Raw genomic sequence first — 57,671 nt, 5'->3', positions numbered from 1 at the left:
ACAACGCGTGGGCTACCTGCGACTAAGTTACCTGATGCTAAATAGTTATGACCACCTACAAAGTCAGTCATGATCCCGCCCGCTTCACGCATGATCAGTTCGCCACCTAAGAAATCCCATGGTTTTAAACCGATTTCGAAGTAAGCGTCAACGCGACCCGCAGCCACATAGCATAAATCCAGAGCTGCTGAACCCGTGCGACGGAAATCTGCACATTGGTCAAACATTTTGCCCATGATGTTCATGTAGATAGGTGCGTGTTGCTTGTGTTTGAATGGGAAGCCAGTTGCGACAACTGCGCCTTCAAGGTCGCGTTTCTCAGCCATACGTAAACGGTAACCGTTCATTTGAGCACCTTGACCACGTACCGCAGTAAATAATTCGTTACGCATTGGGTCATAGACAGCAGCAACCTCTGTACGGCCTTTAATGCGTACAGCGATAGAAACTGAGAAGTGAGGGAAACGTTTTGTGAAGTTGGTGGTGCCATCCAGTGGATCGATTACCCATTGAATATCTTCATCTTTGCCTAATAACTCGCCACTTTCTTCAGTGATGATAGTGTGGTCTGGGTAAGATTTACGAATAATATCAACGATGATTTGTTCAGCGTCACGGTCAACGTTAGTGACGAAATCGTTAGCACCCTTTTGGGTTACTGTTACGTTTTGAGGATCTTCATAGTTTTTAGCTATGTAATTACCAGCCTTACGTGCAGCACGTATGGCGATGTTAAGCATCGGATGCATGGGTATTTTCCACTGGGATGTTAAAGAACGAAAATCAAGAGACGCAAAGTATATAGATGTTCGTCACAATAAGCAATTTTGTGTTAGACTCTTGCGATTAATTTTTCATGACAACGTATAAACCATGCTAGAAAATATTCGTATCGTTCTTGTTGAAACCTCACACACTGGCAATATGGGCTCAACCGCTCGTGCAATGAAAACCATGGGGCTTTCAAACCTCTATTTAGTTAACCCACTCGTTGAACCTGATTCTCATGCTATCGCGTTATCCGCGGGTGCAAGTGATGTGATTGGTAATGCAAAAATCGTAAAATCTCTCGATGAAGCATTAGAAGGGTGCAAATTAGTCATTGGTACCAGCGCACGTTCTCGTACACTTTCTTGGCCAATGGTCGAGCCTCGTGAATGTGGCGTGAAATCTGTTGAACAGTCAAAAGAGTCACCGGTCGCGATTGTTTTTGGCCGTGAGCGTGTCGGTTTAACCAACGAAGAATTGCAAAAATGTAACTATCATTTGTACATTCCAACCAACCCAGAATACGGTTCGCTGAATCTGGCAATGGCGGTTCAATTAGTTAGCTACGAGATCCGCATGGCGTATTTGGCAATTGCTGAAAAAAATACGCAAACATCGACGGATGATGAGGTAGAATATCCACCGGCTGAAGATTTAGAACGTTTCTATGTTCATCTTGAAAGCGTATTGAATGAATCGGGCTTTATTCGCAAGGCGCATCCGGGATTAATTATGAATAAACTGCGACGTTTATTTACCCGTGCCCATGTAGAAACCCAAGAGTTGCATATTCTTCGCGGCATTTTGACATCAATGGAAAAATGGGCGAAAAAATGAGGTTAATGCCGTGGTGAAGTGAGTATAATACTTGAGTAAATTAGTCAGGTAAATAGTTGACCAAATTACTCAGGTATGTCACAATTGCTGCATATTTTACCACGGAGTATTTATGTTATGAGACTCACTTCCAAAGGGCGTTACGCAGTAACTGCGATGCTAGATGTCGCGTTACACTCTCAGACTGGTCCAGTACCTTTAGCTGATATTTCTGAACGTCAGGGAATCTCCCTCTCTTATCTTGAGCAACTCTTCTCTCGTTTACGTAAAAACGATTTAGTTTCTAGTGTTCGCGGTCCTGGTGGCGGTTATCTGCTTGGGCGTGATGCAGACCAAATCTTTGTTGCTGAAGTAATTGCTGCGGTCGATGAATCCGTAGATGCAACCCGTTGTCAGGGTAATAAAGAAGGTTGTCAAAATGGCGACCGCTGCTTAACTCACGCATTATGGCGTGACCTAAGCGACAGAATCACCAGTTTCCTTAGCAGCATCAGCCTTGATGAGCTGGTTAAGAACCAAGAAGTTCTGGATGTTGCTGATAGGCAAGATAATGAAAAGCGTAAAACAATGCCGAACGGCATTACGCCAGAATCCATTATCAATGTTCGTGCCTAATAAAAAATAGATTATAAATTGCAGTCGATCACCAAATGGTGAAAAAGCCCAACCTATAGCGGCTTGCACCATTGGGGTCATTAAAAAATTAAAGGCAAAGTTGTCTTGTCCTTTGGAGTATGTGAGCAATGAAATTACCGATTTATCTAGATTATTCAGCAACTACGCCTGTCGACCCGCGCGTTGCTGAAAAAATGATGCAATGTCTAACAATGGATGGGAATTTTGGTAACCCAGCATCTCGTTCACACCGTTTCGGCTGGCAAGCTGAAGAGGCGGTAGATATTGCTCGTAATCAAATCGCTGAATTAGTGAATGCGGATCCTCGTGAAATCGTCTTCACATCAGGTGCAACAGAATCTGATAACTTAGCTATCAAAGGTGCTGCCCAGTTCTATCAGAAAAAAGGCAAGCACGTCATCACTTGTAAAACAGAACATAAAGCTGTTCTGGACACATGTCGTCAATTAGAGCGTGAAGGTTTTGAAGTGACTTACTTAGCACCTCAAAGCAACGGTTTAATTGACCTGAAAGAGTTAGAAGCGGCAATGCGCGAAGACACCATTTTAGTGTCAATCATGCACGTGAATAACGAAATCGGTATTGTTCAGGACATCGCTACAATCGGCGAATTATGCCGTAGCCGTGGCATCGTATTCCACGTTGATGCCACCCAAAGCGTCGGTAAATTGCCTATCGACCTGTCAGCGTTAAAAGTTGACCTGATGTCATTCTCTGCACACAAACTGTACGGACCAATGGGTATCGGCGCACTGTATGTTCGTCGTAAACCACGTATTCGTTTGGAAGCGCAGCAACACGGTGGCGGCCATGAACGTGGTATGCGTTCAGGAACTTTACCTGTTCACCAAATCGTGGGCATGGGCGAAGCTTACCGTATTGCTAAAGAAGAAATGGCTCAAGAATCGGAACGTCTGCGCGGTTTACGCTTACGTTTATGGAACGGTATTAAAGATATCGAAGAAGTTTACCTTAACGGTGACTTAGAAAATGGTGCGCCGCACATTCTGAACGTCAGCTTCAACTATGTTGAAGGTGAATCATTAATGATGTCGCTGAAAGATTTAGCAGTTTCTTCGGGTTCTGCATGTACTTCTGCAAGCTTAGAACCTTCATACGTGCTGCGTGCATTAGGTATGAATGACGAACTGGCTCATAGCTCAATTCGCTTCTCTTTCGGTCGCTTTACGACTGAAGAAGAAATTGACTATGCAATTAAACAAATTCATGGTGCGATCGGCCACTTACGTGAGCTGTCTCCTTTATGGGATATGTTTAAAGCAGGCGTAGATCTCAACAGCATCGAATGGTCTCACCATTAATCAGACAGTTTCAGGAGTTTAAAAATGGCTTACAGCGAAAAAGTTATCGATCATTATGAAAATCCACGTAACGTCGGTTCATTTGATAACAATGATCCAAGCGTGGGTAGCGGTATGGTAGGTGCACCTGCTTGTGGTGACGTTATGAAGTTACAAATCAAGGTAAATGATGACGGTATCATCGAAGATGCACGTTTTAAAACCTATGGTTGCGGCTCTGCAATTGCATCAAGTTCACTGGTCACTGAGTGGATGAAGGGCAAAAGCTTAGACGAAGCTGAGTCAATCAAAAATACAGCGATAGCGGAAGAGTTAGAATTACCGCCAGTGAAAATTCACTGCTCAATTCTAGCTGAAGACGCAATCAAAGCTGCTATTGCTGATTACAAAAGCAAACGCCAAGGCAAATAATAGATAAATATCAGTAAGTAAGGGCTGTACCTTAGAGCATATAAACAACAAAAATAGACAGCCCACAACTGATAGTTAAACTCAAATTAATTAAAGATGTATTTATTATACAACTTTAAATATAATGAGTTGTACCGATGATTTGAAGGCGGATGCTAATAATTTCTAGCATCTGCCTTGTTTGTTTCTAAAGTGAGGTTTGCAATGTCGATTTCTCTTACTGAAAGTGCAGCGCAACGAATTCAAGCATTCTTGAATAATCGTGGTAAAGGCGAAGGCTTGCGTTTGGGTGTAAGAACTTCAGGTTGCTCGGGAATGGCATACGTGCTTGAATTCGCTGATGTAATTAATGAAGAAGACACCGTTTTTGAAGACAAAGGTGTTAAAGTCATCGTCGATGGCAAAAGCATGGTTTATTTAGACGGCACTGAGCTGGATTTTGTAAAAGAAGGCTTAAACGAAGGGTTTAAATTTAATAACCCTAACGTTAACAGTGAATGCGGATGCGGTGAAAGTTTTCACGTATAATGTCTTCAAATGAGCATGACTTTGACCAATGTAACTAACGTGGCGTTAATGACCACATAATCTTTAGCTAAGCTTAGCTACATTGGTACCCGGTTCGAGAAACTGAGCACTTATGGATTACTTTACTCTTTTTGGGCTAACCCCTAATTACGCGATTGACAGTGAGCAACTCACGCATCGCTTTCAAGAATTACAGCGACAATATCATCCCGATCGCTTTGCAACCTGTTCAGAACAGGAAAAAATGCAAGCAATCCAACATGCTGCGACTATCAATGCGGCATATCAATCCCTTCGTCATCCGCTGAAACGCGCGGAATATATGCTGTTATTACATGGTTTTGATATAAATAACGAACAACATACCATGCATGATACCGCATTCCTGATGGAGCAACTCGAATTACGTGAAGAGTTAGATAACATCGAAAACAGCCCGCAAGCCCTTGAACGGGTGTCTGCCTTTATGAAAAATGTCAAACAAATGCAGCAGACGCGCAGCGCCTTGATGGTTTCAGAACTCGATGCGATGCAGTGGGAAAAAGCCGCTGATACCGTTCGAAAATTGCGTTTTCTCGATAAGTTACAGCAACAAGCTGAGCAACTCGAAGAACGGTTACTAGACGACTTTTAAGAGAAAACGATTATGTCTTTATTACAGATTAGCGAACCAGGAATGACCGCCGCGCCGCACCAACGCAAATTGGCGGCCGGGATCGATCTTGGTACAACACACTCTCTGATTGCCACTGTTCGTAGTGGTGAAGCGGCGGCATTACCCGATGAACAAGGGCGCTATTTGCTTCCTTCTGTAGTGAATTATCAAGCAGATAACCGGATTGTGGGTTGGGAAGCGAAACAATTATCCGAACAAGATCCTGTCAATACCGTGATTTCAGTGAAACGCATGATGGGGCGTTCATTAGCCGATATTCAAAAACGTTACCCGGATTTACCTTATCAGTTAACAGCTAGCGAAAATGGTCTGCCATTTATTCAAACGGCGGCAGGGCAAGTGGATCCTATTCAAGTTTCTGCTGATATTTTAAAAACGTTGGCAAAGCGCGCAGAGCAAACTCTTGGTGGTGAAATGGATGGCGTGGTGATCACGGTTCCAGCTTACTTCGACGATGCCCAGCGCCAAGGCACCAAAGATGCAGCTCGTTTGGCGGGTATGCATGTTTTACGTTTACTGAATGAACCTACTGCGGCCGCGATTGCTTATGGTTTAGATTCTGGTCAAGAAGGGGTGATCGCCGTTTATGATTTAGGTGGCGGTACGTTTGACGTTTCGATTTTACGCCTGAGCCGAGGTGTCTTTGAAGTATTGGCAACAGGTGGTGATACGGCGTTAGGTGGCGATGATTTCGACCACGTATTGGCGCAGTGGATTGCACAGCAAGCGGGACTTTCCATTCAGGGTGACCACCATTTAACGCGCCAATTATTAAACATTGCTACCGAAACAAAAATCGCATTAAGTGACGCAGATTCCGCGACAGTTACGCTGCCAACTTGGCAAGGTACAGTTAGCCGTGAAATGTTTGAGTCACTGATTGAAACCCACATCAAACGTACACTGATGGCGTGCCGTCGTGCCTTAAAAGATGCCGGCGTAGAAAATGACGATGTCTTAAATGTGGTCATGGTTGGTGGTTCGACTCGCGTACCATTAGTTCGTGAAAAAGTGGGCGAGTTTTTTGGTCGCACACCATTAACCTCCATCGATCCAGACAAAGTCGTGGCTATCGGCGCTGCAATTCAAGCCGATATTTTAGTGGGCAATAAACCAGACAGTGACATGCTGCTTTTGGATGTGATCCCGCTGTCATTAGGTTTGGAAACCATGGGCGGCTTGGTGGAAAAAGTCATTCCGCGCAACACCACCATTCCTGTGGCTCGCGCGCAAGAATTCACGACATTCAAAGATGGACAGACCGCCATGAGCGTTCACGTTGTACAAGGTGAGCGTGAAATGGTTTCAGATTGCCGTTCATTAGCCCGCTTTACGCTGCGTGACATTCCGCCAATGGCGGCTGGTGGTGCACATATTCGTGTCACATTCCAAGTGGATGCCGATGGCTTACTCAGCGTGAGTGCCATGGAAAAATCCACGGGTGTTGCCGCATCGATTCAAGTTAAGCCATCCTACGGTTTAACTGACACTGAAATTTCAACCATGATTAAAGATTCAATGACTAACGCGCAAGACGATTTAAATGCGCGCCGCCTAGCGGAGCAAAAAGTTGAAGCGGCAAGAGTGCTTGAAAGTTTAACGAGCGCATTAGAGCAAGATGCACATTTACTGACTCCAACCGAAGAGACAGAAATTGATAATGCGGTCAATGAGTTAATCCAAGCAGTAGAAGGCACAGACCCTACTGTTATTGAAAATGCAATTAAACAACTGGATAAGAAATCCCAAGAATTTGCCGCTCGCCGAATGGATGCATCTATTCGTCAGGCGCTGTCAGGCCATTCTGTGGATGAGATATAATTATGCCTAAAATCGTTTTTTTACCTCATAGTACGTTATGTCCGGAAGGTGCCGTAGTCGAAGCACAAGAGGGCGAATCTATTTTAGACGTAGCACTGCGCAATGGAATTGAAATCGACCATGCCTGCGAAAAATCCTGCGCATGCACAACCTGCCACTGCATCGTTCGTGAAGGCTTTGACTCTCTCGAAGAAAGCAGCGAACTCGAAGATGACATGCTAGATAAAGCATGGGGCCTCGAGCCAGAAAGCCGTCTAAGCTGTCAGGCACGTGTTACGGATGAAGACCTCGTTGTTGATATTCCGAAGTATACGATTAACCATGCTCGCGAACACTGATGCTCGTCATGTAGTTCACGCCGTAGCGTTATCGAGTCGCTCGTCATAGTTCGCACCGTAGCGTTGATGGCTACACTCGCTAATCCTAGTCACATACTTTTGTATGTTTCTAGGGATTAGCTCCTTTGCCGCCTAGGCTCTTCATATTTCGCGCCGTAGCGTTGTTGGCTGCATTCGTTAACCCTAGTCACATACTTGTGTATGCTCCTAGGGATTAGCTCCTTTGCCGCCTAGCTACAGCACGAACTATTTAGAGCGTCAAATTTTTATATTTCAAGAGTATGATTTAAATCTCACCCTGCTTATTTTTCATATTTAATTAATTAAAATATTAACTTTTATATTTTAAATTTTAATCTAAATCTATTCTTTTTATTTCTATTTTACGATGGTATAAATGAGTGTCCATTGGTCAATGGAAATCTATAAATTACTTATTATTTAAATTGGTAATTTTTGTATTATATTAAAGGGATTTTATTATGAAATGGAAATATCGATTTGGCGCTGTGGCAGGAAATACATTGGAATATTATGATATTGCTATTTTTGCGGCAATATCAGGTTACTTAAGTGCGGAGTTAGAAAGGCTAGGCTATAACCAAGCGACTGAAATGGTATGGGGAATATTTGCATTACGATTTCTTATTCGACCGATTGGGGCTTATGTCATAGGGCGCTATGCGGATAGGAAAGGAAAAAAATCGGCATTAGTGTTAACCAGTTTTATTACAGGAACCGCAACACTCTGTATGGCTTTATTGCCTATTGATTTATTAGGTAATTATACACCCATTGCTATTTTAATTTTGCAAATGGCGCTCTCGTTTAGTTTTGCTGGTGAGTTTCCTTCATTGATAACTTATCTCTTCAGTCATTCAAAAGAAAATGAAAACTCAAGGTTATCCTCAATTATCAATGGCAGCACAGCATTCGGAATTATTATCTCTTTGAGTGTCGTTTTTCTTTTAGAGTATTTCTTAGACCCTGATGTCATGCAAAGCATAGGTTGGCGTATTCCTTTATATGTGGGCGTATTGAATATAGTGATTAGTTTTTGGTTTAGAATGAAATTGCCTAATGGCGAGAATCAGAATGTAAATAAAGATCCTATTCATTATGGAAACTTAATTTCAGTTCTTTTGTTAACTATCCCAGGAAATGTCCTCTTTTTTGTTCAGCATATATCTACCGCTATGTTTTTTGAGAAAATGTTGCTTATTGAAGATAAAACTGTTTGGGCGCTATTACTATCGATTTTTCTATTATCGCTTATGTTAATTTGCGGGTGGTTAACAGATAAATATAATGTATTGGAGAGGGTTTTTAATTTAGGGGTAATGGGAATGGTGTTTCTATCGATTCCTCTATATATATTAATAAGCAGTCATTCAATCACCTTAATTATCATTGCACAATTAATCATCAATATTTATGCTGCGATGATTCTAGCAACAACACCATTTATGCTATTCAAAGCCGCTAAAGGGCGAGTGGTAACTCTAGCATTAGGGTTTAGTTTTGCATCTATGCTGTTAGGTGGACTTACACCGCTGATCACAACTTATTTAGCTAATATTAATGTGGCTTATATTGGGTTGTTTTTAACGCTATGTGGGTCATTACGTTTTCTTATTTATATTTATAGAAAATCACTCAATGAATTAAAGATTTGAACCTATTAAGGAGATGAAGATGAATGCTGAAGGTTTAGGTTTTGAAAAGGTTTGTGAAAATTTTAAAAGTGAGTTTATAAAAGTTTTTGATTGGAATGATGTTGATATCACCTACTTCTGTATAGATATAAAAAATAAAAATATGCATATAGCCTCCAATAATTATGAGTGGCAACTTATTGGTCTTAATAGTGGGTTAGATAAATTAGTGGAAGAGCGATTAAAGTCAAGCCTGCAATATTGGAATAACTATTCAGATTCATTACAGCAAATTCTTGCCAAAGCTAAAAAGAACAAGTTTAAAGTAGACTTTTGTAATCGATATGGTAATACCTTTGAAATTACAACGGTAAACTCAAATAAGCAGTTAACATTCTCAGATATGTTATCCATTTATAAGCATCGCCCTATCATCTCAGAGTATGCCTATCAGTTGTGGAAAAAAAGTCCGGAAGTTGTTTTGCCAATGAGAGCCAATATATCTTTAGATACTAAATTATTAGGGAAAACAAAAAATGTAGCGCCAGAATTATTAAACCCTCACAAATATATGCGTTTCGGTAATATTCGTTTTACGCGCAAGGAAATGATCACAATTCGCCTACTTTTATCTCACTGTAAAGTCAAAGAAATTAGCTATATTCAAGGGTGCGCGGAAGCTAATGAGCATAAAAGAATTCAACATATTAAAGACAAGCTCGGTTGTCCTCATGTTTCGTCTAGCGGATTATTCACTGCATTAAGGGAGCATGGTATCACGCTTGCGTGCTTGGAAACGCTGATAGACTTACCTCTCCAGACTGGATGTGGTAAGTGAACTAAAAGTATTAGGCAATATTATTTAGAGCGGTATAATTCCAAAAAACTTACTTGGTAGAATTTGGAAAAAATATGAGCCTAAAATGGACAAACAGTCGTGAAATCGGTGAAGCGCTCTATGATGCTTACCCAGATACAGACCCAAAAACCGTGCGTTTCACTGACATGCACCAATGGATCTGTGACTTAGAAGACTTTGATGATGACCCGCAAAAATCGAACGAGAAAATCCTCGAAGCTATTCTGTTAGTCTGGCTGGACGAGTACGAATAATTTTCGTGGATAAAAACCGGATAGCGCTGAATAGGTTGCATCCGGTTTTTTTTCGTTTGTAACAAGCCGTATAAGAAAATAAAAGGGTTCAAAAGAACCTATTAGTCTGATAGAAACTAAACTCAATAATATTGCTGTTTTTAGGGTATAGTTGGCGAATTAGCAAAGATTGATAGCAGAAACTGATAAGCTAAATTCAAGATCCCGCAATAATCAACTTAGTGGATAAAGTGAGAAAAATAATGACCAAACAAATTATGCCAGTCATGATTACATGCGAACCTGCAGCACCATGCTGGGGTGAAGGCGCTCTATTAAGTTCAAACGATAAAGGCATGACTATCCACCTTAAGCACCCAGGTAAACTGTGTGCTGTTCAAAGTGCTGGTCGTAAGTTAGATAACCAAGGTATTCGCAATGTTTCATTAACGGGTGAAGGTTGGGACTTAGAAAAAAGTTGGGCATTTTGGCAAGGTTTCCGTGCACCAAAAGGGGCGAGAACCATCGAATGGCCAGCACTGCAAGAAGCGGATCGCAAAGAATTAGAACAACGCATCAATACCATTGATTGGGTTCGCGATATTATCAATGCGCCAGCAGAAGAATTAGGCCCAGAGCAATTGGCTCAGCGTTCAATTGATTTACTGTGCAAAGTGGGCGCTCAAGATATCAGTTACCGCATTGTGAAAGGCGATGACTTATTAGAACAAGGTTATGCAGGTATCCATACTGTGGGTCGTGGGTCTAGCCGTCCTCCAGTATTGCTGGCATTGGATTACAACCCAGGTAAAGATGAGAAAGCGCCTGTGTTTGCCTGTTTAGTCGGTAAAGGTATTACTTTTGATTCAGGGGGTTATAGCATTAAGCCATCTGCTTCAATGAACTCAATGAAAGCCGATATGGGCGGCGCAGCCACATTAGTGGGTTCTTTAGCGCTTGCTATCACTCGTGGTTTAAACAAACGTGTAAAATTATTCCTATGTATTGCAGACAACATGGTTAGCGGTAATGCCTTTAAATTAGGGGATATTATCCGTTATCGTAATGGTAAATCTGTTGAAATCATGAACACGGATGCGGAAGGGCGCTTAGTTTTAGCGGATGGTTTAATCGATGCAAGCAAAGAAAAACCAACGTTATTAATCGATGCGGCAACCTTAACTGGGGCTGCGAAAACAGCCGTGGGTAATGACTACCACTCTGTACTGAGCTTCGATGACAAACTCGTGGCAGAATTAATGTCAGCCTCAGATGAAGAGTTCGAATTATTCTGGCGCTTACCATTAGCGGAATTCCACCGTCAACAATTGCCTTCGGGCTTTGCTGATCTGAACAATATTGCAGCGCCTTCGCATACTGCGGGTGCAAGTACAGCGGCCGCCTTCCTGTCTCACTTTGTTGAAAACTACCGTCAAAACTGGGTACATATCGATTGTTCAGCAACTTACCGTAAATCACCAGTGAGTTTATGGGCAGAAGGGGCAACCGGTATTGGTGTGAGAACATTAGCCAACTTACTTCTCAAAAAATCAAAATAATTCGCGTTATAATGAAATCGCAGTGGTGCAGTCAATGCAGCCTGCGATTTTTTCTTTAACATGAATGGTTTTTGAATTTAGACGATATTATTTTTGGTTGTAGAGGATATTGAATGACGCAACAATCCCAAAACCTAACAACAGACTCGCAATCCGATGTTCAGTTTACTGAACTCACGGTGCCGGAAGGTTCTTCATTAAAATTAAGCGTTCTCGAACAAGAACCTGAAGAATTGACAGCGGCGCTCAGTGAGTTTTTTAAACAACATAAAGTCGTACGACGCGCGTTTATTGTTTCGGTTCAAGAAGTGGAAGATGAACAATTTGATGATATTTTGATGATAGCGTTGGAATTTGTCCCGGGCGCAGAAAATATCGATGAAATTATTCAAGAAGCTGGCGCAACCGCGTGCGAATATATCGATGAGGATGAATCCATTGATTTTTGCATCGTTAACGAAGACGAAAAAGGGTTAAGCCACATTATTACCCAGCACGTTGCGCCATTTTATCAACGCCGATTAGGCAGCTTCCTGCGCGACAGTATTCCCATCAAAAATACCTAATTCTCTCCTTACTTAAAATAAAGACCGGACTTCTCCGCGTCTTTATTTTGTCATGCTATTTTTTCCGTTTTGTCTGATAGGTGTTGGTGTTACATTCTGTTAAATTATGTGTTCAATTAATGCGCATGCTTATTATTGCGGATTACACACTAAGCTCAATCATCGCAACGTATTTAAGTTCAAGGGTTTTCTTGGGCTTCATGAACATAATAAATTAACTTAATAAGGGATGGGGCGGTAATGAAACAACAATCAAGTTGGACTTCATTGGCGGGTCTAAAAACGAAAAAGCGTTATGTAGCATTAGCCTTAGCGTCCGTTATGGCATTAGCGGGCTGCGATAATACTGACGATACCACGAAAAAAGAGGGTAATGTCTCCACCTCAGCGGCAGAAACGAGTACCAAAACGGCGCCCGTTGCAGAACAAAAACAGGCTGCACCTAAGCTTTCCAATGAAGAGTTAGTGAAGAAATATGCCGGGAAAGATCTGGAAATTTTGGATGCCTCAGAATTGCAGCTAGATGGTGCGAGCGCCATGGTCGTGACGTTCTCGGTGCCTTTACAACCGAATCAAAACTTTGGTCAGTATCTGAATCTGGTGGATGTGAAATCAGGCAAGCTGGATGGAGATTGGGAACTATCTGATAATCAGATGGAATTACGTTTCCGCCATTTACCGCCATCAAAAGAATTAAACCTTTCGGTTAATCCGGGAGTGAAAGCAGTCAACGAACGCACCATTAACAACAGCTTTGAGAAGAAATTCCAAACGGCACAAATTATTCCAACCGTTGGCTTCGCAAGTAAAGGCTCTTTACTGCCAAGCAAAGTTGCCCAAGGTTTGCCAGTGATTGCACTGAACGTGGATAAAATCGACGTGAATTTCTTCCGTGTTGATGAAAAGCAATTACCACAATTCCTCGCGATGTGGCAATACCGCAGTAACTATGAATATTGGTATTCCGATGAATTCCTCGACAAAGTCGAATTAGCCTACACAGGGCGTTTCGATTTAAACCCAGATAAAAACACCCGCCAATCCATTTTGTTACCATTAAAAGATATTAAAGAGCTGCAACAAGATGGCGTTTATTTAGCGATCATGCAAAAAGCGGGTAGCTACAGTTATCAATTCCCTGCGACAGTCTTTACGCTCAGTGATATCGGCGTGTCATTACATAGCTATCATGATCGTGTGGATATTTTCACCCAATCATTAGCCAAAGGTTCGGCGATTAAAGGCGTCGAGCTGCGTATTTTGGATGAGAAAGGCCAATTAGTCACCAAAGGCACGACTGATGGTGATGGTCATGCCCAGTTAGACAAACTGGCTGGCGGTAAATTATTACTGGCAACCCACGAAGGGCAAACCAGTATGATTGACCTGACTCAGCCAGCATTAGACCTGTCTGAGTTTGATATTTCAGGCCCTTCAGGCTATGCAAAACAGTTCTTTGTATTCGGCCCTCGTGATTTATATCGTCCGGGCGAATTACTGCTAGTGAATGGTTTACTGCGTGATGGCGATGGTCAGCCAGTGAAATCTCAGCCAGTCAAAGTGGATGTCTTAAAGACAGATGGACAGGTCTACAAGAGCTTTGTATGGCAAGGAGATGAAAAACAAGATGGTCTGTACCAGTACCAGCTAGAGATCCCGAAAAATGCTGAAACGGGTGGTTGGTCACTGCGTTTTGATTTAGGTGATGGTTCACCACAACGTTACTACAAATTTAACGTTGAAGATTTTATGCCAGAGCGTATGGCGCTGGATATTACAGGCAGCGAAAAACCTGTATTAATCACGCAGCCTGTTGAATTTGATATTAAAGGTCGTTATCTCTATGGCGCACCAGCAGCGGATAATCAGCTGCAAGGGCAAGTATTACTGAAAGCAAACCGCGAAGCAGTGGCGAAATTACCGGGTTTTGAGTTCGGTGCGACGAATGAAGAAGGCTTACCGCGTAAACTGGATGAGTTTGATTTAACCTTAGATGGTAGCGGTGAAACTGTGATTTCCCTACCACAAAGTAATTGGGAATCAACACGCTCCCCGATTACCGCTGTTCTGCAAGCTAGCTTACTAGAGGCAGGTGGTCGTCCGGTGACTCGCCGTGCTGAACAAGCGATTTGGCCAGCGAAAAAATTGGTGGGTATTCGTCCTCTCTTTGAGAAAAAAGAGATCTACGATTACCGTACAGACCGCTACGCGAAGCGTTATAACGTCGATGAAAATTCATTGGCTGAGTTTGAAATTGTCATGTCAGATATGGCAGGGCATAAACTGGCCGCAGAAAACCTGACGGCGCGTTTAGTGTACGAACGTCGCGATTACTACTGGAGCTGGTCAGAAAGTGGTGGTTGGGTTTCTAACTACGATCAAAAAGATCTCGTGGTGGCGAATGAGAATATTTCTATCGCCAAAGATGGCACAGCGAAGATCTCGTTCCCAGTGGATTGGGGTTCATTCCGTTTAGAAATTACCAACCCTGACAATGAGCTTGTCAGTAGCATTCAATTCTGGGCAGGCTTCTCTTGGCAAGATAATACCGGAGGTAGCGGTTCCGTTCGCCCTGACCAAGTGAAATTAAGCTTGAATAAACCAGCTTACTTACCGGGTGAAAAAGCCAAAGTCCGCATCGAAGCGCCAAAAGCAGGTAAAGGTTACATTCTGCTTGAATCTAGCAGTGCACCATTATGGTGGCAGGAAATTGATGTCCCAGCTGGCGGGTTAGATGTGGAAGTGCCGGTAAATAAAGAGTGGGCACGCCATGATTTATATATCTCTGCGGTGGTTGTTCGCCCAGGAGATGATTCCAAAGAGGCGACGGTTAAACGCGCCGTTGGGGTATTACACCTGCCGCTAGCCGATGAAAATCGTAAGATTGCATTGGCGTTGAACGCACCGACAAAAATGCGTCCAAATGAAGATCTGAAAGTGAAGATCAAAGCCACTTCTCAAGATGGCAAGCCACTGCCTGAAAAAGTGAATGTGCTGCTGTCTGCGGTTGATACGGGTGTCCTGAATATCACCGATTTCAAAACTCCAGACCCATACGATGCTTTCTTTGGTCGTAAGCGTTACAGCGTTGACCAATATGATGTGTATGGTCACTTAATTGAAGGGCAAGGGAAGTTAGCCAACCTGCGCTTTGGTGGCGATGGTGAAGATGCTGCATTGGAACGTGGTGGCATGAAGCCTCTGACAGAGGTACAAATCATTGCGGAACAAGCGCAGCCTGTCATCTTAGACAAAAATGGTGAAGGTGAAATTACGCTGGCAATCCCTGATTTTAATGGGGAGTTACGCTTAATGGCGCAAGCATGGAACCAAAAAGATTTTGGTCATGCAGACAGTAAGGTCGTTGTTGCGGCACCATTAGTAACGCAAATGTCGATGCCTCGCTTTATGGCGAGTGGCGATAAATCTTACTTCGCGTTAGATCTTACCAACATGACCGACAACACACAGAATGTGACAGTCACATTTAAAGCGTCGGGTATGGTGAAATTAGACGGCGCACCAACCCGCGATATCGAACTGACCAAAGGCAAACGTACTACAGTGACGTTGCCAGTCAGTGCCGATTATGGCTTTGGTGAAGGTGAAGTTTCCATGACCATCAATGGCGTGAAAGTCGAAGGGGAAGCGGAGAAAGAGTACAAAAACAGTTGGAAAGTGGGTGTGCGCCCAGCACAACCGGCCGAAACTGTGGCATTTGCTACCGCGATTGAGCCGGGTGAAATTTGGTCATTACCAACCACTGATTTTGCTTATTTACAGCAAGATACTCTGGAAGGACAAGTTCTGTTAACGAGTCGCCCACCACTGCAAATTTCACGCTATATTCGTGAGCTGTTTGCGTATCCATACGGCTGTTTAGAGCAAACCGTGAGCGGGCTGTATCCGTCACTGTTCTCTACACAAGCTGAACTGCAAAAGCTGGGTATTAATTCACAAACTGACGCAGACCGCCATAAAGCGATTGAGTTAGGGATCCCACACTTACTGAGTATGCAGCGTGATGACGGTAGCTTCTCTTTATGGGATAAAATGGGACGTGAAGAGTATTGGTTAACCGCTTATGCGACGGATTTCTTAAATAAAGCGAATCAGCGTGGTTTCTCCGTACCACAAAGTGCATTGAATAACGCCAACGCACGCCTGTTAAGTTACCTGCAAGATGGTAGCCAAGTGAGTTATCCGTACACGGATCAGCCAGACGCATCCCGTTTTGCGATCCAAGCCTATGCGGGCTTAGTATTAGCGACTCAGCAGAAAGCACCATTAGGAGCACTGCGTCAAATCTATGGTCAAGCCAACAATGCGACCAGCGGTTTAGCGTTAGTTCAACTGGGTGTAGCATTAAACCTGATGGGTGATAAAGCGCGTGGTGAAAGTGCCATTATTGATGGTATGAAGAAACAGAGCGCACGTTACAGCAGCATTGGTGACTATGGTTCAGCTATCCGTGATGATGCGATGATCGTGGCATTGTTAAATGAATATAACTTGATGCCAAAATCCCGTGATCAAAAACTGCAAACGCTATCTAACAACCTGACTTCGCAGAAGTATTTCTCAACTCAAGAGAGCAATGCCCTGTACTTAGCCGGTCGTTTCTATGCTAATGAAACAGAAACACCATGGAAAGCGCTAGTCAATGGTCAAGAGCCACCATTGGTTTCAGATAAACCAGTGAGTGAGTTCTTAACTAAACAACAGCTAGTAAATGGTTATAGTGTTGAAAACAGCGGTACAAGCACACTGTATACTCGCTTGAATGTTGTCGGTTATCCGATGCGTTCACCGAAGCCATACTCAAATGTGCTGGATATCAAACGCAGTTACTACGATATGAAAGGCAACCGTATTTCAATCGATAGATTAAGAAGCGGCGAAATGGTGGTGGTGAAGTTGGAAGTGAATGCCAACCAAACTGTCCCTGATGCACTGGTGGTGGATTTATTACCTGCGGGCTTAGAGTTGGAAAACCAAAACTTAGCCAATAGCAGCGCGAACCTCAGTGAATCTGCGCCAAATCTGCAAGAGATGATTGATGATATGCAGCAGGCGCAAATTCGTCACATGGAATACCGTGATGACCGTTTTGTTGCGGCAGTAGAAGTTCAACAATATCGTCCAACTACACTGGTTTACTTAGCTCGCGCAGTAACGCCGGGTGTATATAACAAACCAGTACCACAGGTGGAATCCATGTATGTGCCAGAGTGGCGTGCAACGGGTTACTCCGATGGTCAGTTGGAAGTGGTTCGTTAATTGACATTGAATCAATATCGCTATTGATTTAGATGAAGATAAAGAGGGAAGCGTGTGTTTCCCTCTTTTTTTAGTATCATAAAAACAAATAATAACTCTCGGTATATTGACGAATGAAGAGATGGCTACGTCGCATTGGGTGGACGCTACTGGTTTTGGTCGTGGTATTGCCACTGGCCTTTTTAGCCGCAGATAAAATTTGGCCGCTGCCAATCAAGCAGATTGAGATGGCACGCACGGTCGTCGCGGGGGATGGGACTCCGTTATGGCGCTTTGCCGATAAAGAAGGAATTTGGCGTTTCCCCGTTAAATTAGATGAGGTCTCGCCAGAATATATTGACGCGTTATTAACCTATGAAGATCGCCATTTTTACCAGCATCTGGGGGTTAATCCATTTTCATTAATGCGTGCAGCTGGGCAGTTAGTGAGCTCTGGGCGCATTGTCTCTGGGGGCAGCACCATCTCAATGCAGGTGGCAAGGCTGATTGACCCACATGAGCGTACGTTTGGCGGAAAACTCAAACAGTTATGGCGTACCGCACAGCTGGAATATCACTATTCCAAAGATGAAATCCTCGAAATGTATCTTAACCGTGCGCCTTATGGGGGCACGATTGAGGGCATAGGTGCTGCCAGCTGGGTTTATTTGAATAAATCCCCCGCAAAATTAACCGCAAGTGAAGCAGCATTATTTGCGGTTTTACCCCAAGCGCCAAGTCGTTTAAGACCTGATAGATACCCAGAACGGGCGCAAGCAGCACGAGATAAAGTACTCGACAGATTGGCTGAATACCAAGTTTGGAGTACTGAAAAAGTCAATGAAATTAAGCAAGAGCAAATCTGGCTTGCCCCACGTAAAAATCCGCATTTAGCGCCATTATTGGCACGTCGGATGGTTAAAGATTCCCAAGAATCCATCGTGGAAACCACCATTGATGCTAGCCTGCAAAAGCAGCTTGAAGATATGGCGATGAACTGGAAAAACCAATTACCCAAGCAAACTTCATTAGGATTGCTGGTGGTTGATCACACGGATATGAGCGTGAAAGCGTATATCGGGTCGATTGATTTTCAGGATGATAGTCGCTTTGGTCACGTGGATATGATCAGTGCATGGCGCTCGCCCGGCTCAACACTCAAGCCATTTTTATATGCGCTGGCCATGGATGACGGCTTGATCCACGCCGAATCACTGTTACAAGATGTGCCTCGTCGATTTAATGATTATCGTCCCGGTAACTTTGATAGCGGCTTTAATGGCCCTGTCAGTGTGAGTGATGCGTTAGTGCGCTCATTAAACTTGCCTGTTGTGCAACTGCTGGATGTGTACGGCAGTAAGCGTTTTGCCGCTCAATTACGTAATGTGGGCACAGAACTGCGTTTCCCAGTTGGTGGAGAACCTAACTTGTCGTTGATCCTCGGGGGAACGGCGGCACGAATGGAAGATTTAGTCTCAGCTTACAGTGCATTTGCTCGCCAAGGTGAAGTTTCTCCACTGCGTTATCGACCGACAGATGTTATCCGCGACCGCAAGTTGATGTCTCCGGGTGCCGCGTGGATTGTTCGCCGGATTATGGCAGGAGAAGCCCGTCCAGTCCCTGATGCTAACTTATCGGGGCAGCCAAATCTTGCCTGGAAAACAGGTACCAGCTACGGCTACCGCGATGCTTGGGCGATTGGTGTAAACCCTCGTTATACTATCGGGGTTTGGGTTGGTCGCCCTGATGCGACACCTGTTGCAGGGCAGCTCGGCTATGCCACAGCGATCCCAATTATGAACCAAGTGAATAACATGCTGCTGACGCGAATTTATCAATCTCGCGAAGTGCTCCCCAAAGATTCAAGGCCAGCAAGTGTTAGCCAAGCCGTGATCTGCTGGCCGGGGGGAACCTCATTACTGAAAGAAGATAGTAATTGTCGCCAGCGCCGTTTGAGTTGGATTTTAGACAATACGATTCCACCAACACTCATGGCTCGGGATCAAGAATCCTCTCTTGGACTCAGGCAAAAAGTGTGGGTGAATGATCAGGGGTTACAAGTAGCACCAGATTGCCCAAATGCCCAAGAAAAAGAGATCCATTTATGGCCGATCACGGTGGAATCATGGTTGCCATCCAGTGAAAAACGGGTAAATCGACTGCCTAAGCCGGATGCAGTTTGTCCGCCGTTAAATCTTGAAATGCCGCCACTCTTAATTTCAGGGATCCGCGAAGGGGAGGTTCTCCAGCGTTTACCTGGAAAAACCAGTTTAGACCTGCGTTTACTCACGCAAGGTGGACAAGGGCAAAAATGGTGGTTTTTAAACGGTGAGCAAGTGAACAATACAGAGCAAAATGGGGCAATTTTGCTGACGCTCGAAAAAAGTGGAAACTACCAAATATCGGTCTTAGATATGAGCGGACAGGTTACAGCTATCAACTTTAAGGTGAAGTAATAGCATAAAACGATGACTTAATTAAAAATCTAGAATTTTTTGCTATAAAAAGATTAACAAAATGTTGATGTGACTGTAGGAAATTGTAATCCAAGCCCCTATAATCAACGCCCTATTTTTCTGCTTCCTAACATCAGGAATAGAAACAATATAAAAAACTACAACAGGCACATATTCTTGGTTCTTCATATGCCACTCTTGAAATCCTAGTGGAAACATTGGGTTAAATAAGAGAAACAAAGCAGAGAATAAAGAGTAAAAGTCAAGTCAATCGCTAAGAGGTTATTTATGGCTGTTCAACGTACATTTTCTATCATCAAACCAAACGCAGTTAAGAAAAACGTAATCGGTGCAATTTACAACCGTTTTGAAAGCGCAGGCTTCAAAATCGTTGCGGCTAAAATGATGCACCTGACTCGTGAACAAGCTGAAGGCTTTTACGCTGAGCACAAAGGTCGTCCTTTCTTTGATGGTCTGGTTGAATTCATGACTTCTGGTCCAATCATGTTACAAGTGTTAGAAGGCGAAAACGCAATCCAACGTCACCGTGACCTGATGGGCGCAACTAACCCAGACAACGCATTAGCGGGTACTTTACGTGCTGATTACGCAGACAGCTTTACTGAAAACGCAACTCACGGCTCAGATTCAGAAGAGTCTGCTGCACGTGAAATCGCGTATTTCTTCGCTGCTGATGAAATCTGCCCACGCTAAGGCGTTCTCAATAATGCATTAGCGTTATTGTTATAATATTTGTACAATATGTCGCCCTGTTAATCATTGCGTTAACAGGGTGATTTATTTTTTAGTCGTCCCGACTAATCGCAATCCCAATTTACGTCGTGCTTTTCGCACTGCCGAAAGTGTAATAACGAGGCAAACTCAATGTCTGATATGACTACCAATGCACAATGTGCAACTCCTTCTGCTGTATCTGCTGTGCCAGAAAAAAATGGGCAGCTAGAAAAAAGCGGTCAAAAAATTAACCTGCTAGATTTAAACCGCAAGCAGATGCGCGAATTTTTTGCTGAGCTCGGCGAAAAACCGTTCCGTGCAGACCAAGTGATGAAGTGGATTTACCACTATTGCTACGATGATTTCGAGCAAATGACCGATATCAATAAGGTGCTACGCGCGAAATTAACAGAAGTCGCTGAGATCCGAGCACCTGAAGTTGCTGATGAACAACGTTCATCCGATGGCACGATTAAGTGGGCTATTAAAGTCGGCGATCAATTAGTTGAAACTGTGTATATCCCTGAAGCTGATCGCGCAACACTGTGTGTCTCTTCCCAAGTTGGCTGTGCATTGGAATGTAAATTCTGTTCTACAGCACAGCAAGGTTTTAACCGTAACTTACGTGTTTCCGAAATCATCGGGCAAGTTTGGCGTGCGGCTAAAATCATCGGTTCACTGAAATCTAGCGGTCGCCGTCCTATCACCAACGTGGTGATGATGGGGATGGGGGAGCCGTTATTGAACTTAAATAACGTGGTTCCAGCGATGGAGATCATGTTAGATGATTTTGGTTTCGGTCTGTCAAAACGCCGCGTGACCATTTCCACTTCAGGGGTTGTTCCTGCTCTGGATAAGTTAGGCGATATGATTGATGTCGCACTGGCCATTTCTCTGCACGCACCAACGGATGATGTGCGTGATGACATCGTACCAATCAATAAGAAATATAATATCGAAACATTCTTAGCTAGCGTGAATCGTTATTTAACGAAATCCAATGCCAATGCGGGACGTGTCACAGTTGAATATGTGATGCTTGATCATATTAACGATAGCGTTGAACAAGCTCACCAACTTGCGGAATGTTTGAAAAACACACCAAGCAAAATCAACTTGATCCCATGGAACCCGTTCCCAGGAGCGCCATATGGTCGCAGTTCCAACAGCCGAATTGATCGATTCTCTAAGGTATTGATGGAATACGGTTTTACAACTATAGTTCGCAAGACTCGTGGTGATGATATTGATGCTGCATGTGGGCAACTGGCCGGGGATGTTATTGATAGGACGAAACGTACCTTGAAAAAACGCCTTGCTGGGGAACCTATCCAGGTAAAATCAGTCTGATATATAGATAATATCTAATCAGTGAGTTAGGTTATAATTCGGGGTGTTTTATGGTTAGGCAAAACGCCCTGGTTCGCCTACAATAGTTAAAGCGACATATAATCTCTATCGTTGTAAAAAACAATGTTATTGGAAACTATATTGTTGAAAACTATGACGTGCTCAGACGGGTAAAGTAGCATGAAGTCTGCTTTATATTTATTAAACTTGGAAACAGTGTTGCCAGCTAATGACTATCGAAAATAATACCGAACAAACTTCTATCACTGTAGGACAATTATTATCCCGAGCGCGTGAGCGTATGGGACTAACGCAAGAAACAGTTGCGGAACGACTGTGTCTTAAAGTGAGTACGGTAAAGGAAATAGAACAAGATATTCATCCTGCGGGTGTAGAGCCAACGTTTTTACGTGGTTATATTCGTCTGTATGCACGCATGGTCGGAATTACTGAAAACGATATTGCCCCATTCTTAAAAAGTGATGTTCCCGCGCAGTCTCCCAATGTTTCCCCAATGCAAAGCTACTCATTAGGCAAAAAGCGTAAAAAACGCGAAGGTTGGCTAATGAAATTGACGTGGCTGATCGTCATTGTGCTTATCGCGATGGTGGGTATTTGGTGGTGGCAAGAGCATAATGCGCAACAGAAAGACCTATTAACCATGGCGAACCAAAATGAAGCGTTGGTTCAACAAAGTAATAGCGAACCCGTAAATAATATTGCAGTTGATATGCCACTTGTCACTGACAATAGCGCTGCGCAAACCGATCCGCTGGTTGATCCTGCACCTGTATTGGCAGACACTCAATCAGCAACGAATACCGACGCAGAAGGTGTGAGAACGATCCCGCTGCCAAATGCGCCGCAAACAACGCCTTCCGTAGACAGAGCCCAAGCAGATGCTTCTCAAACAACAGATATGCCAGCCGCAACAGGTAATGGTTTAACGTTAAGTTTCTCGGGTCAGTGCTGGTTAGAAATTCGTGACGCAAATAATAAAGTGTTATTCAGCGGCATGAAAAATAGTGGCGATAAACTTGAGCTTGATGGTGCGCAACCTTACCGTTTAAATATTGGGGCTCCGGCGAATGTCACGGTGCAATTCCAAGGTAAAGACGTTGATTTAAGCCGCTTTATCAAAGCGAAACGTTCCGCGAAATTTAAGCTGCCAGAAGCATAAAAATGTAACGAATTGAAAGAAGCAAACTCTATCCTAAAACACTCTTTGTGATAGTTTATAGTTTGCTTTCTTGTGTATAGTGGGGCGCGTTAAAGCAATGACCATACACTATGCCATGATATTAAAGAGCGCCATGGTATTAAAATGAGTACATGGATGTTCGGAGAATTAAACAAAAATGCATAACGAATCACCAATCAAAAGACGCAAATCCACCCGTATTTATGTCGGTAATGTTCCTGTTGGCGACGGCGCACCAATCGCTGTTCAATCAATGACCAATACCCGCACAACCGATGTCGAAGCAACTGTTCGCCAAATTAAAGCCCTTGAACGTGTTGGGGTAGATATTGTGCGCGTATCGGTACCCACGATGGATGCGGCAGAAGCCTTTAAATTAATCAAACAGCAAGTTGATGTCCCTCTGGTCGCTGATATTCACTTTGACTACCGTATTGCCCTAAAAGTGGCGGAATACGGTGTTGATTGCCTGCGTATCAACCCGGGAAATATTGGTAGCGAAGAGCGAATTCGCCAAGTAGTTGATTGCGCTCGTCATTACAATATCCCTATTCGTATTGGCGTCAACGGCGGCTCGCTGGAAAAAGATATTCAAGAAAAATACGGTGAACCGACACCTGAAGCATTGGTTGAATCAGCCATGCGTCATGTGGATATTCTGGATAGATTGAACTTTGATCAATTTAAAGTCAGTGTGAAAGCCTCTGATGTATTCCTTGCCGTGGGCTCTTATCGTCTGCTGGCTCAAAAAATTGACCAACCACTTCATCTCGGTATTACTGAAGCGGGGGGTGCGCGTTCAGGTTCCGTGAAATCAGCTATCGGTTTAGGTATGCTGCTCTCTGAAGGTATTGGGGATACATTGCGTATTTCGCTTGCCGCCGATCCAGTAGAAGAAGTGAAAGTGGGCTTCGATATTCTGAAATCACTGCGTATTCGTTCCCGCGGTATTAACTTTATTGCTTGCCCAACATGCTCACGCCAAGAATTTGACGTGATTGGCACAGTGAACGCGTTAGAGCAGCGACTTGAAGACATTATCACGCCAATGGATGTGTCTATCATCGGTTGTGTTGTGAATGGTCCTGGTGAAGCTGAAGTGTCTACATTGGGTGTCGCGGGTGCGAAAACCAAGAGCGGATTCTACGAAGATGGTGTTCGTCAAAAAGAGCGCTTTGATAATGACAATATCATTGATCAGCTAGAAGCTAAAATTCGAGCCAAAGCGGCAATGATGGATGAAAGCATGCGAATAAATGTTAATCAAATAGATAAATAATATTTAGAAACTGGCTCATCATGAGTCAGTTTTTTTATTTATTACCGTGATTAGCAGTGTTAATCGCGGTCATTTTTTCTTAAAATTACGCCATAGCGACCAAAATCAACAGATAATTCCCGATTCCACGGTGGTTTTGCAGTTTGTTGATTGAACCTGATGACATTTCGCTCTTATAATCGACCTTATGTAATTCTGAAAATAGAGAAATAAAGTGGGAAAAAATATCCAAGCCATCCGAGGCATGAATGACTACTTGCCAGCAGATACTCGAGTGTGGCAAAAAATCGAAGCAACATTGAAAAATATTTTACAGGGTTATGGTTTTAGCGAAATTCGTACCCCGATTGTAGAGCAGACCCCGTTATTTAAACGGGCGATTGGTGAAGTGACTGACGTTGTTGAAAAAGAGATGTATACCTTCAACGACCGTAATGAAGAGAGCCTCACACTGCGCCCAGAAAATACCGCAGGTTGCGTCCGTGCCGGTATTGAGCATGGTTTGCTGTACAATCAGGAACAGCGCTTATGGTATTTAGGGCCAATGTTCCGTTATGAGCGCCCACAGAAAGGCCGTTATCGCCAATTCCACCAGCTAGGTGCTGAAGTTTTTGGTCTGGCAGGCCCTGACATTGATGCGGAAGTGATCTTAATGACCGCGCGCTGGTGGCGTGCGCTTGGGATCAGCGAGCATGTCACTCTGGAGCTCAACTCAATTGGTTCACTAGAAGCGCGTGCAAATTATCGTGATGCGCTGGTCGCTTTCCTTGAGCAGCATAAAGATAAGCTGGATGAAGATTGCAAACGTCGTATGTATAGCAATCCTCTGCGCGTATTGGATTCTAAAAACCAAGACGTTCAAGCATTATTAAATGATGCGCCAGCGCTGTTTGACTATCTGGATGCGGAATCTCGCGAACACTTTGATGGCCTGTGCAAATTATTGGATAACGCGGGCATTAAGTACCGAGTTAACCAACGCTTAGTGCGCGGTTTAGACTATTATAACCGCACTGTATTTGAGTGGGTGACAACTGCGCTAGGTTCCCAAGGTACGGTCTGTGCGGGTGGTCGTTATGATGGTCTGGTAGAACAACTGGGCGGTCGTGCAACACCTGCAGTTGGCTTTGCAATGGGTATGGAGCGTATGGTTCTGCTGGTTCAAGAAGTGAATCCAGAGTTCACCGCAGATACCTCCGTTGCTGATGTGTATCTGGCTTCTTTTGGTGAAAACAGCCAACAAGCTGCATTGTTAGTTGCAGAAAAAGTGCGTGATGAACTGCCAACTCTGCGTTTAATGACTAACCACGGCGGCGGTAACTTTAAGAAACAGCTCGCGCGTGCCGATAAGCAAGGGGCAAAAATTGCTCTGATCTTAGGTGAAGACGAAATCAATAATAGCCAAGTGACGTTGAAAGATTTACGTACTGGTGAGCAAGAAACTATTTCACAGCAACTAATGGCATCGCGTATCGCCACGCTGTTAGGTTAAGGAGAGACAAGTGGAAGTCTATACAAACGAACAAGATCAAGTTGAGGCGATCAAGCGTTTTTTCGCTAACAACGGCGTTGCTTTAGTGGTTGGACTGGTTATTGGTGTCGGTGGTGTGTTTGGTTGGAACTATTGGCAATCACACAAGTCGAATGTGTTGCAAGAAAGTGCAGCAAAATACGAAGCCGTCAATACTCAGTTACGTTCAGGTTCAGCGGAAGGTATTCAAGCTGCACAAAAATTTGCAGCAGAAACTAACGACGTTTACAGTGCAATGACTGGGCTGGAACTGGCGCAAGTTTTTGCTGATAAAGGCGATTTAGCAGGTGCTGAGAAAGCACTGACTGACGCATTAGCGAAAGCAAAAACCGTTGATTTGCAAGATGTGATTAACCTGCGTTTAGCGCGTATCCAACTTGCACTCGGTAATGCAGATGCAGCGCTCGCTTCAGTTGCAAAGATTCAAGGTAAGTCATGGCAAGCTACGGCACAGGATGTCCGTGGGGATGCTTTACTCCAGAAGGGTGATAAATCCGGCGCTAAAGCGGCATACACTCAGGGGTTAGAAAGTGAAGGTTCTCAATCACTCAGAGGCATTTTGACTCTGAAATTGAACAACGTATCTAATTCATAAGAAGAAAGGAAACGACACACTATGCAGTTGCGCAAAACTCTTTTGGTAGGCCTGGTTGCTTCAGCTTTACTTGCCGGTTGTTCCAGCGAAACTGATTCTATTGTGATGGCGCCATTACCACAGGTTGAGAATCAATTTACACCTTCAATTGTTTGGGATAAGTCCGTTGGTAATGGTGTTGAGCAGTTTTATTCTGAACTCTCTCCAGCATGGGATGGCTCGGCAGTTTATGCTGCGGATCGCAAAGGTTTAGTTAAAGCGCTTGAGCTTGAAAGCGGCAAAGAGCTGTGGTCTGTCGATTTATCGAAACGTACTGGTTTTCTTTCTGCCAATTTATCTGCGTTACTGTCTGGTGGTTTGACCATCTATGATGACAAAATTTTCATCGGCACTGAGCGTGGTACAGTTATCGCGCTGAATAAAGAAAACGGTGAAGTGCTATGGGATGTGGAAGTGGCGGGCGAAGCCTTGTCCAAGCCTGTCGTGAGTGGCGACATGGTGGTTATCCACACGAGCAATGGTCAATTACAAGCACTAGATACAGCGACAGGCGCGATTAAGTGGACAGTGAATATGGATACGCCATCACTGTCATTACGTGGTGAGTCTGCGCCTGCGGTTGCATTCGGTGCGGCTATCGTTGGTGGTGATAACGGTCGAGTGAGTGCGGTTCTGTTGTCTCAAGGTCAGCTGATTTGGCAGCAACGTATCTCTCAAGTCACCAGCTCAACAGAAATTGGTCGTTTGAATGATGTGGATATGACGCCAGTTATTGATGATGGCAAAGTTTATGCAATTGCTTACAACGGCACATTAGCGGCGCTGGATATGCGTTCCGGTCAGATGTTGTGGAAACGTGATTTGGGCTCTATCAACGACATGGTGTTATCGGGTGATAACTTATATTTAGTTGACCAAACGGATCGCGTTCTTTCTGTTCGTAAGAGTGATGGCGTGACGTTATGGACTCAAGACCAGCTGCTTAACCGCGGATTATCGGCACCAGAAGTTTATAATGGCTACATCGTTGTGGGTGACAAAGAAGGTTATCTTCACTGGTTAGATACCAGCACAGGTGGCTTTGTGGCTCAAAATAAATTGAACAGTTCAGGGATCCACAGTCGCCCAGTGATTGCGAGTGATAAACTGATGGTCCAGACAAGAAACGGAACAGTTTACCTGTTAACACGTTAATTTTCTGACAAGCAGACAATTTATCGATAAAATAAACGGTTCCTGAATACAGGGGCCGTTTCGTTTTTTTGTTTTCTGAGTTTAGCCTCAGAATTCTATTAGTTAATTAAAGTTGTGAGGCACTGAAGAATGATACCCGTTGTAGCGCTGGTTGGGCGTCCAAACGTAGGAAAATCCACGTTATTTAACCGATTAACCCGTACCCGTGACGCACTTGTAGCGGACTTTCCCGGTCTGACCCGTGATCGTAAATATGGTCGTGCAGAAGTTGAAGGGCACGAATTTATTATTATCGACACTGGTGGTATCGATGGTACAGAAGAGGGCGTAGAAACTCATATGGCGGCTCAGTCGCTTCAAGCGATTGAAGAAGCGGACGTTGTTCTCTTCATGGTAGATGCAAGAGCAGGTTTAATGCCCGCTGATGAAGGCATCGCTAAGCACTTACGTAGCCGCAAGAAAAAAACGTATTTAGTTGCCAACAAAACTGATGGTATTGATGCCAATATTGTTGTTGGTGATTTCTATTCACTGGGTCTTGGGGAAATTTACCCTATTGCCGCTTCTCATGGTCGTGGTGTCACTCAGTTAATTGAGCACTCTTTAAAACCTTTTATTGAGGTTGAAGACGACGAAGTCGAGCTCACTGATGAAGAAGCTAACGCGGCCTACTGGGCTGAGATGGAAGCGGAAGGTGAGTTCTCAGAAGACGAAGAAGATGATTTCGACCCAAGCACGTTACCTATCAAACTGGCTATCGTAGGGCGCCCAAATGTGGGCAAATCCACCCTGACTAACCGTATTCTTGGTGAAGACCGCGTGGTCGTCTTTGATATGCCGGGTACCACCCGCGACAGTATTTATATCCCAATGGAGCGTGATGAGCGTGAATATATTCTCATCGATACCGCTGGGGTGCGTAAGCGCGGTAAAGTGACTGAAACTGTAGAAAAATTCTCAGTGATCAAGACACTGCAAGCAATCGAAGATGCTAACGTCGTCTTACTGGTTATCGATGCTCGCGAAGGTATCTCTGACCAAGATTTATCGTTACTAGGATTCATTTTGAACGCAGGCCGTTCATTAGTTATTGCAGTGAATAAATGGGATGGCATGAAGCCGGAAGATCGCGAGCATGTCAAAGATATGCTGGAACTGCGTCTTGGCTTTGTGGATTTTGCCCGTATTCACTTTATCTCTGCACTGCACGGTAGCGGTGTAGGTAACTTGTTTGAATCTGTGCAAGAAGCGTATGAATCAGCGACTCGTCGTGTTGGTACTGCGCTGTTAACGCGCATTATGAAAATGGCGGAAGATGAACATCAGCCACCATTGATCCGTGGTCGCCGTGTGAAGATGAAATATGCGCATGCGGGGGGGCATAACCCACCAATCGTTGTGATCCACGGTAACCAAGTTTCTGATTTACCAGATAGCTATAAACGTTATTTAATGAACTATTTCCGTCGTTCATTAAATGTGATGGGAACGCCAATTCGTATTCTGTTTAAAGAGGGCGAAAACCCTTATGCGGATAAGAAAAATAAACTGACGCCAACCCAATTACGTAAACGTAAACGTCTGATGCAGCACTTGAAAAAACGTTAATCGCCAACTGTTAGCGCGATAAACAGACTAAAGCCGTAACCCGTTTAGGTTGTTACGGCTTTTTACTATTATTTGTTAGCTCGCCACAGCCCTAAAATTTAAGTTGTTTTAATGACTGAGGAAAACCATGGAAATCAATTCAACCACACGCCTGAATAAATACATTAGCGAGAGCGGTATCTGCTCTAGACGTGAGGCTGATCGTTATATCGAGCAAGGTAATGTGTTCATTAACGGTAAACGCGCAGGCATTGGCGACCAAGTTTCTGCTGGAGACGTGGTGAAGGTCAATGGACAGTTAATTGAGCCACGCAATGAAGAAGATTTAGTCTTGATAGCGTTGAACAAGCCTGTTGGGATTGTTAGCACCACCGAAAGCGGCGAAAAAGACAACATTGTGGATTATGTCAACCATAGTACCCGCATCTTCCCGATTGGCCGCTTAGATAAAGATTCTCAAGGTTTGATCTTCCTGACGAACCACGGCGACTTAGTGAATAAAATCTTACGTGCAGGTAATGATCACGAAAAAGAGTATATCGTCACAGTCAATAAACCAGTGACCGATGAATTCATTCGTGGCATGGGCGCGGGAGTGCCAATTCTCGGTACCATGACGAAGAAATGTAAAGTCAAAAAAGAAGCGCCGTTTGTTTTCCGCATCACACTGGTTCAAGGTTTAAACCGCCAAATTCGTCGTATGACTGAACATTTTGGTTACGAAGTCACGAAATTAGAACGCGTGCGGATTATGAATGTGAGGCTCACTGGTATTCCTGTGGGTGAGTGGCGCGACTTAACCGATGATGAGCTTATCGAGCTGTTTAATTTGATTGAAAAATCAGAGTCCGATGTTAAACCTAAAAAAGCGGCGAAACCTCAAGCACGTAGCGGTAGCGGGAAAACAACGGGAAAACAAGGCGCGGGTAGCCAAAAGCCGAAAGCAAATGCGGAACCGCCGAAAAAGAAATTTACCCAGCCAGGACGTAAAAAGAAAAAACGTTAATTGGGTAAATGACGAAATAAAAGATATTGAAGTGAGAAAAGGCTGAGGATGAGTTACCAAAAACTCGTGTGTACTTGGCCTTTTTTATTATGATTTTAGATCAACGGTTTAGATAAAAGTCAGCCTCTCTGTGGGCCGACAATGGTGTGAAAATCACAAATTACACTTCATTTTTATTGAACTTGTAGCCCAACATCTAGCCAGCTTTGGCGTGTTGCCAATTCAATTTGATCACCAAATAGGTTTTTCGCTGAATGAATTGTTGCTTGAGCAAATTCAATAAATGTCGCAGTATTCGAGACGCTTGGATCCGATACCGCTGCAACCCAGATTTTCCCTGCTATTTCCCACGAATAACCACCTAATTTTGTTGCCAGTAAATAGAAGGCTTTGTTTGGAATGCCTGAGTTAATATGCACACCGCCATTATCAACATAGCGAGGTAAATCGCGATATTGGTCCATATGTCCCACTTGTGGGTCATTATTTGATTTAGTGAAATAGTAAGCGGTACCAGGTTCTTTCATTGAGCGTAATGCCGGACCCTTTCTCTTATCAATGAACAAATTCTCACCCAGCAACCAGTTAGATTGTGTCGCAGTTTGTTTTAGAACATATTGTTTGACCATGATGCCTAAAACGTCAGCCACCGATTCATTTAACGCACCAGATTGATAGACATAGTCAAAATCAGCTTGTGAACCAATGTATCCATGAGCAAGTTCATGGGCGATTATGTCAATATCGTTGTAGAACGGGCCAAAAACAGTTCCATCACCATCCCCAAAGAAAATAGCTTGAGAATTCCAAAATGCATTGGAGTAGTTTTTGTCATAATGGATAACCGCATTGATATCAGCATCACAACCAAACATTTGGTCAATATTGAGTTTCTCCTTGAGGAATGAACGGATCAGTCCAATAGCTGCGAACACGCGATGTGCCGGTTCAGTCGGCGCCACCTTATCCTCTTCTCGCATAATAACGGCGAAATCATTATGTGCCATATGCTCATCAGCTGGCATTTCTTCGCGACGGCAAATCGGTAAGCTGGAGTGGTTGTGAGTGTAGTTTTCTACACGTTGTTGGGCATCACGGATCACTCGGTTGTAGGTACCACCAGTGATATTACAAGCGCTAGCCAATAATTGACGTTGATAGCTCGCATCTTCTTCAGTGTAAGTGCGGCTCATAATGTCATTGATATGAAATAGGGTTGATTTCAAATCATTGCATTGGCTTTCTTGATAGAAGTGAGAGATTAAGCTAGGTGATAATAGTGAACGACCAAGTATCTGATTCATTTATAACTCCATTTTGTTTGACGAAATGGAATCATAAACGGTTGTGATTTTATTGTAACTACATGATAATTAAGTAATTAAATCAATATCTGCTAATTTTTATTATGAAAATCAGCAGATAGAAATCTGATTAATTACAAAAGTTTGTATTATTTATTGTGTGTGAGCCAATCTTTACCGGTGATCAAAAAATCGGTATACAGCTTAGCTTCTGGGCTACCCGCTTCTGGGTGATAATCATATTCCCAACGTACTAATGGCGGCATAGACATCAAGATGGACTCTGTGCGCCCACCACTTTGCAAGCCAAATAGTGTGCCTCTATCCCAAACAAGGTTAAATTCCACATAGCGTCCACGACGATAAAGCTGGAATTGGCGTTCACGCTCACCCCATGGGATCTCTCGACGTTTTTCGACAATTGGTACATAGGCTTGTAAAAAGCCATTGCCGACATCCTGGGTGAATGCAAAGCAAGACTCAAAGTCCCATTGGTTGAGGTCATCGTAAAATAATCCGCCGATACCGCGAGGCTCATTGCGATGTTTTAAGAAGAAATAGTCATCACACCACTGTTTGAATTTAGGGTAAACCTCTGTTCCATAAGGGGTGCAAAGTTCATTGGCGACGGTATGCCAATGGAGTGCATCCTCTTCAAATCCATAATAAGGGGTTAAGTCGAACCCACCACCAAACCACCATACAGGATCGGCACCTTCTTTTTCAGCAATGAAAAAGCGCACATTGGCATGCGTAGTCGGTATATAAGGGTTGAGAGGGTGGATAACTAATGAAACGCCCATGGCTTGGTAGCTACGTCCTGCTAATTCCGGGCGATGTGCTGTCGCTGAAGCGGGCATTTTTTCACCTTTAATATGTGAAAAATTCACGCCGGCTTGTTCAAAAAGTGCGCCTTGGGTTAAGACTCGGCTGCGTCCACCACCACCTTCAGTGCGTTCCCAAGTTTGTTCAAGGAAGGTTTCTTTGCCATCTAATTCTGTGATTTTTTGGCAGATGGTATCTTGCAAGCTTTGCAAATAGGCTTTTATGCGATCAATGTCTGGGTAATTCATTGTTTTTTAATAAAACCGTCGGGAGAAATAAATTGGGTAAAGTATACCCCGTTGAGGTAAAAAAGGCATATTGATTATTGATTGTGTATCAAAAGCAGTGATAATGGCAGACAGTTTAGCTCAAACGGATAAGATGATGGAAATACGCATATTTCGCCAAAATGATTATGAAGAAGTGCTTACATTGTGGGAACGTTGCCAATTGAATGAAATTTCAGGTGATCCTGAATTAGATATTGAGCGTAAACTACAATGCGGCGCCGATCTTTTCCTTGTAGCCGAGGTATCGGGTGAAGTGGTCGGAACCATTATGGGGGGCTACGATGGAATTCGTGGTACCGCTGTGTATTTAGCCGTTCATCCTGAATTTCGCGGGCGCGGTATTGCTAATGCGTTAGTGAGTCGTTTAGAGAAAAAATTGATAGCCCGTGGTTGTGGTAGCATTGAATTGTTGGTCAGAGAAGAGTCTGATTCGGCAATTTGCATGTTTGAAAAAATGTTATATGAAGAAGAGCAAGCTGAGCGTTTGATCTATTCGAAAAGATTGACTCACGAAGTGGATTTCTAAACTGCCAGTGATTATTTTCTTGAAGGTTTAGCAAATAGCGTGAATCTTTTATGAAATGGACGGTCTTAGTATGCATTATATGACCCGCTAAAGAGGATGATATGTCCCAAAACGTATTCGTAACCTTATTTAAAGTTTCTCTACTCGGTGGTGCGGTGATGCTATCGGGTTGTGCTGGTAAAAGCCTATTCTCACCATCCACATGGTTTCATAGCCCTCTGATGATTTCAGAAGCGGGCGTGGGGGCAATTACAAGTTTGACCCCAATGGATCGTGATGTGATTAACAATCAACTGGATGACCGCTATGCAGTACGTGGTGGTATGCAGCTTGAAAATGGTGAAATGGTTTCTGTGTTTCAAGCTATGAAAGATTTAGACGTTGAAGTCGAAGTCTTTGGTCCTGAAAAAGGCACTGTATCTCGTATTGTCGTGAATGATCCTGATATGCTCACTGAATGGGATACCCAAATTGGTACTGAGTTTGGAGACATTTACCAGAAGGCTTACGGCTCATGCTCCTTAGGGGAAGCGGTTGATAATGTACCGACGGTACTGTGTGTTGCACCGCAAAGTAGCAAAGTGGTTTATAAATTTAGCGGGAAATGGCAAGGTCCAGAGAATTTAATGCCTGCGGATGAAGTGTTGAAAACATGGAAAGTGTCGCAAATTATTTGGCATAAATAAGTTACTTAGCTAAGATTTTGAACGAAAGGCCGTAAGTTATTCGATTTAATATGCAATATCTTACGGTTCTAATCTACTGATAATATTCCTATCTATTCTCTTCTCTCGTTAGATCCTTCTAATATTTCCTAGACTAGCTAACTCTTGCGTTAAAACAAGGTGAAAATCATTATTAATGCGATAAACTAATTTAAAGTATAGGTTTGTGTAATTTATTCATTCTAAGGGGTTTATGCATGTCTCATTCCCAAAGTGGTATTTTGAAGGAACATAGTCGTTTTGGTATTTTTATTGAAGCCATGGTGACCGGATCACTCGAAGAGGTGAAATCAGGGTGCAAGATTTTTGTTGATGAATTAACCAAACTACAAGCAAAATTCCCTGATGATCGTCTTGGTGCCGTGATTGCATTTGGTTCAGACGTTTGGAAGAAGCTCGGACACTCTGGCGTTTCACCGGAATTAAAGCCATTTCGTACGCTCGGCAAAGGGCTAGCGCCAGCAACTCAGCGCGATATGTTTATTCATATTCAGTCATTACGTCATGACATTAACTTTTCTCTGGCGCAAGCCGCGCTAAAAGCATTTGGCTCATCTATTGAAGTGGTTGAAGAAATACATGGTTTCCGTTGGGTTGAAGATAGGGATTTAAGCGGTTTCATTGATGGTACAGAAAACCCTCAAGGCGAAGAAATTGCTGAAGTGACGTTGATTAATCAAGGCGATGATATTGGTGGTAGCTATGTCATGGTACAGCGCTATGAGCATGACCTGAAAAAATGGTCTCGTTTCTCTGAACATGAACAAGAGAAAATGATTGGTCGTACTAAACACGATAGCGTTGAATTAGACGAAGATGCACGTAATAAAACTTCTCACGTTTCTCGCGTAGTGATTGAAGAAGAGGGGGAAGAACTCTCTGTTATGCGCCATAGCTTGCCATACGGTACGGCAAGCGGTAAACACGGTTTATTCTTTATTGCCTACTGCGCAACTCTCCATAATATTGAACAGCAATTACTGAGCATGTTTGGTGAAACTGACGGTAAATACGATGATCTGCTGCGCATGACTAAAGCCGTTTCTGGCAGTTATTACTATGCGCCATCCATTGAAAGATTATTATCCCTATAATCTTATCGCAATAATTCAAGCTGTCGCGGATAGCGGCAGCTTGAAAGTATTTATTGATCGGCTTTCTGTCATTCTTTACGTGCTGCGTCAGCAATGAATCCACTACGGCTTCCATACTCAGGATTGGTTTTAACTAGCGTATTAATACGATGTAGTAAGCGATGAGGTAGCGTGATATTAATCCTTTCTGCACGGCCATCATATTTATCCATATCAACATCAATGAATAACCAAAATTTACGCTTAGCAAGTGGTAGTATTTGTTCTCGAAATTTTACCACAGGATCTCTATGAGCTTTACTCATTACATTAACCTCTTCAATTTCCATCAGATTTTTTAGCTTATTGCTATAACCTCTTTGTTATTCCAACTTGATATATAAAAAGATGATTGATAACTACAAAGTTATAACCAAAACATATACATTGTTTTTTAGATTATGTTTGGGTTTAGTCACAAGTAGGGATCATATGAAAAAATCAATTTTAAAAAATACAGGTTTAGCGAGCTTGGCGATGTTCTCGTTAATGAGTAGCGCATCCTTATCCGCGACGGAATTACTGAATAGTTCCTATGATATTTCAAGAGAGCTATTTGCGGCATTAAACCCTGAATTTGAAAAACAGTGGGCGCAGGAAAATCCTAATGATCCACTGACCATCAAGCAGTCTCACGCAGGCTCATCGAAGCAAGCACTGGCCATTTTACAAGGGCTAAAAGCAGATGTGGTGACGTTTAACCAAGTGACCGATGTGCAAATTCTTCATGATAAAGGGCAATTAATCCCGGCGGATTGGCAAGCGCGTTTGCCGAATAACAGCTCACCTTATTATTCGACAATGGCGTTTTTAGTTCGTAAGGGCAATCCGAAAGGCATTAAAACGTGGGATGACCTCGCACGTAGTGATGTGAAACTGGTATTCCCAAACCCCAAAACGTCGGGAAATGGTCGCTACACTTATCTAGCAGCATGGGGAGCGTTTAACCAAGAAAATGGGAAAGATAGTCCCAAAACGCGCGAGAAAATGCAGCAATTCCTGAAAAACGTTGAAGTGTTTGATACGGGCGGTCGTGGTGCAACAACCTCATTTATCGAGCGAGGGTTAGGGGATGTTTTAATTAGCTTTGAGTCTGAAGTGAATAACATCCGTAGCCAATATGGCGAATCAGACTACGAAGTGATCGTGCCTCCAATCGATATTTTGGCGGAATTCCCAGTCGCGTGGATTGACAAAAATGTGCAAAAAAATGGCACAGAAAAAGCGGCAAAAGCCTACTTGAATTACCTCTACACCCCAGAGGCGCAAAATATGATTACTCGCTTTAATTACCGTGTGAATGACAAGCAGGTAATGGAAGCGAATAAAAGCAAATTCCCGTCAACTCAGCTATTTACAGTGGAATCACAATTTGGCAATTGGAACAATGTGATGAATAACCACTTTTCGACGGGAGGGGAATTTGATCAACTTATGGAACAAGGTCGTCGTTAATGCGTAAATCAGGAAAGCGGTTTTTACCCGGTTTCGGACTGACGTTAGGCAGCAGCTTGTTTTTCGTCTGTTTGATTTTGCTATTGCCTTTAAGCGCTCTCGTGGTGCAGCTTTCCGATATGACATGGCAGCAGTATTGGGCTGTGATCAGTTACCCTCAAGTGGTTGCCGCCTATAAAGTGACCTTATTGGCGGCTCTGGTCGCAAGCCTGTTTAATGCGGTTTTTGGCATGTTGCTGGCATGGATTTTAACGCGCTATCGCTTTCCTGGACGTTTGTTCTTAGATGGGTTGGTGGATTTACCTTTCGCACTTCCTACCGCGGTAGCGGGACTGACACTCGCGACCTTATTTGCCACATCAGGCTGGTATGGGCAGTATCTGCATCAGTTCGATATCAAAGTGGTGAATACATGGTTAGGTATTGCCGTCGCGATGGCCTTTACCAGCATTCCGTTTGTGGTCAGAACGGTTCAGCCTGTACTGGAGGAGTTAGGACCTGAATACGAAGAAGCGGCACAAACGCTAGGCGCAACACGCTGGCAAACGTTCCGCCGCGTTGTGTTACCTGAAGTTTCTCCTGCGCTGATTGCAGGAACCGTTTTATCTTTTACACGCAGTCTTGGTGAATTTGGGGCGATTATTTTTATCGCCGGAAACATTGCGTGGCAAACAGAGGTGGTCTCCTTAATGATTTTCAGCCAATTGCAGCAGTTTGATTATCCTGCCGCCAGTGCGATTGCATCGGTAATTTTGGCGGTGTCATTGCTTCTTTTATTCACAGTGAATGTGATCCAAAGCCGCTTTGGTAAACGCTTAGGAGGGCATTAATGGGACAAGTCACATCATTTCCAGTCACTCAACGCAGAAATATCAATTGGGGAAAATGGGCGCTTATTGGAATTGGGCTATTTTTCTCAGTATTGCTGCTGGTTGTGCCAATTATCTGGATTTTTATTACCGCATTTGAGAAGGGGTTGGGTGAAGTCCTCGTCAACTTAAGTAACCCAGATATGCTCCATGCTATCGGGTTAACAATTCTTATCGCCTTGATCACAGTACCTGTTAACTTGGTTTTTGGCGTGATGCTGGCATGGCTGGTGACGCGTTTTCAGTTTCCGGGGCGCCAACTGTTATTGACCTTAGTTGATATTCCTTTTGCGGTTTCACCTGTCGTGGCGGGGTTACTCTATTTACTCTTTTACGGTTCGAACAGCTGGTTTGGCGGGTGGTTAGAAGGTTTTGATATTCAGGTGATGTTTTCATGGCCGGGCATGGCGTTAGTGACTATTTTTGTGACATGCCCATTTGTCGTCAGAGAACTCGTGCCATTGATGTTAAGTCAGGGAAGCCAAGAGGACGAAGCTGCAACATTATTGGGTGCATCGGGTTGGAAAATGTTTTGGCGAGTCACTCTGCCTAATATTCGCTGGGCGTTGCTTTATGGTGTGGTATTAACCAATGCGCGTGCGATTGGTGAGTTTGGCGCGGTGTCTGTAGTATCTGGCGCTATTCGTGGTGAAACTTACACATTGCCTCTGCAAGTTGAGTTGCTTCATCAAGATTACAATACGGTAGGCGCGTTCACGGCTGCGGCTATCTTAGCGTTATTAGCGATTATTACCTTGATTGTGAAAAGTGCTTTGCAATGGCATTTAAGCCGACAGCAAACTGAGTCAGGAGTCCATTAATTATGAGTATTGAAATTAATCATGTTGGCAAATTGTTTGGTAAAACGTCAGTGCTGAACAATATCTCATTGGATATCGGCTCAGGGGAAATGGTGGCATTATTGGGGCCATCTGGCTCTGGGAAAACTACCTTGTTGCGTATCATTGCGGGGCTAGAGCAGCAAAGCCACGGTTCGTTACGTTTCCATGGTCAAGATGTGAGCCAAGTACATGCAAAAGATAGGCATGTTGGTTTCGTGTTCCAGCATTATGCGCTATTTCGCCATATGACTGTGTTTGAGAATGTGGCATTTGGTTTGACCGTCTTACCTCGAAAACAGCGACCCTCAAAAGCGGTGATTAAGCAAAAAGCGATGGAGCTGCTTGAGATGGTGCAATTAGCCCATTTGGCTGAGCGTTTTCCTTCTCAGCTTTCTGGGGGGCAAAAACAGCGGGTAGCATTGGCGAGAGCGTTAGCGGTAGAGCCACAAATTTTGCTGTTAGACGAACCGTTTGGCGCGCTAGATGCACAGGTGCGTATTGAGTTACGTCGTTGGTTGCGTCAACTTCATGAAGAGTTGAAATTTACCAGTGTCTTTGTGACTCACGACCAAGAGGAAGCGATGGAAGTCGCAGATCGCATTGTCGTGATGAGCCAAGGGCATATCGAACAAGTTGGCACCCCTAATGAAATTTGGCAATCACCGGAAACCCGTTTTGTGCTTGAATTCATGGGGGAGGTTAACAAAATTCCTGGACAGATCCGCGGTTCACAGTTGCAGATAGCGAATTTTACCTTCCCACTCGCGCAGGTTAGTGCTCAGCAAGGGGAGGTTGATGTATTTATTCGCCCTTGGGATATTCGCTTGCAGAAAGAAAGCGATGAGCAACACCAATTGCCAGTAAGGATCATTGAATCAGGTCCCCGAGGGCACTTTTGGCAATTAACAGTGCAACCTTTAGGTTGGGGTGAGGAAACCTTGTCCGTGGTATGGCAGGATGCGCGTACTGTTCCTACAAGGGGAGAAAATTACTATCTTGGCAGCCAACAAACACAAATTTATCAGGGTAAAGACCCATTATTTTTCCCCTCTCTCGCTAAAAGCGCGTAGATTAATAAGGGATGATTGATTTTAGAATTAATTGTTAATTATATTATCAATCAATAAAAAAATTATTATAAGGAAAAACACAGTGTCAACGTTGGAACAGTTTATTGGTCATACGCCGTTGGTTCGCTTGCAACGGCTAATGGAAGGTCTAGAGGCGGAAATCTGGGTAAAACTTGAAGGAAATAATCCTGCCGGCTCAGTAAAAGATAGAGCGGCATTTTCGATGATCAACGAAGCGGAAAAACGTGGGGAGATCAAACCGGGAGATACACTTATTGAAGCAACCAGTGGCAATACAGGGATCGCGTTAGCGATGATTGCTGCGGTGAAAGGCTACAAACTGAAGCTGTTAATGCCGGACAACATGAGCCAAGAGCGTAAAGCATCAATGCAAGCGTATGGTGCCGAACTTATTTTAGTGAGCACGACGGTAGGAATGGAAGGGGCGAGGGACTTAGCTCAAGAGATGGCAAACCGAGGTGAAGGGAAAGTTTTAGATCAATTTAATAACCCTGATAACCCGTTAGCCCATTTTAAAACCACAGGACCCGAGATCTGGCAACAAACCGCAGGTCGAATTACCCATTTTGTTTCCAGTATGGGCACTACAGGTACCATCACTGGCGTGAGTCGTTACTTAAAGAGCCAATCACAAGATGTGGAAATTGTGGGCTTACAACCTGCTGAAAAGAGCCAAATTCCGGGTATTCGTCGTTGGTCTCCTGAATATTTACCGGGGATTTTTGACAGCAAATTAGTGGATACTGTGCTCGATATTAATCAGCAAGAAGCCGAAGACACGATGCGCGGCTTAGCAAAACGTGAAGGTATTTTTTGTGGTGTGAGTTCAGGCGGTGCAGTTGCAGGTGCGCTGCGTGTGGCCAAAGAGAACCCTAATGCGGTAATTGTGGCGATTATTTGTGACCGTGGTGACCGCTATCTGTCGACAGGCGTTTTTGATAAGTAACCGTTTAGGAAAGTGAACCTAACAAAAAACCACCAGGGCAAAAATGTCGCTGGTGGTTTGTTATTAAGCGGTTTTTTAAGGTTTAGCGCAATTATTTCTTAATACGCATAATGACTGTTTCACCAACAGTCACGGTACCGCTTAATTTATTCAGCTCTTTGATCTCGTCCATGTTTGAAATAACAACTGGAGTCAGAACTGATTTTGCTTTTTCTTCTAACAGGGCTAAGTCAAACTCAATGACAACGTCGCCTTTTTTCACAGATTGACCTTCTTCTGCGATACGTTTAAAGCCTTCGCCTTTGAGTTCAACAGTATCAATACCGAAGTGAACAAACAGTTCGATACCATCATCAGATTCAATAGAAAACGCATGGTTAGTTTCAAAAATTTTACCGATTGTACCATCAACCGGAGCCACAATTTTGTTGCCAGAAGGCTTGATAGCAATACCGTCACCAACAATTTTTTCTGCGAACACAACGTCTGGTACATCTTCAATATTGACTATCTCGCCTGATAATGGCGCGATGATTTCAATATTGCCACTGCTACTTTTGTCTTCCGAAACTAGTGATTTCAGTTTGTCAAACAGACCCATGGACCTTCTCCTAATCGTTTTATATGGGACCGAACTAATGTGCTGCTGTTAGCATAACGTTTTTTCTTGGATAAAGGTATCGACAAGTTTCATCAATTCATCGGCTGTTGGTTGAGCAAGTGCTTGTTCCGCTAGCGCTTGAGTATCCGCAAAATTCGCATTACGAATTAGCTTTTTGATACGAGGAATTGAGATTGCGCTCATACTAAATTCGTCCAGCCCCATGCCTAACAGCAATAAGGTCGCACGTTCATCACCTGCTAATTCACCACACATACCCGTCCATTTTCCTTCTGCGTGAGAAGCGTCAATCACTTGTTTAATCAAGTTCAAGACGGCTGGAGACATCGGATTATAAAGGTGTGAAATCAGCTCATTACCACGGTCAACCGCTAAAGTGTATTGAGTGAGATCATTCGTCCCAATACTAAAGAAATCAACTTCCTTCGCCAAATGATGTGCAATGACTGCTGCAGCTGGCGTTTCCACCATAATACCGACTTCAATCGCTTCATCAAAGGCTTTGCCTTCTTCTCGTAGCTGCTCTTTAAGCATCTCAAGTTCTGCTTTCAGTTCTCGAACTTCTTCGACAGAAATAACCATCGGGAACATGATACGCAGTTTACCAAATTTAGACGCCCTTAAAATAGCTCTTAATTGAGAGTGTAGAATTTCTTTGCGGTCAAGACAAATACGAATTGCACGCCAGCCAAGGAATGGGTTCTCTTCCTTAGGTAAGTTCATGTATGGTAAGTCTTTATCGCCACCAATATCCATTGTACGTACAATCACGGCTTGGCTGCCCATAGCTTCTGCTACCGCTTTATACGCTTGGAATTGCTCTTCTTCTGTTGGCAGAGCGTCTCTGTCCATAAATAAGAATTCAGTGCGGTATAGACCTACGCCTTCTGCGCCATTACGTTCAGCACCCGCGACATCACGGACAGTACCGATGTTTGCACAGACTTCAACTTGATGACCGTCTAAAGTCATTGCGGGTAAATCTTTTAATTTTGCTAGCTCTTCTTTTTCTTGCTGGTACTCATTTCTGCAAGCTTTTAGCTTATCAATTTCGCTTTCAGATGGATTGAGGTAAATGGTGTTGTTCACGCCATCTAATACAATAAAATCACCGCTTTTCACTTTGCTGGTCGCATCGGTGGTACCGACAATCGCAGGAATTTCCAGTGAACGAGCCATGATAGAGGTATGGGAAGTACGACCACCGAGGTCAGTGATAAAACCTAATACTTTGTCTAAGTTTAACTGAGCGGTTTCGGATGGAGTCAAATCAGGGGCGACTAAAATAACTTCTTCGGTGATTGCGCTTAAATCCACAATCGGCATATTAAGAATATTTCTGAGTAGACGTTTACCAATGTCGCGTACGTCAGCGGCACGCTCTTTCAGGTATTCGTCATCTAATGCTTCTAATGCTTGTGCTTGGTCTTCAATCACAGAATAGACCGCCGCGTCTGCGGTTTTTTTATCGCCTTTGATGAGTGAGACAATTTCTTGCTCTAATTCTTCATCTTCCAGCAGCATGATATGACCTTCAAAAATCTCAGCTTTTTCCGCACCAAGATTTTTTTCTGCTTTATCTTTGATAAGGCTAAGCTGCTCAGCTGATTTGTTACGTCCATCAATGAAGTTTTGGATCTCTTTATCAACTTGCTCGTCAGTGATTTTACGGGTGCTGACAACAATAGGATCTTCTTTGAGGATGAGAGCCTGACCAAAAGCAAAACCTGGGGATACTAAAATTCCTGAAATCATAATATTACCTTACTACTGATAGGAGATTTGATGTTGCAGAGACAACAGTAGATATAAGTGATTAAGCAGGTGTCCCCGAATAATTTATTCAGGGACAGGGAATTATTACGTTAAAACAAGATGGCAAAGTGAAGATTTATTCTAATTCGCCCATCAGTTTAACTAAAAATTCAACTGCTTGTTGCTCATCTTCACCTTCAGCAGAAATGGTGACTACGGTGCCTTGGGTTAAACCTAATGTTTGTAGTTTGAACAGGCTTTTTGCGCTAGCTGATTTGCCGCCTGAACTCAGAGTAATATCTGAAGTAAATGCTTTTGCTTCTTTAACGAATTGAGCCGCAGGGCGAGTATGTAAACCGTTAGGTGCTGTAATTGTAACTTCTTGCTGGAACATAATATTTCCTCAGTGATTTTAAGTTTTTTATGATGACACAGCCTATTGTAGATGAAATATGCTGAGCATGCGTATAATTTAGATTATCAACGATTCATTTGGTTTTCTACTTTGTTTGGTATCAACCAAATTATCATTTATTTAGCTTAAACTTCACACAACGCTTTTAGTGGGTATTTCGCCATTCAATCAGTGAGTGGCTAAAAAATGATTAATTTCGAGGTGTGAAATAATTACTATGTTTAATACTAAATGCCGGATAATAAATCATCCCAATCCGTGCTAATCTATGATCTCACCCACAAAAAAAGCACCTAATTGGTGCTTTTTTAACGTAATGTTAACCTAACTATCATTATTCGGCATTAATATCCGCAAACAGTGCGGTGGATAAGTAACGCTCACCTGAAGACGGTAAAATGACCACAATATTTTTGTCTTTATATTCAGGTAGTGCCGCAAGTTTAGCGGCTGCTGCAATGGCTGCTCCGGATGAAATGCCTGCTAAAATGCCTTCTTTTTCCATTAGCTCACGAGCGGTTGAAATCGCTTCGTCATCGGTAATTTGCAGGACTTTGTCAATAATAGAAAGGTCTAAGTTGCCAGGGATAAAACCAGCACCGATACCTTGAATTTTATGGGGGCCCGGCTTAATTTCTTCACCTGCAAGAGCTTGAGTGATCACTGGCGAAGTTGCGGGTTCAACAGCAACCATCACCACATCTTTTTTCCCTTTTGTCTGCTTTAAATAGCGGCCAATACCTGTGATTGTCCCGCCAGTTCCAACGCCAGAAACAACGACATCTACGTTGCCATCGGTATCATTCCAAATCTCAGGCCCGGTCGTTTTCTCGTGAATAGCTGGGTTGGCTGGGTTACTAAATTGCTGTAATAGCAGATATTTACTTGGGTTGCTGTTGACGATTTCTTCCGCTTTAGCAATGGCGCCTTTCATACCTTTGGCGCCTTCAGTCAGGATTAAATTAGCACCAAGGGCTTTTAAAAGTTTACGGCGTTCTATGCTCATGGTTTCTGGCATGGTTAGCGTTAGTTTATAACCGCGAGCCGCAGCCACGTAGGCGAGGGCAATACCTGTATTTCCGCTTGTTGGTTCAACCAGTTCTTTATCTTTTGTCAGGATGCCTTTTTTCTCAGCATCCCAAATCATGTTCGCGCCCACACGGCATTTCACACTGAAGCTAGGGTTACGAGATTCCACTTTTGCCAAAATATTACCGTTGCCAAAATGCTGTAAACGCACTAATGGGGTATTTCCAATGGTCAACGAATTATCTTCATAAATTTTGCTCATGGGACATCCTTAAAATTAACGGTTAGCCAAGAATTAGGTGTGTTTTCAAAATGGAATATGAATTCAACATACTCGAACATCTGATTATTGCAAATATGATTTAACGCTAGAATATAACCAAGGGTTATTTAAAGTTACGTTATTATAACTAAGAAGAAAAGCCTGATATTGATCTGGATTGAGAGCAGAAGCCGTAGAGAAGGATATGCAGATAGGTACCTGCATATCCCTAGAAAGTGTTAATTTCGAGAAGGACTAATAGCGAGCGTAACGAGCACGATAACGGTCAACCCACATTAAGGTTGCGCCACAAACCGCAACTGGCATGATGACTAAGTTTAAAATTGGGATCATCATTAATAAGCTGACTGCACCACCAAATTGAATATTATTCACTCGATCTTTTGAGAGTGCTTGTTTCATGTCGTTGAATCCAACGCGATGGTTATCAAATGGGTAATCGCAATATTGAATGGACATCATCCAAGCGCCGAATAGGAACCATAAAACGGGCGCAACAGTTTGCCCAATACCTGGAATGAAGAACAGCACCAATAACACGATGGCTCGCGGCAAATAGTAAGCAATTCGCACAAATTCGCGTTTAATCATGCGTGGTACATCTTTTAGTAATTCTGCCATGCCCGAATCTGGAGCGGGCTTACCGGTCAGTTCCGCTTCTAAATGCTCTGATAGCCAGCCGTTAAACGGTGCAGCGATGATATTGGCAACCGTGCTAAAGAAATAGCTAAAAACCAGTAAGATAGAAATGACGGCGACAGGCCAAATCAGATAGTCAAGCCATTGTAGCCAGCTAGGGATGTAGCTCATAACCTGATCAATCCATCCTCCAAGCTTACTGTATAACCACCAAAAAGCGCCTCCAAGAAGCAGAATGTTTGCTAATAGGGGTAAAAGAACAAAGCGCTTAATGCCAGGACGAGTGATTAGTCGCCACCCTTGTGAAAAGTAATAAAAACCAGAGTGATTTTTTTGTGGCGAAAATGTCGATTGGGTCATACTTCTTATTATCTCCTTTGCGGGTGAGCATGTATCATATAGGTATGAAATTACACTGACTAGTGATAATTTTGTATAAAAAAGCAGCAAACGAAGGCGGAATATTCTCTTTCTTGTAAGAAAATCGTTCTGAGGGTTGCACTTAGAGCAATTGAGAAATAATCTTAAGGTAGTTTCCGCCGTGATGGCATCATTATTCATCAACTAGAGATAGCAGCGATGCAGGATTTGCGTCTAATATTAGTGGTCGTAGGTGCGATAGCCATTGTCGCTTTATTACTGCATGGTTTATGGACCAGCCGTAAAGAGCGCTCTAAGTTATTTCGCGACAGACCTGTAAAACGTAGAAAGAATGACACGCAGGAAAACTCATCAGAATATGATGATTCTGCTCTGTTTACTGAAAATCAACCGGTACAAAAAGCCGCTGTTGAAGATCAGCCTATCTATATGGTGAAAGAGGAGCCGCGTGCTGAGCCTGTCTCTCAACCCCATACAATTCAACGTGACGCTGAGCCTGAGTTTAATTTAACTGCAGAGCACTCACCACAACCTGCTTCAAAGCCAGTTAAACCAACAGCTTCTGAGCCTGTGTTTGCTCCACATGTTGATAATCGCCATGCCCCTGAGCAATTGACGATTAATATGGCGGATGAAGCTGATTTACAAGAACATGTTTCAGAACCTGTACGCATTCATACAGAGCCAAAGATTCATGTTTCTGCACAGCCAGAATCTGTACCACAAGCCTCTGCTCATCAAGAAGCAGTACAACCTGTGGCTCAGCCTCATACTGAAGTAGAGCACGAAGCACCTAGTGCACCGGCAGAAAAAGCGGCAGTCGCAAGCGAAAAGGAAATTGTTCTGGTACTGCATGTTGCAGCGCATCATGGACAGGTTCTTGAAGGTGAAGCATTACTGCAAAGTATTCTTCAGGCTGGCTTCCAATTCGGTGCCATGAATATCTTCCACCGTCACGTTCATCCAGCGGGATCGGGGCCAGTATTGTTTAGTTTGGCAAATATGGTGAAACCGGGGTCATTTGACCCAGAAGCCATGTCTGATTTCACCACGCCGGGTGTCTCTATCTTTATGATGGTGCCGTCTTATGGTGAAGCTAGCCAGAACTTTAAATTAATGCTCCAAGCGGCACAACGTATTGCATCAGATGCAGGTGGTGTTGTGTTGGATGATGAACGAAAAATACTGACACCTCAAAAAATAGAGGTGTATCATGCTAGAATTCGAAATACATTAAGTTAATTAAAACCCCCGATTCAGGGGGTTTTTTATATCTATTGGTGAAACATGACGACGAAACAAACCTCAGACGCACTCACGCAAAAAATAGACGCGTTAAAACAACAATTGCGCCATCACGAATACCTCTATCATGTTATGGATGCACCCGAAATTCCCGATGTGGAATATGACAAGCTGATGCAGGCACTTAAAAGCCTCGAAGCGCAGCATCCAGAACTGATCACCACAGATTCCCCAACTCAGCGCGTGGGTGCAGCACCATTAGCTGCATTCGATACGGTTCGCCATGAAATTCCCATGCTCTCTTTAGATAATGTATTTGATGAAGAAAGCTATCTCGCATTTGATAAACGCGTGAAAGACCGACTGCATAACCACACTGAATTAACATTTTGCTGCGAACTCAAATTAGATGGTCTAGCCGTCAGTTTGCTGTATGAAAATGGTGAGTTAGTTCAAGCGGCAACCCGTGGTGATGGTACTGTTGGCGAAAATATCACGGCCAACGTACGCACGATCAAAGCAATTCCGCTACGTTTACGCGGGGATAATATTCCTGCCCGGGTTGAAATTCGTGGTGAAGTTTTTATGCCTCAAAAAGGCTTTGAGGCGATGAACGAAGAAGCACGTAAAACGGATGGTAAAATTTTCGCTAACCCACGTAATGCGGCAGCGGGTTCCCTTCGCCAGTTAGATCCACGTATTACGGCTAAACGTCCATTAACTTTCTACTGCTATGGTGTAGGGCTAGTGGAAGGTAAAACATTGCCAGATACCCATTATGAGCGCTTGATGCAATTCAAAGCGTGGGGGCTGCCAGTGAGTGAGCATGTGCAATTACGTGTTGGTTGCCAACAAGTCCTCGATTTCTATCACCATGTTGAAAAAATTCGCCCGACACTCGGTTTTGATATCGATGGTGTCGTGATTAAAGTGAATGATATTGCCACTCAAGAAGAATTAGGTTTTGTTTCCCGGGCACCACGCTGGGCAACCGCGTTTAAATTTCCTGCTCAAGAGCAAATCACGTTACTGAAAGATGTTGAATTCCAAGTGGGGCGCACTGGGGCGATTACACCAGTGGCTCGCTTAGAGCCAGTACAAGTTGCGGGTGTTGTGGTAAGCAATGCCACACTCCATAACGCGGATGAAATTGACCGTTTGGGCGTTCGCATTGGGGATACCGTTGTGATCCGCCGTGCAGGGGATGTTATTCCTCAAATCGTGAGTGTTGTGCTGGATAAACGCCCTGCAGATAGTCGTGAAATTTTATTTCCGACCCATTGCCCTGTATGTAATTCAGATATTGAACGTATCGAAGGGGAAGCAGTGGCTCGCTGCACTGGTGGATTAACTTGTGGTGCCCAATTAAAAGAGTCACTGAAACACTTTGTTTCTCGCCGTGCGATGGATGTCGACGGGATGGGCGATAAAATTATTGAGCAGTTGGTCGATGCGGAATATGTGAAAAACGCGGCGCAGCTCTACCAATTATCAGCGGGTAAACTAACTGGTCTAGAAAGAATGGGACCAAAATCCGCGCAAAAACTCATTGATGCGCTCGAAAAATCCAAACAAACGACACTGGCTCGCTTTATCTATGCATTAGGGATCCGTGAAGTGGGGGAGGCGACAGCGGCAAATCTTGCGGCACATTATGCATCATTAGACGCGGTGATGGCGGCTGATGAAGAATCACTGAAAACCGTTCAAGATATTGGTGAAGTGGTGGCGAAGCATGTGGTGCATTTCTTCCGTGAAGAGCACAACCGCCAAGTTATTCATGATTTATTGACCATTGCGAACATCCACTGGCCTGAAGTGAAAGTGATTAACAGTGCTGACATTGATAGTCCATTCGCTGGAAAAACGGTCGTACTGACTGGGTCGATGTCAACGCTTTCCCGCGATGAAGCTAAAGATAGACTGGTCGCCTTAGGCGCAAAAGTCGCAGGCAGTGTATCGAAGAAAACTGACCTGGTGATTGCCGGTGAAGCGGCGGGTTCAAAGTTAGCGAAAGCAACAGAATTGGGTATAAAAGTCATTGATGAAGAAGAATTAATTCGTTTGCTGAATATCTAATCGTGACCTATATTTAATGCGCAATGCCATTATCGACCACTGTGATAATGGCATTTCTTATTTTCTGGCTAACATTTTTACAGTTGTTATTAATGTGTTACTCGTGAAACGTGATCTGGTCGTGACTTTTGAAAGATAGGCTGAGTCGGTTTTCATATTAATGTGACGTTAATCTCATTTAAATGTTGTCTATTACATAAAATATGCGCATAGACTGATTCGTAACTTTGTTGGAGTCAAATATGACCTCGATCCTGCACTTTATTTTATCCATCGTCATCATCGGCGCTCTCGCGATTCTCGCGAGTAGTAACCGTAGAGGGATCCGCCCTCGCTATGTTATTCAATTACTTGTGATCCAAATTGCACTCGCTTACCTGTTCTTAAAATCAGGTATCGGTGAGTCTTTCGTTCTTGGTGTTGCTGGCGTATTTACCCATTTATTGGGTTATGCGGCAGAAGGGACCAAATTTATTTTTGGCGGAATGATTGAAGGCAACTTAGCATTCTTCTTCCTGCAAGTGTTATGCCCAATTATCTTTATCTCTGCACTGATTGGTATTTTACAACATATTAAAGTTCTGCCTTTCGTTATCCGCATCATCGGTACGGTGCTGTCGAAAGTAAACGGTATGGGTAAACTTGAGTCATTCAACGCAGTAAGTTCATTATTACTGGGTCAGTCCGAAAACTTTATTGCCTATAAAGACCAATTAGGCAGCATGTCAGAAAGAAGAATGTACACCATGGCGGCAACGGCGATGTCTACCGTTTCAATGTCCATCGTGGGTGCCTACATGACCATGTTAGATCCAAAATATGTTGTTGCCGCTCTGGTCTTAAACATGTTTGGTACATTCGTGGTGTTATCGCTGATCAACCCATACCCACCAGAAGGGGAAAAAGAGATCCAAATGCGCAGCCTGCATGAAGGTCAAAGCTTCTTCGAAATGCTGGGTGAATACATTCTTGCTGGGTTTAAAGTTGCGATTATCGTTTCTGCGATGCTGATTGGTTTTATCGCTCTGATTGCGATGGTTAACGGAATCTGTTCTGCTATTTTCAATGTTAGCTTCCAAACTATGCTGGGCTATGTGTTCTATCCATTTGCTTGGATGTTAGGTATCCCTGCGAATGAAGCGCTACAAGTTGGTGGCATCATGGCAGTGAAAATGGTGACTAACGAATTCGTAGCAATGGATGGTTTAAAAGCGGTAGCATCTGGTTTATCTGACCGTTCTGTGGGCATCTTATCTGTATTCTTAGTGTCATTCGCTAACTTCTCTTCCATCGGTATTATTGCTGGTGCAATTAAAGGGTTAGATGAAAAACAAGGTAATACCGTTGCACGTTTTGGTCTGAAATTACTGTACGGTTCAACGTTGGTAAGCTTCTTATCTGCTGCGGTGGTTGGATTAATCCTGTAGTCATCACGATAAAAAGTGTTACAGTGAGAAGCGGCATTCAGTGAATGTCGCTTTTTTTATGTTTCACGCTTTCTATTTAGAAGGAATTGGGAAGAAATGGAAAAACAAGACTTACTCGATATCGCCAATACATCGATGCCATTTGGTAAATATAAAGGCTGTGTCCTGATTGATCTTCCTGAGGAATACCTACTGTGGTTTTATAAAAAGGGGGAGTTTCCGGCAGGGCGATTAGGACAATTGATGGAGATGACGCTCGGGCTGAAGATAGAAGGGCTAGATAGCATTGTTAAGCCCCTAAAACGAAAATAAGGGTTAGAGGCTTAATCGATAATTATTGCGCGTTAAGCAGGCTGTTGGCCGCCTCTATACCCGATTGATAAGCACCATGTACGGTACCGGCTCCTAATAGCGCCAAATGTTCTCCAGCAAAGAAAATTTTGTTATTAATAGGCTGTTTTAATTGGGCTATTTGATCCGCCGAATAGTTAGGGGCGGGGTAGCTAAATGAACCATAAGCGTAAATATCTTTCTCCCACTCGGTTTTTATCAGCTGTATGGGTGCGGGTACATTATCAAATACCTTACTAAGCGATTCTTGCAGTTCATGCCAGGCGGTGTGCTCATCACACTCTTCAAGCCATTTAGCGGACAACCCACCAAATAAAAACAGCAATGTTGGTTTTTGATAAATCGCGCTCACATCCATAAAATTCAACCAATAATCAGACTCATGAATGTACATACTATTGACGTTATTGAGTGAATTTTTGCGCCAGAAAGCTTGTTCAAAGGTGACAAATAATTTGTTGAATACACCGAAACCTAACTGATTAATGGCTTCCTGCGTTTTTTCAGGCAATGCAGGCGTGAAATGAATTTTATCTTTCTTCAACACCCCAAGTGGTACGGTCACAACGACCTTATGGGCATTGAACTGCTGTCCATCAAGCGTGATGACAGTGACATAATTATCTAAGTAATGAACATGTTCAACAGGGTGGTTAAGGCGAATATCCAGCCCTTTCGATAGCGTTTCGATAATTTGGGAATATCCACGCGGGAAGATCACTTCATCGCCTTCACAAAAGCCTTCGAGTTGTAAAAAATAGGGGGATAATGTCTCTAATGTACAAGCACAGGGATCTTCAGCGATAGCTTCAAAAAATTCATGTAACCCTGTTTGTAGCTGTTCAAACAGCGACTGACTTGCATGGTGATCGACAGTCAATAAATGGTGGAATTCAGGGCTTTGCAACCAGCTATTTAATGCTTCAGCTGCATTGTTAAATTGGCAAGGTGATGAAATGTTCTCAAACTGTTCCATTAAATAATCAAGGCCCGCTTCAAAAGCCTCTTTTTCGTTCTCACACAAAACCAAGCCATTTTTTTTATAGAAAATAGCATCTTGGTAATTGAAAACAACAGTTTGAATATGGTGCTGTTGCGCGATAGCATTAATTGGATTGTCAGTAATACCGTGGATCCAAGAAGCGCCTAAATCATAAAATTGGTTATCAATTTCCTGCGTATGAATGCGCCCACCAAGACGGTCGCGTGCTTCTAAGATAAGGACTGTTTTATGTTGGGGGTTTTGGGGTTGTGACTGTAATTGATTTGCGACTGATAAACCTGAAACGCCTGCTCCTATCACAATGATATCGGCATCTATGTGTGGCATAACTCACCTAGTTGAAATGGAATACGGACGATGTGCGATGACACATCTGAATAATTCTATTTAAATAAAATTATAAACTAATTATATATGAGTAAATCAAATGTGAATAGACGGTACAGTAGGGGAAAGTGAGTTAGGCTAAATTATTAAGATAAATTACAAATAGGATTTTTTGGAAAAGGGAAGAATGAATTAAAGGGAGATAAGAAAGAGTTTGGTGGAGCTAAGCGGGATCGAACCGCTGACCTCTTGCATGCCATGCAAGCGCTCTCCCAGCTGAGCTATAGCCCCAAACGAAGTATTTTGTGATGAAATTCAGCCATCTAAACTGGTTTTTAGATGGTGGAGCTAAGCGGGATCGAACCGCTGACCTCTTGCATGCCATGCAAGCGCTCTCCCAGCTGAGCTATAGCCCCAAACAAAATCTTTTGGACGGGAGGCATCATATTCAAGCTCGGTTGGAGTGTCAATATATTAATATGTTTTTCGGGTTTAACTGCTGAAATATAGAACATTTTGCAATCAATTCCCATTTAATGCGGGGCTGAAAAGCAAACTGCCTCTTAAGTTAAGAGGCAGTAAATAGAAAGGCTTCTTATTTAGAAAATTATTGTGCGGATGCTTCGCGTTCTGCGATAAACGCTAATGCTTTTTCGATACGAGCGACAGAGCGAGCCTGACCGATAGCATGAACGGTAACATCTAACCCAGGAGATTGACCTGCGCCAGTTACGGCTACACGCAGAGGCATACCCACTTTACCCATGCCCACTTCTAATTCAGCCGCAGTCGCTTCAATTGCTTGATGAACATTTTCAGCCGTCCAATCTGAAATAGCGATTAATTTGTCTTTCACGACTTCTAATGGCTGGCGAGCAACTGGACGTAAGTGTTTTTTCGCTGCATCAGCATCGAATTCTTCAAAGTCCTGATAGAAGTAGTGGCAAGATTCCGCCATTTCTTTCAGTGTTTTACAGCGCTCACCCAGTAATTTGATTAACTCAACTAACTGTGGGCCAGTGCTGGTATCGATATTTTGCTGTTCGATATGCCATGCAAGGTAGGTAGCCACTTCTTCAGCAGGTAGGGTATTGATATAGTGATGGTTCAGCCACTGTAATTTTTCAGTGTTGAATGCACTTGCTGACTTGCTGATAGCATCAAGAGAGAAATATTCTTTCATTTCTTCAATTGAGAAAATCTCTTGGTCGCCGTGTGACCAGCCTAAGCGCACTAAATAGTTCAATAGCGCTTGTGGCAGGTAGCCGTCATCGCGGTATTGCATGACGCTAACAGCACCATGGCGTTTAGACAGTTTTTTACCATCATCACCTAAAATCATAGAAACGTGAGCATATTCAGGAACTGGCGCGCCTAATGCTTTGAGAATGTTGATTTGGCGAGGGGTGTTATTGATATGGTCTTCACCACGAATGACGTGGGTAATTTCCATATCCCAGTCATCAATCACCACACAGAAGTTATACGTTGGAGAACCATCGGTACGACGAATGATTAAGTCATCAAGTTCTTGGTTGCTAAATTCAATTGGACCACGGATGGTGTCATTGAAAATAACGGAACCTTCTTGCGGGTTACGGAAGCGAACAACATGCGGTTCTGCTGCAGTGTGGTTATGTTCATGGTCACGGCAACAACCGTCATAGCGAGGTTTTTCGCCTTTTGCCATTTGTTCTTCGCGTAAAGCTTCTAAACGCTCTTTAGAGCAGTAGCAGCGGTAAGCGGTACCTGCTTCTAACATGGTATCGATTACGGCATTGTAGCGATCGAAACGCTTAGTTTGATAGTAAGGACCTTCATCCCAATTTAAATTCAACCAGTTCATACCGTCCATAATGGCGTCGATAGCTTCCTGAGTTGAACGTTCTAAGTCGGTATCTTCAATACGCAGGACAAATTCGCCCTGATTGTGGCGACTATATAACCAGGAATACAGGGCGGTACGAGCACCACCAACGTGCAAGTAGCCAGTTGGGCTTGGTGCAAAACGGGTTTTGATTTTACTCATCGAGATTGCCTTAATTGCGAAACGTTGTTTCTTAATGCGCTTATGATCATCGTAAGCATTGCTAAAAGTTCCTCTATTCTATCACCCTGTAGTGAATCCTCAATCTGCTTATCTCTATACAGATAAAGAAAATCATCAAATTGGGAAAATAACCGCTAAAATTTTTAGTCTGGTGAGCTTTGAGTGATTTTTTTCTAATAAAATTTAGTAGGATAATGTAGTTAATTGATTAAAAAGGGTACTTCTTAGGTGATAATTAAAACATCTTGATTATTTTTGCAACGAACAGAAAAAATCTATTCAAAAACCGTTGACTCAGAACGCAGTATCCCTATAATGCACCTCCATCGACGACGGGGCGATTAGCTCAGTTGGTAGAGCACCTCCCTTACAAGGAGGGGGTCAGTGGTTCGAGCCCGCTATCGCCCACCACCGTTGACGATGAAAACATAAATGATTGGGCGATTAGCTCAGTTGGTAGAGCACCTCCCTTACAAGGAGGGGGTCAGTGGTTCGAGCCCGCTATCGCCCACCAATTATTTATGACAATGTGATTATTATGAAGTGGGCGATTAGCTCAGTTGGTAGAGCACCTCCCTTACAAGGAGGGGGTCAGTGGTTCGAGCCCGCTATCGCCCACCACTTCATCTTTTCTTGCATTAAAACAATTCAGAAATATAGATGGGTCGTTAGCTCAGTTGGTAGAGCAGTTGACTTTTAATCAATTGGTCGCAGGTTCGAATCCTGCACGACCCACCATCTAAAGTAGTGAAAAACAATTTAGAAATACAGATGGGTCGTTAGCTCAGTTGGTAGAGCAGTTGACTTTTAATCAATTGGTCGCAGGTTCGAATCCTGCACGACCCACCATCTAATGATTGTAGCCGTAAAATTGGGTCACGACCCAGTATCAAAAATAGCGTCATGAAGTGGGCGATTAGCTCAGTTGGTAGAGCACCTCCCTTACAAGGAGGGGGTCAGTGGTTCGAGCCCGCTATCGCCCACCACTTCATTTTTATCAGAAATCACGCCATAAATCCTCAATGTAAAACTTAACTTACTGATTTTAATTGGTTTATGCATAATTGCACCCAGTAAGACTTTATTATCCCTCCCTCAGCCATTCTTCGTTTATTTTGCTTAAGTATTCATATTACTTATAAAGTATTATTCCTATTAAGATTGTACATATCGTTATATTGGCCATTATATTGTTAATATAAACTTTTGAATTTTTAATGAATCAAAATATTGAATGAAACGATAACGAGACTTTACCGTGTATTGTAGAGCTCTTAGTTTTTTTGAAACCAAAATTTAGTTAATAAAAATAAAGCATATCAATGCCATAAGTAAAATCACTTAAATGATAATGTTAAAGGATTAATCCATTTATAATTTTATCTAAAATGAATTTTTATTAAAAACTATGATGGCAATGAAATTATGCTAGAAATTAAATTATGCCATACCATACCACATGAACAGCCCTATGTTGGTTTGGATTAAATAGATTGTTAAGAATATTCTTGGTTGATATTAAATAAATAACAAATAAAACTTTCATTGATATTACAACAAAAGAACATCTGTAAAGTAGTATATTGGTGAATAATTCTAGTTATTCTCGTTTTGATAATCTTAAAGTTCAATAATTTTCGAGTGTTTATGTATTCATAATATTAAAATAAGATTATCGATAATCAGTAATGTTCATATTTTTGTGATATTCATCAAGTAAAGTGAATGTTCGACTTCCTTAACGTTAATGTTTTGTTATGTTGAATGTGTAGGTGCATTAAATTCACTAGGTTACTTTAAAAATATAGCGTTTAATTAATTTGTAGCATACAGTTCAAAAATGTAAGTTATTGATGTTTTATGTTGCGAAATAGTTATATATGTAAAACATATATTTTTTACTTTCTTTTACAGGAAATGCTCACTTAATGTGGTTTTTGACTCAAAAAACCACCAATGTTATCGTGAAACGATTAACTTTGTTACAGTGTTAAATTATTCTGTTTATTTCCTTTATTTTTGGATTTATTGACGGGAAAGTGATTGGTTTTTAGTGAATTGTCTTGTGATGTGCTATTTCACCTGAGCTTGCTCGGTGATATTCACTGGATATCAATTCATGTAACCGATTGATAACTAAGGATCTATTTGCTGACTCGTCTTGTTTGTATAGAGAAAAATATTTTGTTACATAGTTGCAATGTCATTTTTAGACTAGTTGAAACTAATTAGAAGGCTAGTATATCATTATCTTAGTGATGTTGGATGTATCACCATGTTTTTATCGATGAACTATATAGTACATATAAAATAACAATGAAAATGGCAGAAAATACCTGCTGATTTTTATTCAATTAATATAGATTGAAGCGAGAATGTTTATGAATACAAAATATCCTGTCGCTTGTGCAGTTGGACAAAAAATTAAATCTTTAAGAAAAGCTCAAGGCTATACAGTTTTCCAATTAGCTAAAGAGATCGACATTAGTGAACAACAACTATTTCGTTATGAACGAGGTGTGAATCGTATTGATATCGATTGTTTAGTTCGCGTATTAAAGGTATTAGGCGTAAATATGGGAGAATTCTTCAGTGAAGTTCTCCAGGATGATATCAATGCATCTGAGGAAAGAGAATCTAAAGGGTTTAACGACTCGCTTTATTCTCTCGTATAATATTAATTCTTTGCACACGTTTCATAATGAAACAAATTAAGTGTGGTAATTAAATTGTTTCAAATGAGAACGGTGAAATTAATTAACTCAATTTAATTAGTAAAAGTCATTGAATATATTAACCTCCCTCTTATATAGAGTACTTGCAAAGATAAAAGCCCCTTCGGGGCTTTTATTTTTTTATGCATACAAATTAGAAAACAAGCGTGGAAAAATGGAAATGGATTATCACTATTTTTACCATATTATTCCTGCTGGATTTTTACTGGCTCTAAAATAACGGTAACGATACGTGGACCGATCATTTCATCAATTTTTATTTGTATGTCATCTAGCTTAACTACATCCCCTTGAGTGGGTTCATTTTCAGTATTGACGTGAATAAATTGATTGAGTGTTTTATCGGAATCAACTTCAATCAAGATACCATACGATTCATAAATTTCATTTAATCGCGTTGTACCTTTTAAGCTTAAACCAGACTCAGGTAACTCCATAATGGTTGGCTCCGAAGACGTTTGTTCGGAGAATAATCTTTCTAGGAATAAGCGATTTTGTGGTTTTAGTACAACAAACAAATGATCATTCGCCATTAAGATTGTTGACCCGCGGGGTGGTAACACGCTTTTTTCTCGGGTGATCATCGCAATCACGGTTTGGTCCGGTAGTGCTAATTCAGATAATCGGCGTCCCACAGCAGAGCAGTCCTCGCCCAGAGTATATTCGACTAAGTCAGCATCAATCTGGTCGACAGCGGTAATATCTAATGTCGCAGCGGGTATAAGCGGTGGTGGCTGCATAAGATTTAACTTGCGGGCAAAGTAAGGCAGTGTGGAACCTTGTAATGTTGCAGAAATTAGAACTACGAAGAAGACAACATCAAAAATAAGGTTGGCACCCGGTAATCCAAAAATAAAGGGGAAAATAGCCAAAATAATCGGGACAGAGCCTCTTAGCCCCA

48 protein-coding genes, 8 tRNA genes and 1 pseudogene (2 of these 57 cut by a window edge) are annotated in these 57,671 nt (G+C 42.9%); 43 read left to right on the top strand and 14 right to left on the bottom strand.

Going from position 1 to position 57,671, the window contains the following annotated elements:
* A protein-coding gene (gene suhB / locus GKR48_RS17390; protein WP_154602670.1) for an inositol-1-monophosphatase crosses the window boundary here: on the bottom strand, nt 1-749 show its 5' portion. The gene continues 55 nt to the left of window position 1, outside the view; 749 of the gene's 804 nt are visible here — the first part of the coding sequence; the start codon lies at nt 747-749; the stop codon falls past the left edge of the window.
* 124 nt (nt 750-873) lie between these two features.
* Here suhB and trmJ point away from each other — a divergent pair, with 124 nt between their 5' ends.
* The 24 genes from trmJ (at nt 874) to rluF (ending at nt 30,423) form a co-directional block, all read left to right on the top strand.
* The gene (gene trmJ, locus GKR48_RS17385) at nt 874-1,605 is read left to right on the top strand and encodes a tRNA (cytosine(32)/uridine(32)-2'-O)-methyltransferase TrmJ (RefSeq protein ID WP_036949475.1); all 732 of its coding nucleotides are present in this window, start codon (nt 874-876) and stop codon (nt 1,603-1,605) included.
* Between the two features lie 117 nt (nt 1,606-1,722).
* Nucleotides 1,723-2,220 carry a Fe-S cluster assembly transcriptional regulator IscR gene (gene iscR / locus GKR48_RS17380; RefSeq protein ID WP_036949477.1) on the top strand — a complete coding sequence of 166 codons (498 nt, stop codon included), beginning with the start codon at nt 1,723-1,725 and terminating at the stop codon, nt 2,218-2,220.
* Nucleotides 2,221-2,348: 128 nt separating this feature from the next.
* A complete protein-coding gene (locus GKR48_RS17375) occupies nt 2,349-3,563 on the top strand; it encodes an IscS subfamily cysteine desulfurase (protein ID WP_132495564.1) in 1,215 nt (404 codons plus the stop codon).
* Nucleotides 3,564-3,587: 24 nt separating this feature from the next.
* Nucleotides 3,588-3,974, top strand: coding sequence for a Fe-S cluster assembly scaffold IscU (iscU, locus tag GKR48_RS17370; RefSeq protein WP_036949481.1), 387 nt, complete (start codon nt 3,588-3,590; stop codon nt 3,972-3,974).
* 204 nt (nt 3,975-4,178) lie between these two features.
* Nucleotides 4,179-4,502: an iron-sulfur cluster assembly protein IscA gene (iscA, locus tag GKR48_RS17365; protein ID WP_154628970.1), complete on the top strand. Its 324-nt coding sequence runs from the start codon at nt 4,179-4,181 to the stop codon at nt 4,500-4,502.
* A gap of 112 nt (nt 4,503-4,614) precedes the next feature.
* The gene (gene hscB / locus GKR48_RS17360) at nt 4,615-5,136 is read left to right on the top strand and encodes a co-chaperone HscB (protein ID WP_154628969.1); all 522 of its coding nucleotides are present in this window, start codon (nt 4,615-4,617) and stop codon (nt 5,134-5,136) included.
* Between the two features lie 12 nt (nt 5,137-5,148).
* On the top strand, nt 5,149-6,999 hold the full coding sequence (gene hscA / locus GKR48_RS17355; RefSeq protein ID WP_154628968.1) for a Fe-S protein assembly chaperone HscA: 1,851 nt from the start codon (nt 5,149-5,151) through the stop codon (nt 6,997-6,999).
* 2 nt (nt 7,000-7,001) lie between these two features.
* Nucleotides 7,002-7,337 (top strand): ISC system 2Fe-2S type ferredoxin, encoded by a 336-nt coding sequence (fdx, locus tag GKR48_RS17350; RefSeq protein ID WP_154628967.1) that lies wholly within the window; start codon nt 7,002-7,004, stop codon nt 7,335-7,337.
* 482 nt (nt 7,338-7,819) lie between these two features.
* Nucleotides 7,820-9,013, top strand: coding sequence for an MFS transporter (locus tag GKR48_RS17345; protein WP_154628966.1), 1,194 nt, complete (start codon nt 7,820-7,822; stop codon nt 9,011-9,013).
* Between the two features lie 19 nt (nt 9,014-9,032).
* Nucleotides 9,033-9,830 carry a hypothetical protein gene (locus tag GKR48_RS17340; protein WP_154628965.1) on the top strand — a complete coding sequence of 266 codons (798 nt, stop codon included), beginning with the start codon at nt 9,033-9,035 and terminating at the stop codon, nt 9,828-9,830.
* Between the two features lie 74 nt (nt 9,831-9,904).
* Nucleotides 9,905-10,105 (top strand): Fe-S cluster assembly protein IscX, encoded by a 201-nt coding sequence (gene iscX, locus GKR48_RS17335; protein ID WP_154602672.1) that lies wholly within the window; start codon nt 9,905-9,907, stop codon nt 10,103-10,105.
* A gap of 242 nt (nt 10,106-10,347) precedes the next feature.
* Nucleotides 10,348-11,643: an aminopeptidase PepB gene (pepB, locus tag GKR48_RS17330; RefSeq protein WP_154628964.1), complete on the top strand. Its 1,296-nt coding sequence runs from the start codon at nt 10,348-10,350 to the stop codon at nt 11,641-11,643.
* A 113-nt stretch (nt 11,644-11,756) separates the two neighbouring features.
* Nucleotides 11,757-12,209 (top strand): enhanced serine sensitivity protein SseB C-terminal domain-containing protein, encoded by a 453-nt coding sequence (locus tag GKR48_RS17325; protein ID WP_154628963.1) that lies wholly within the window; start codon nt 11,757-11,759, stop codon nt 12,207-12,209.
* Between the two features lie 240 nt (nt 12,210-12,449).
* Nucleotides 12,450-17,489, top strand: a complete 5,040-nt coding sequence (locus GKR48_RS17320) for an alpha-2-macroglobulin family protein (RefSeq protein ID WP_154628962.1) — start codon at nt 12,450-12,452, stop codon at nt 17,487-17,489.
* Nucleotides 17,490-17,602: 113 nt separating this feature from the next.
* Nucleotides 17,603-19,924 carry a peptidoglycan glycosyltransferase PbpC gene (gene pbpC, locus GKR48_RS17315; protein ID WP_154628961.1) on the top strand — a complete coding sequence of 774 codons (2,322 nt, stop codon included), beginning with the start codon at nt 17,603-17,605 and terminating at the stop codon, nt 19,922-19,924.
* Between the two features lie 288 nt (nt 19,925-20,212).
* Entirely contained in the window at nt 20,213-20,638 is a 426-nt protein-coding gene (gene ndk / locus GKR48_RS17310) for a nucleoside-diphosphate kinase (protein WP_006658631.1), read from the top strand.
* A 171-nt stretch (nt 20,639-20,809) separates the two neighbouring features.
* Nucleotides 20,810-22,009 (top strand): bifunctional tRNA (adenosine(37)-C2)-methyltransferase TrmG/ribosomal RNA large subunit methyltransferase RlmN, encoded by a 1,200-nt coding sequence (locus tag GKR48_RS17305; RefSeq protein ID WP_154628960.1) that lies wholly within the window; start codon nt 20,810-20,812, stop codon nt 22,007-22,009.
* A gap of 229 nt (nt 22,010-22,238) precedes the next feature.
* Nucleotides 22,239-23,189 carry a cytoskeleton protein RodZ gene (rodZ, locus tag GKR48_RS17300; protein WP_154628959.1) on the top strand — a complete coding sequence of 317 codons (951 nt, stop codon included), beginning with the start codon at nt 22,239-22,241 and terminating at the stop codon, nt 23,187-23,189.
* A 178-nt stretch (nt 23,190-23,367) separates the two neighbouring features.
* Nucleotides 23,368-24,489 (top strand): flavodoxin-dependent (E)-4-hydroxy-3-methylbut-2-enyl-diphosphate synthase, encoded by a 1,122-nt coding sequence (ispG, locus tag GKR48_RS17295; RefSeq protein WP_154628958.1) that lies wholly within the window; start codon nt 23,368-23,370, stop codon nt 24,487-24,489.
* A 214-nt stretch (nt 24,490-24,703) separates the two neighbouring features.
* Nucleotides 24,704-25,981, top strand: coding sequence for a histidine--tRNA ligase (hisS, locus tag GKR48_RS17290; RefSeq protein WP_132495550.1), 1,278 nt, complete (start codon nt 24,704-24,706; stop codon nt 25,979-25,981).
* A gap of 10 nt (nt 25,982-25,991) precedes the next feature.
* On the top strand, nt 25,992-26,615 hold the full coding sequence (locus tag GKR48_RS17285; protein WP_336431200.1) for a YfgM family protein: 624 nt from the start codon (nt 25,992-25,994) through the stop codon (nt 26,613-26,615).
* A 21-nt stretch (nt 26,616-26,636) separates the two neighbouring features.
* Nucleotides 26,637-27,809, top strand: coding sequence for an outer membrane protein assembly factor BamB (gene bamB, locus GKR48_RS17280; RefSeq protein ID WP_154628957.1), 1,173 nt, complete (start codon nt 26,637-26,639; stop codon nt 27,807-27,809).
* Nucleotides 27,810-27,938: 129 nt separating this feature from the next.
* Nucleotides 27,939-29,417: a ribosome biogenesis GTPase Der gene (der, locus tag GKR48_RS17275; protein ID WP_154628956.1), complete on the top strand. Its 1,479-nt coding sequence runs from the start codon at nt 27,939-27,941 to the stop codon at nt 29,415-29,417.
* Between the two features lie 127 nt (nt 29,418-29,544).
* Nucleotides 29,545-30,423, top strand: a complete 879-nt coding sequence (rluF, locus tag GKR48_RS17270) for a 23S rRNA pseudouridine(2604) synthase RluF (RefSeq protein ID WP_154602681.1) — start codon at nt 29,545-29,547, stop codon at nt 30,421-30,423.
* A gap of 173 nt (nt 30,424-30,596) precedes the next feature.
* On the opposite strand, the gene GKR48_RS17265 is transcribed toward rluF, so the two are convergent.
* Together GKR48_RS17265 and hemF are read right to left on the bottom strand one after the other, a co-directional pair.
* Nucleotides 30,597-31,727: a M4 family metallopeptidase gene (locus GKR48_RS17265; protein ID WP_154628955.1), complete on the bottom strand. Its 1,131-nt coding sequence runs from the start codon at nt 31,725-31,727 to the stop codon at nt 30,597-30,599.
* A 149-nt stretch (nt 31,728-31,876) separates the two neighbouring features.
* Complete coding sequence (gene hemF, locus GKR48_RS17260) at nt 31,877-32,800, bottom strand: oxygen-dependent coproporphyrinogen oxidase (RefSeq protein ID WP_154628954.1); 924 nt, start codon at nt 32,798-32,800, stop codon at nt 31,877-31,879.
* 136 nt (nt 32,801-32,936) lie between these two features.
* Between hemF and GKR48_RS17255 the strand changes: the two genes are divergently transcribed.
* The 3 genes from GKR48_RS17255 (at nt 32,937) to GKR48_RS17245 (ending at nt 35,187) form a co-directional block, all read left to right on the top strand.
* The gene (locus GKR48_RS17255) at nt 32,937-33,368 is read left to right on the top strand and encodes a GNAT family acetyltransferase (protein ID WP_154629019.1); all 432 of its coding nucleotides are present in this window, start codon (nt 32,937-32,939) and stop codon (nt 33,366-33,368) included.
* 101 nt (nt 33,369-33,469) lie between these two features.
* Nucleotides 33,470-34,054, top strand: a complete 585-nt coding sequence (locus GKR48_RS17250) for an RpoE-regulated lipoprotein (protein ID WP_154628953.1) — start codon at nt 33,470-33,472, stop codon at nt 34,052-34,054.
* Between the two features lie 236 nt (nt 34,055-34,290).
* Entirely contained in the window at nt 34,291-35,187 is an 897-nt protein-coding gene (locus GKR48_RS17245) for a Dyp-type peroxidase (RefSeq protein WP_154628952.1), read from the top strand.
* 68 nt (nt 35,188-35,255) lie between these two features.
* Here GKR48_RS17245 and GKR48_RS17240 read toward each other — a convergent pair.
* Nucleotides 35,256-35,420 (bottom strand): annotated as a pseudogene (locus GKR48_RS17240) (type II toxin-antitoxin system HicB family antitoxin); the annotation flags it as partial.
* Between the two features lie 238 nt (nt 35,421-35,658).
* On the opposite strand from GKR48_RS17240, the gene cysP reads away from it, so the two are divergent.
* From cysP to cysM, 5 genes are all read left to right on the top strand, one after another.
* The gene (gene cysP, locus GKR48_RS17235) at nt 35,659-36,681 is read left to right on the top strand and encodes a thiosulfate ABC transporter substrate-binding protein CysP (RefSeq protein ID WP_154628951.1); all 1,023 of its coding nucleotides are present in this window, start codon (nt 35,659-35,661) and stop codon (nt 36,679-36,681) included.
* Nucleotides 36,681-37,511, top strand: coding sequence for a sulfate/thiosulfate ABC transporter permease CysT (gene cysT, locus GKR48_RS17230; protein WP_036949525.1), 831 nt, complete (start codon nt 36,681-36,683; stop codon nt 37,509-37,511). The genes cysP and cysT overlap by 1 nt, the downstream gene beginning before the upstream one ends.
* A complete protein-coding gene (gene cysW, locus GKR48_RS17225) occupies nt 37,511-38,371 on the top strand; it encodes a sulfate/thiosulfate ABC transporter permease CysW (RefSeq protein ID WP_154628950.1) in 861 nt (286 codons plus the stop codon). The genes cysT and cysW overlap by 1 nt, the downstream gene beginning before the upstream one ends.
* A 2-nt stretch (nt 38,372-38,373) precedes the next feature.
* The gene (gene cysA, locus GKR48_RS17220; RefSeq protein WP_154628949.1) at nt 38,374-39,462 is read left to right on the top strand and encodes a sulfate/thiosulfate ABC transporter ATP-binding protein CysA; all 1,089 of its coding nucleotides are present in this window, start codon (nt 38,374-38,376) and stop codon (nt 39,460-39,462) included.
* A gap of 82 nt (nt 39,463-39,544) precedes the next feature.
* Nucleotides 39,545-40,429 (top strand): cysteine synthase CysM, encoded by an 885-nt coding sequence (gene cysM / locus GKR48_RS17215; protein ID WP_336431199.1) that lies wholly within the window; start codon nt 39,545-39,547, stop codon nt 40,427-40,429.
* A 91-nt stretch (nt 40,430-40,520) separates the two neighbouring features.
* Here cysM and crr read toward each other — a convergent pair whose 3' ends face one another.
* The 5 genes from crr to cysZ all read right to left on the bottom strand — a co-directional run bounded on the left by crr (nt 40,521) and on the right by cysZ (nt 45,532).
* Entirely contained in the window at nt 40,521-41,030 is a 510-nt protein-coding gene (gene crr, locus GKR48_RS17210) for a PTS glucose transporter subunit IIA (RefSeq protein ID WP_006658610.1), read from the bottom strand.
* 48 nt (nt 41,031-41,078) lie between these two features.
* Nucleotides 41,079-42,806 carry a phosphoenolpyruvate-protein phosphotransferase PtsI gene (gene ptsI / locus GKR48_RS17205; protein WP_154628947.1) on the bottom strand — a complete coding sequence of 576 codons (1,728 nt, stop codon included), beginning with the start codon at nt 42,804-42,806 and terminating at the stop codon, nt 41,079-41,081.
* 136 nt (nt 42,807-42,942) lie between these two features.
* Nucleotides 42,943-43,200, bottom strand: coding sequence for a phosphocarrier protein Hpr (gene ptsH, locus GKR48_RS17200; RefSeq protein ID WP_006658608.1), 258 nt, complete (start codon nt 43,198-43,200; stop codon nt 42,943-42,945).
* Nucleotides 43,201-43,555: 355 nt separating this feature from the next.
* The gene (cysK, locus tag GKR48_RS17195; RefSeq protein WP_154628946.1) at nt 43,556-44,512 is read right to left on the bottom strand and encodes a cysteine synthase A; all 957 of its coding nucleotides are present in this window, start codon (nt 44,510-44,512) and stop codon (nt 43,556-43,558) included.
* Nucleotides 44,513-44,767: 255 nt separating this feature from the next.
* A complete protein-coding gene (gene cysZ, locus GKR48_RS17190; protein ID WP_154628945.1) occupies nt 44,768-45,532 on the bottom strand; it encodes a sulfate transporter CysZ in 765 nt (254 codons plus the stop codon).
* A 219-nt stretch (nt 45,533-45,751) separates the two neighbouring features.
* Between cysZ and zipA the strand changes: the two genes are divergently transcribed.
* The 4 genes from zipA (at nt 45,752) to GKR48_RS17170 (ending at nt 50,616) form a co-directional block, all read left to right on the top strand.
* Nucleotides 45,752-46,795 carry a cell division protein ZipA gene (gene zipA / locus GKR48_RS17185; protein WP_154628944.1) on the top strand — a complete coding sequence of 348 codons (1,044 nt, stop codon included), beginning with the start codon at nt 45,752-45,754 and terminating at the stop codon, nt 46,793-46,795.
* A 45-nt stretch (nt 46,796-46,840) separates the two neighbouring features.
* Nucleotides 46,841-48,877 (top strand): NAD-dependent DNA ligase LigA, encoded by a 2,037-nt coding sequence (gene ligA / locus GKR48_RS17180; protein WP_154628943.1) that lies wholly within the window; start codon nt 46,841-46,843, stop codon nt 48,875-48,877.
* A gap of 242 nt (nt 48,878-49,119) precedes the next feature.
* Nucleotides 49,120-50,304 (top strand): NupC/NupG family nucleoside CNT transporter, encoded by a 1,185-nt coding sequence (locus tag GKR48_RS17175; RefSeq protein ID WP_036949543.1) that lies wholly within the window; start codon nt 49,120-49,122, stop codon nt 50,302-50,304.
* A gap of 96 nt (nt 50,305-50,400) precedes the next feature.
* Nucleotides 50,401-50,616, top strand: coding sequence for a DUF3820 family protein (locus GKR48_RS17170; protein WP_154628942.1), 216 nt, complete (start codon nt 50,401-50,403; stop codon nt 50,614-50,616).
* Between the two features lie 22 nt (nt 50,617-50,638).
* Here GKR48_RS17170 and GKR48_RS17165 read toward each other — a convergent pair whose 3' ends face one another.
* The 4 genes from GKR48_RS17165 to gltX all read right to left on the bottom strand — a co-directional run bounded on the left by GKR48_RS17165 (nt 50,639) and on the right by gltX (nt 54,014).
* Entirely contained in the window at nt 50,639-51,985 is a 1,347-nt protein-coding gene (locus tag GKR48_RS17165) for a flavin monoamine oxidase family protein (protein ID WP_154628941.1), read from the bottom strand.
* Nucleotides 51,986-52,200: 215 nt separating this feature from the next.
* Nucleotides 52,201-52,276: transfer RNA gene (locus GKR48_RS17160), tRNA-Ala, on the bottom strand.
* Between the two features lie 49 nt (nt 52,277-52,325).
* Nucleotides 52,326-52,401, bottom strand: a tRNA-Ala gene (locus GKR48_RS17155).
* Nucleotides 52,402-52,592: 191 nt separating this feature from the next.
* The gene (gene gltX / locus GKR48_RS17150; RefSeq protein WP_154628940.1) at nt 52,593-54,014 is read right to left on the bottom strand and encodes a glutamate--tRNA ligase; all 1,422 of its coding nucleotides are present in this window, start codon (nt 54,012-54,014) and stop codon (nt 52,593-52,595) included.
* Nucleotides 54,015-54,370: 356 nt separating this feature from the next.
* Here gltX and GKR48_RS17145 point away from each other — a divergent pair.
* From GKR48_RS17145 to GKR48_RS17115, 7 genes are all read left to right on the top strand, one after another.
* Nucleotides 54,371-54,446 (top strand) — tRNA-Val (locus GKR48_RS17145).
* A 27-nt stretch (nt 54,447-54,473) separates the two neighbouring features.
* A tRNA-Val gene (locus GKR48_RS17140) sits at nt 54,474-54,549 on the top strand.
* A gap of 31 nt (nt 54,550-54,580) precedes the next feature.
* Nucleotides 54,581-54,656 (top strand) — tRNA-Val (locus GKR48_RS17135).
* A gap of 41 nt (nt 54,657-54,697) precedes the next feature.
* Nucleotides 54,698-54,773, top strand: a tRNA-Lys gene (locus tag GKR48_RS17130).
* A gap of 35 nt (nt 54,774-54,808) precedes the next feature.
* Nucleotides 54,809-54,884 (top strand) — tRNA-Lys (locus GKR48_RS17125).
* A gap of 61 nt (nt 54,885-54,945) precedes the next feature.
* A tRNA-Val gene (locus GKR48_RS17120) sits at nt 54,946-55,021 on the top strand.
* A 1,395-nt stretch (nt 55,022-56,416) separates the two neighbouring features.
* Nucleotides 56,417-56,710 carry a helix-turn-helix domain-containing protein gene (locus GKR48_RS17115; protein ID WP_036949379.1) on the top strand — a complete coding sequence of 98 codons (294 nt, stop codon included), beginning with the start codon at nt 56,417-56,419 and terminating at the stop codon, nt 56,708-56,710.
* Between the two features lie 245 nt (nt 56,711-56,955).
* Here GKR48_RS17115 and GKR48_RS17110 read toward each other — a convergent pair whose 3' ends face one another.
* A protein-coding gene (locus tag GKR48_RS17110; protein ID WP_154628939.1) for a potassium/proton antiporter crosses the window boundary here: on the bottom strand, nt 56,956-57,671 show its 3' end. The gene runs 1,012 nt beyond the window's last position; 716 of the gene's 1,728 nt are visible here — the last part of the coding sequence; the start codon falls outside the window, past its right edge; the stop codon is at nt 56,956-56,958.

It is taken from the genome of Providencia sp. wls1943 (genome assembly GCF_009706275.1).
GTDB lineage: Bacteria > Pseudomonadota > Gammaproteobacteria > Enterobacterales > Enterobacteriaceae > Providencia > Providencia zhijiangensis.
This window is presented reverse-complemented; position numbering and strand designations above follow the sequence as displayed.

Bases quoted from the DNA above. Each gene is read 5' to 3' on its own strand.
- trmJ (WP_036949475.1), top strand. From the start codon at position 874: ATGCTAGAAAATATTCGTATCGTTCTTGTTGAAACCTCACACACTGGC.
- iscR (WP_036949477.1), top strand. From the start codon at position 1,723: ATGAGACTCACTTCCAAAGGGCGTTACGCAGTAACTGCGATGCTAGAT.
- GKR48_RS17375 (WP_132495564.1), top strand. From the start codon at position 2,349: ATGAAATTACCGATTTATCTAGATTATTCAGCAACTACGCCTGTCGAC.
- iscU (WP_036949481.1), top strand. From the start codon at position 3,588: ATGGCTTACAGCGAAAAAGTTATCGATCATTATGAAAATCCACGTAAC.
- iscA (WP_154628970.1), top strand. From the start codon at position 4,179: ATGTCGATTTCTCTTACTGAAAGTGCAGCGCAACGAATTCAAGCATTC.
- hscB (WP_154628969.1), top strand. From the start codon at position 4,615: ATGGATTACTTTACTCTTTTTGGGCTAACCCCTAATTACGCGATTGAC.
- hscA (WP_154628968.1), top strand. From the start codon at position 5,149: ATGTCTTTATTACAGATTAGCGAACCAGGAATGACCGCCGCGCCGCAC.
- fdx (WP_154628967.1), top strand. From the start codon at position 7,002: ATGCCTAAAATCGTTTTTTTACCTCATAGTACGTTATGTCCGGAAGGT.
- GKR48_RS17345 (WP_154628966.1), top strand. From the start codon at position 7,820: ATGAAATGGAAATATCGATTTGGCGCTGTGGCAGGAAATACATTGGAA.
- GKR48_RS17340 (WP_154628965.1), top strand. From the start codon at position 9,033: ATGAATGCTGAAGGTTTAGGTTTTGAAAAGGTTTGTGAAAATTTTAAA.
- iscX (WP_154602672.1), top strand. From the start codon at position 9,905: ATGAGCCTAAAATGGACAAACAGTCGTGAAATCGGTGAAGCGCTCTAT.
- pepB (WP_154628964.1), top strand. From the start codon at position 10,348: ATGACCAAACAAATTATGCCAGTCATGATTACATGCGAACCTGCAGCA.
- GKR48_RS17325 (WP_154628963.1), top strand. From the start codon at position 11,757: ATGACGCAACAATCCCAAAACCTAACAACAGACTCGCAATCCGATGTT.
- GKR48_RS17320 (WP_154628962.1), top strand. From the start codon at position 12,450: ATGAAACAACAATCAAGTTGGACTTCATTGGCGGGTCTAAAAACGAAA.
- pbpC (WP_154628961.1), top strand. From the start codon at position 17,603: ATGAAGAGATGGCTACGTCGCATTGGGTGGACGCTACTGGTTTTGGTC.
- ndk (WP_006658631.1), top strand. From the start codon at position 20,213: ATGGCTGTTCAACGTACATTTTCTATCATCAAACCAAACGCAGTTAAG.
- GKR48_RS17305 (WP_154628960.1), top strand. From the start codon at position 20,810: ATGTCTGATATGACTACCAATGCACAATGTGCAACTCCTTCTGCTGTA.
- rodZ (WP_154628959.1), top strand. From the start codon at position 22,239: ATGACTATCGAAAATAATACCGAACAAACTTCTATCACTGTAGGACAA.
- ispG (WP_154628958.1), top strand. From the start codon at position 23,368: ATGCATAACGAATCACCAATCAAAAGACGCAAATCCACCCGTATTTAT.
- bamB (WP_154628957.1), top strand. From the start codon at position 26,637: ATGCAGTTGCGCAAAACTCTTTTGGTAGGCCTGGTTGCTTCAGCTTTA.
- der (WP_154628956.1), top strand. From the start codon at position 27,939: ATGATACCCGTTGTAGCGCTGGTTGGGCGTCCAAACGTAGGAAAATCC.
- rluF (WP_154602681.1), top strand. From the start codon at position 29,545: ATGGAAATCAATTCAACCACACGCCTGAATAAATACATTAGCGAGAGC.
- GKR48_RS17265 (WP_154628955.1), bottom strand. From the start codon at position 31,727: ATGAATCAGATACTTGGTCGTTCACTATTATCACCTAGCTTAATCTCT.
- hemF (WP_154628954.1), bottom strand. From the start codon at position 32,800: ATGAATTACCCAGACATTGATCGCATAAAAGCCTATTTGCAAAGCTTG.
- GKR48_RS17255 (WP_154629019.1), top strand. From the start codon at position 32,937: ATGGAAATACGCATATTTCGCCAAAATGATTATGAAGAAGTGCTTACA.
- GKR48_RS17250 (WP_154628953.1), top strand. From the start codon at position 33,470: ATGTCCCAAAACGTATTCGTAACCTTATTTAAAGTTTCTCTACTCGGT.
- GKR48_RS17245 (WP_154628952.1), top strand. From the start codon at position 34,291: ATGTCTCATTCCCAAAGTGGTATTTTGAAGGAACATAGTCGTTTTGGT.
- cysP (WP_154628951.1), top strand. From the start codon at position 35,659: ATGAAAAAATCAATTTTAAAAAATACAGGTTTAGCGAGCTTGGCGATG.
- cysT (WP_036949525.1), top strand. From the start codon at position 36,681: ATGCGTAAATCAGGAAAGCGGTTTTTACCCGGTTTCGGACTGACGTTA.
- cysW (WP_154628950.1), top strand. From the start codon at position 37,511: ATGGGACAAGTCACATCATTTCCAGTCACTCAACGCAGAAATATCAAT.
- cysA (WP_154628949.1), top strand. From the start codon at position 38,374: ATGAGTATTGAAATTAATCATGTTGGCAAATTGTTTGGTAAAACGTCA.
- crr (WP_006658610.1), bottom strand. From the start codon at position 41,030: ATGGGTCTGTTTGACAAACTGAAATCACTAGTTTCGGAAGACAAAAGT.
- ptsI (WP_154628947.1), bottom strand. From the start codon at position 42,806: ATGATTTCAGGAATTTTAGTATCCCCAGGTTTTGCTTTTGGTCAGGCT.
- ptsH (WP_006658608.1), bottom strand. From the start codon at position 43,200: ATGTTCCAGCAAGAAGTTACAATTACAGCACCTAACGGTTTACATACT.
- cysK (WP_154628946.1), bottom strand. From the start codon at position 44,512: ATGAGCAAAATTTATGAAGATAATTCGTTGACCATTGGAAATACCCCA.
- cysZ (WP_154628945.1), bottom strand. From the start codon at position 45,532: ATGACCCAATCGACATTTTCGCCACAAAAAAATCACTCTGGTTTTTAT.
- zipA (WP_154628944.1), top strand. From the start codon at position 45,752: ATGCAGGATTTGCGTCTAATATTAGTGGTCGTAGGTGCGATAGCCATT.
- ligA (WP_154628943.1), top strand. From the start codon at position 46,841: ATGACGACGAAACAAACCTCAGACGCACTCACGCAAAAAATAGACGCG.
- GKR48_RS17175 (WP_036949543.1), top strand. From the start codon at position 49,120: ATGACCTCGATCCTGCACTTTATTTTATCCATCGTCATCATCGGCGCT.
- GKR48_RS17170 (WP_154628942.1), top strand. From the start codon at position 50,401: ATGGAAAAACAAGACTTACTCGATATCGCCAATACATCGATGCCATTT.
- GKR48_RS17165 (WP_154628941.1), bottom strand. From the start codon at position 51,985: ATGCCACACATAGATGCCGATATCATTGTGATAGGAGCAGGCGTTTCA.
- gltX (WP_154628940.1), bottom strand. From the start codon at position 54,014: ATGAGTAAAATCAAAACCCGTTTTGCACCAAGCCCAACTGGCTACTTG.
- GKR48_RS17115 (WP_036949379.1), top strand. From the start codon at position 56,417: ATGAATACAAAATATCCTGTCGCTTGTGCAGTTGGACAAAAAATTAAA.